This window comes from Lentzea sp. NPDC051208 (assembly GCF_040682435.1).
GTDB classification, from domain to species: domain Bacteria; phylum Actinomycetota; class Actinomycetes; order Mycobacteriales; family Pseudonocardiaceae; genus Lentzea; species Lentzea kristufekii.
Window position 1 is genome coordinate 1 of the sequence record NZ_JBFBAW010000024.1, and the last position, 55,784, is coordinate 55,784.

General features: G+C 69.7%; 55 protein-coding genes (1 of these 55 running past the window's edge). 28 read left to right on the forward strand and 27 right to left on the reverse strand.

All coding sequences use genetic code 11. The annotated features are described in order from the left end of the window. Positions 1-315: 315 nt before the first annotated feature. Positions 316-1,626, forward strand: a complete 1,311-nt coding sequence (locus AB0M48_RS39090) for a DUF2252 domain-containing protein (protein WP_363852305.1) — start codon at positions 316-318, stop codon at positions 1,624-1,626. 46 nt (positions 1,627-1,672) lie between these two features. Beyond that, positions 1,673-2,530, forward strand: coding sequence for a Scr1 family TA system antitoxin-like transcriptional regulator (locus AB0M48_RS39095; RefSeq protein ID WP_363852309.1), 858 nt, complete (start codon positions 1,673-1,675; stop codon positions 2,528-2,530). Between the two features lie 95 nt (positions 2,531-2,625). Here AB0M48_RS39095 and AB0M48_RS39100 read toward each other — a convergent pair whose 3' ends face one another. Both AB0M48_RS39100 and AB0M48_RS39105 read right to left on the reverse strand, forming a co-directional pair. After that, positions 2,626-2,787, reverse strand: a complete 162-nt coding sequence (locus AB0M48_RS39100; RefSeq protein ID WP_363852312.1) for a hypothetical protein — start codon at positions 2,785-2,787, stop codon at positions 2,626-2,628. A gap of 150 nt (positions 2,788-2,937) precedes the next feature. Continuing rightward, positions 2,938-5,931: an NB-ARC domain-containing protein gene (locus AB0M48_RS39105; RefSeq protein ID WP_363852315.1), complete on the reverse strand. Its 2,994-nt coding sequence runs from the start codon at positions 5,929-5,931 to the stop codon at positions 2,938-2,940. Between the two features lie 191 nt (positions 5,932-6,122). On the opposite strand from AB0M48_RS39105, the gene AB0M48_RS39110 reads away from it, so the two are divergent. Beyond that, positions 6,123-7,244, forward strand: coding sequence for a hypothetical protein (locus AB0M48_RS39110; protein ID WP_363852318.1), 1,122 nt, complete (start codon positions 6,123-6,125; stop codon positions 7,242-7,244). A gap of 103 nt (positions 7,245-7,347) precedes the next feature. On the opposite strand, the gene AB0M48_RS39115 is transcribed toward AB0M48_RS39110, so the two are convergent. Together AB0M48_RS39115 and AB0M48_RS39120 are read right to left on the reverse strand one after the other, a co-directional pair. After that, positions 7,348-9,471 carry a tetratricopeptide repeat protein gene (locus AB0M48_RS39115; protein ID WP_363852321.1) on the reverse strand — a complete coding sequence of 708 codons (2,124 nt, stop codon included), beginning with the start codon at positions 9,469-9,471 and terminating at the stop codon, positions 7,348-7,350. 127 nt (positions 9,472-9,598) lie between these two features. Further along, a complete protein-coding gene (locus AB0M48_RS39120) occupies positions 9,599-10,408 on the reverse strand; it encodes a GGDEF domain-containing protein (protein WP_363852324.1) in 810 nt (269 codons plus the stop codon). Positions 10,409-10,744: 336 nt separating this feature from the next. Here AB0M48_RS39120 and AB0M48_RS39125 point away from each other — a divergent pair, with 336 nt between their 5' ends. The 5 genes from AB0M48_RS39125 to AB0M48_RS39145 all read left to right on the forward strand — a co-directional run bounded on the left by AB0M48_RS39125 (position 10,745) and on the right by AB0M48_RS39145 (position 15,037). Next, positions 10,745-11,452 (forward strand): hypothetical protein, encoded by a 708-nt coding sequence (locus AB0M48_RS39125; RefSeq protein ID WP_319987332.1) that lies wholly within the window; start codon positions 10,745-10,747, stop codon positions 11,450-11,452. 64 nt (positions 11,453-11,516) lie between these two features. Next, positions 11,517-12,074, forward strand: a complete 558-nt coding sequence (locus tag AB0M48_RS39130) for a hypothetical protein (protein ID WP_363852328.1) — start codon at positions 11,517-11,519, stop codon at positions 12,072-12,074. Beyond that, positions 12,061-13,278, forward strand: a complete 1,218-nt coding sequence (locus AB0M48_RS39135; RefSeq protein WP_363852331.1) for an MAB_1171c family putative transporter — start codon at positions 12,061-12,063, stop codon at positions 13,276-13,278. Before AB0M48_RS39130 ends, AB0M48_RS39135 begins: the two co-directional genes overlap by 14 nt. Next, complete coding sequence (locus tag AB0M48_RS39140; protein WP_363852334.1) at positions 13,279-14,646, forward strand: FAD-dependent monooxygenase; 1,368 nt, start codon at positions 13,279-13,281, stop codon at positions 14,644-14,646. Position 14,647: 1 nt separating this feature from the next. Further along, positions 14,648-15,037 carry a hypothetical protein gene (locus tag AB0M48_RS39145; protein WP_363852337.1) on the forward strand — a complete coding sequence of 130 codons (390 nt, stop codon included), beginning with the start codon at positions 14,648-14,650 and terminating at the stop codon, positions 15,035-15,037. On the opposite strand, the gene AB0M48_RS39150 is transcribed toward AB0M48_RS39145, so the two are convergent. Continuing rightward, on the reverse strand, positions 15,021-15,494 hold the full coding sequence (locus AB0M48_RS39150; protein WP_363852340.1) for a VOC family protein: 474 nt from the start codon (positions 15,492-15,494) through the stop codon (positions 15,021-15,023). The two genes, AB0M48_RS39145 and AB0M48_RS39150, sit on opposite strands and share 17 nt — an antisense overlap. A gap of 82 nt (positions 15,495-15,576) precedes the next feature. Here AB0M48_RS39150 and AB0M48_RS39155 point away from each other — a divergent pair, with 82 nt between their 5' ends. Next, the gene (locus tag AB0M48_RS39155) at positions 15,577-16,530 is read left to right on the forward strand and encodes a YafY family protein (RefSeq protein WP_363852343.1); all 954 of its coding nucleotides are present in this window, start codon (positions 15,577-15,579) and stop codon (positions 16,528-16,530) included. 608 nt (positions 16,531-17,138) lie between these two features. Here the strand turns inward: AB0M48_RS39155 and AB0M48_RS39160 are convergent. Further along, complete coding sequence (locus AB0M48_RS39160) at positions 17,139-17,618, reverse strand: DUF4262 domain-containing protein (protein WP_363852346.1); 480 nt, start codon at positions 17,616-17,618, stop codon at positions 17,139-17,141. Between the two features lie 140 nt (positions 17,619-17,758). Here AB0M48_RS39160 and AB0M48_RS39165 point away from each other — a divergent pair, with 140 nt between their 5' ends. The 5 genes from AB0M48_RS39165 to AB0M48_RS39185 all read left to right on the forward strand — a co-directional run bounded on the left by AB0M48_RS39165 (position 17,759) and on the right by AB0M48_RS39185 (position 23,478). Beyond that, positions 17,759-17,950, forward strand: a complete 192-nt coding sequence (locus tag AB0M48_RS39165; RefSeq protein ID WP_363852349.1) for a hypothetical protein — start codon at positions 17,759-17,761, stop codon at positions 17,948-17,950. Beyond that, on the forward strand, positions 17,950-21,000 hold the full coding sequence (locus tag AB0M48_RS39170) for a TIR domain-containing protein (RefSeq protein WP_363852352.1): 3,051 nt from the start codon (positions 17,950-17,952) through the stop codon (positions 20,998-21,000). Before AB0M48_RS39165 ends, AB0M48_RS39170 begins: the two co-directional genes overlap by 1 nt. 119 nt (positions 21,001-21,119) lie before the next feature. Then, on the forward strand, positions 21,120-21,593 hold the full coding sequence (locus AB0M48_RS39175) for a sigma-70 family RNA polymerase sigma factor (protein WP_363852355.1): 474 nt from the start codon (positions 21,120-21,122) through the stop codon (positions 21,591-21,593). Then, a complete protein-coding gene (locus tag AB0M48_RS39180) occupies positions 21,586-22,617 on the forward strand; it encodes a hypothetical protein (RefSeq protein WP_363852358.1) in 1,032 nt (343 codons plus the stop codon). Before AB0M48_RS39175 ends, AB0M48_RS39180 begins: the two co-directional genes overlap by 8 nt. A 57-nt stretch (positions 22,618-22,674) precedes the next feature. Further along, positions 22,675-23,478, forward strand: a complete 804-nt coding sequence (locus tag AB0M48_RS39185) for an SAM-dependent methyltransferase (protein WP_363852361.1) — start codon at positions 22,675-22,677, stop codon at positions 23,476-23,478. Here the strand turns inward: AB0M48_RS39185 and AB0M48_RS39190 are convergent. Further along, a complete protein-coding gene (locus tag AB0M48_RS39190) occupies positions 23,475-25,088 on the reverse strand; it encodes a ricin-type beta-trefoil lectin domain protein (protein ID WP_363852364.1) in 1,614 nt (537 codons plus the stop codon). The two genes, AB0M48_RS39185 and AB0M48_RS39190, sit on opposite strands and share 4 nt — an antisense overlap. 162 nt (positions 25,089-25,250) lie before the next feature. On the opposite strand from AB0M48_RS39190, the gene AB0M48_RS39195 reads away from it, so the two are divergent. From AB0M48_RS39195 to AB0M48_RS39225, 7 genes are all read left to right on the forward strand, one after another. Beyond that, positions 25,251-25,757 carry a SigE family RNA polymerase sigma factor gene (locus AB0M48_RS39195; RefSeq protein WP_363852367.1) on the forward strand — a complete coding sequence of 169 codons (507 nt, stop codon included), beginning with the start codon at positions 25,251-25,253 and terminating at the stop codon, positions 25,755-25,757. Further along, the gene (locus tag AB0M48_RS39200; RefSeq protein WP_363852370.1) at positions 25,754-26,683 is read left to right on the forward strand and encodes an LCP family protein; all 930 of its coding nucleotides are present in this window, start codon (positions 25,754-25,756) and stop codon (positions 26,681-26,683) included. Before AB0M48_RS39195 ends, AB0M48_RS39200 begins: the two co-directional genes overlap by 4 nt. A gap of 86 nt (positions 26,684-26,769) precedes the next feature. Next, complete coding sequence (locus AB0M48_RS39205) at positions 26,770-29,529, forward strand: AAA family ATPase (protein WP_363852373.1); 2,760 nt, start codon at positions 26,770-26,772, stop codon at positions 29,527-29,529. A 143-nt stretch (positions 29,530-29,672) separates the two neighbouring features. Beyond that, on the forward strand, positions 29,673-30,596 hold the full coding sequence (locus AB0M48_RS39210) for a hypothetical protein (protein WP_363852376.1): 924 nt from the start codon (positions 29,673-29,675) through the stop codon (positions 30,594-30,596). A 61-nt stretch (positions 30,597-30,657) separates the two neighbouring features. Next, entirely contained in the window at positions 30,658-31,173 is a 516-nt protein-coding gene (locus AB0M48_RS39215) for a TetR family transcriptional regulator (RefSeq protein ID WP_363852379.1), read from the forward strand. Positions 31,174-31,222: 49 nt separating this feature from the next. Then, positions 31,223-32,299: a nucleotide disphospho-sugar-binding domain-containing protein gene (locus AB0M48_RS39220; protein WP_363852382.1), complete on the forward strand. Its 1,077-nt coding sequence runs from the start codon at positions 31,223-31,225 to the stop codon at positions 32,297-32,299. A gap of 21 nt (positions 32,300-32,320) precedes the next feature. Further along, positions 32,321-33,466, forward strand: coding sequence for a glycosyltransferase (locus AB0M48_RS39225; protein WP_363852385.1), 1,146 nt, complete (start codon positions 32,321-32,323; stop codon positions 33,464-33,466). 179 nt (positions 33,467-33,645) lie between these two features. On the opposite strand, the gene AB0M48_RS39230 is transcribed toward AB0M48_RS39225, so the two are convergent. The 6 genes from AB0M48_RS39230 to AB0M48_RS39255 form a co-directional block, all read right to left on the reverse strand. Continuing rightward, positions 33,646-34,029 (reverse strand): STAS domain-containing protein, encoded by a 384-nt coding sequence (locus AB0M48_RS39230; protein ID WP_363852388.1) that lies wholly within the window; start codon positions 34,027-34,029, stop codon positions 33,646-33,648. A 102-nt stretch (positions 34,030-34,131) separates the two neighbouring features. Next, positions 34,132-34,500, reverse strand: coding sequence for a response regulator transcription factor (locus AB0M48_RS39235; RefSeq protein ID WP_363852391.1), 369 nt, complete (start codon positions 34,498-34,500; stop codon positions 34,132-34,134). Next, positions 34,497-35,522, reverse strand: a complete 1,026-nt coding sequence (locus AB0M48_RS39240; RefSeq protein WP_363852394.1) for a PAS domain-containing sensor histidine kinase — start codon at positions 35,520-35,522, stop codon at positions 34,497-34,499. Before AB0M48_RS39240 ends, AB0M48_RS39235 begins: the two co-directional genes overlap by 4 nt. A gap of 16 nt (positions 35,523-35,538) precedes the next feature. Further along, positions 35,539-35,910 carry an ATP-binding protein gene (locus tag AB0M48_RS39245; protein ID WP_363852397.1) on the reverse strand — a complete coding sequence of 124 codons (372 nt, stop codon included), beginning with the start codon at positions 35,908-35,910 and terminating at the stop codon, positions 35,539-35,541. Positions 35,911-35,980: 70 nt separating this feature from the next. Then, positions 35,981-36,601: a response regulator transcription factor gene (locus tag AB0M48_RS39250; RefSeq protein ID WP_363852399.1), complete on the reverse strand. Its 621-nt coding sequence runs from the start codon at positions 36,599-36,601 to the stop codon at positions 35,981-35,983. 5 nt (positions 36,602-36,606) lie between these two features. Further along, positions 36,607-37,602, reverse strand: a complete 996-nt coding sequence (locus AB0M48_RS39255; RefSeq protein ID WP_363852402.1) for an FAD-dependent oxidoreductase — start codon at positions 37,600-37,602, stop codon at positions 36,607-36,609. 70 nt (positions 37,603-37,672) lie between these two features. Between AB0M48_RS39255 and AB0M48_RS39260 the strand changes: the two genes are divergently transcribed. Together AB0M48_RS39260 and tuf are read left to right on the forward strand one after the other, a co-directional pair. Continuing rightward, complete coding sequence (locus tag AB0M48_RS39260; protein WP_363852405.1) at positions 37,673-38,542, forward strand: LysR substrate-binding domain-containing protein; 870 nt, start codon at positions 37,673-37,675, stop codon at positions 38,540-38,542. A 210-nt stretch (positions 38,543-38,752) separates the two neighbouring features. After that, entirely contained in the window at positions 38,753-39,934 is a 1,182-nt protein-coding gene (tuf, locus tag AB0M48_RS39265; RefSeq protein ID WP_363852408.1) for an elongation factor Tu, read from the forward strand. Between the two features lie 78 nt (positions 39,935-40,012). On the opposite strand, the gene AB0M48_RS39270 is transcribed toward tuf, so the two are convergent. From AB0M48_RS39270 to AB0M48_RS39300, 7 genes are read right to left on the reverse strand one after another with little or no spacing between them, the layout of a single operon-like run. Then, a complete protein-coding gene (locus AB0M48_RS39270; RefSeq protein WP_363852411.1) occupies positions 40,013-40,678 on the reverse strand; it encodes a DUF6766 family protein in 666 nt (221 codons plus the stop codon). A 27-nt stretch (positions 40,679-40,705) separates the two neighbouring features. Further along, on the reverse strand, positions 40,706-41,656 hold the full coding sequence (locus tag AB0M48_RS39275; RefSeq protein ID WP_363852414.1) for a TIGR03557 family F420-dependent LLM class oxidoreductase: 951 nt from the start codon (positions 41,654-41,656) through the stop codon (positions 40,706-40,708). Further along, positions 41,653-43,410 carry a thiamine pyrophosphate-requiring protein gene (locus AB0M48_RS39280; RefSeq protein ID WP_363852417.1) on the reverse strand — a complete coding sequence of 586 codons (1,758 nt, stop codon included), beginning with the start codon at positions 43,408-43,410 and terminating at the stop codon, positions 41,653-41,655. The genes AB0M48_RS39275 and AB0M48_RS39280 overlap by 4 nt, the downstream gene beginning before the upstream one ends. Next, entirely contained in the window at positions 43,407-44,129 is a 723-nt protein-coding gene (locus tag AB0M48_RS39285) for a metallophosphoesterase (RefSeq protein WP_363852420.1), read from the reverse strand. Before AB0M48_RS39285 ends, AB0M48_RS39280 begins: the two co-directional genes overlap by 4 nt. Next, positions 44,126-44,332 (reverse strand): BON domain-containing protein, encoded by a 207-nt coding sequence (locus tag AB0M48_RS39290; RefSeq protein ID WP_363852423.1) that lies wholly within the window; start codon positions 44,330-44,332, stop codon positions 44,126-44,128. The genes AB0M48_RS39285 and AB0M48_RS39290 overlap by 4 nt, the downstream gene beginning before the upstream one ends. A gap of 4 nt (positions 44,333-44,336) precedes the next feature. Further along, positions 44,337-44,927 (reverse strand): hypothetical protein, encoded by a 591-nt coding sequence (locus AB0M48_RS39295; protein WP_363852426.1) that lies wholly within the window; start codon positions 44,925-44,927, stop codon positions 44,337-44,339. A 36-nt stretch (positions 44,928-44,963) separates the two neighbouring features. Further along, positions 44,964-45,464, reverse strand: a complete 501-nt coding sequence (locus AB0M48_RS39300; RefSeq protein ID WP_363852429.1) for a GNAT family N-acetyltransferase — start codon at positions 45,462-45,464, stop codon at positions 44,964-44,966. A gap of 85 nt (positions 45,465-45,549) precedes the next feature. On the opposite strand from AB0M48_RS39300, the gene AB0M48_RS39305 reads away from it, so the two are divergent. Then, positions 45,550-45,774, forward strand: coding sequence for a zinc-ribbon domain-containing protein (locus tag AB0M48_RS39305; RefSeq protein ID WP_319966184.1), 225 nt, complete (start codon positions 45,550-45,552; stop codon positions 45,772-45,774). Positions 45,775-45,832: 58 nt separating this feature from the next. Here the strand turns inward: AB0M48_RS39305 and AB0M48_RS39310 are convergent, their stop codons facing one another. Beyond that, positions 45,833-46,459 carry a DUF998 domain-containing protein gene (locus AB0M48_RS39310; protein WP_363852433.1) on the reverse strand — a complete coding sequence of 209 codons (627 nt, stop codon included), beginning with the start codon at positions 46,457-46,459 and terminating at the stop codon, positions 45,833-45,835. Between the two features lie 96 nt (positions 46,460-46,555). On the opposite strand from AB0M48_RS39310, the gene AB0M48_RS39315 reads away from it, so the two are divergent. Next, complete coding sequence (locus tag AB0M48_RS39315) at positions 46,556-47,239, forward strand: SRPBCC domain-containing protein (protein WP_363852435.1); 684 nt, start codon at positions 46,556-46,558, stop codon at positions 47,237-47,239. Next, on the forward strand, positions 47,236-48,063 hold the full coding sequence (locus AB0M48_RS39320) for an alpha/beta hydrolase (RefSeq protein ID WP_363852437.1): 828 nt from the start codon (positions 47,236-47,238) through the stop codon (positions 48,061-48,063). The genes AB0M48_RS39315 and AB0M48_RS39320 overlap by 4 nt, the downstream gene beginning before the upstream one ends. Here AB0M48_RS39320 and AB0M48_RS39325 read toward each other — a convergent pair. The 3 genes from AB0M48_RS39325 to AB0M48_RS39335 are packed head-to-tail and all read right to left on the reverse strand — an operon-like array spanning position 47,973 to position 50,207. Then, complete coding sequence (locus AB0M48_RS39325; RefSeq protein WP_363852439.1) at positions 47,973-49,178, reverse strand: MFS transporter; 1,206 nt, start codon at positions 49,176-49,178, stop codon at positions 47,973-47,975. The genes AB0M48_RS39320 and AB0M48_RS39325 overlap by 91 nt on opposite strands. 28 nt (positions 49,179-49,206) lie before the next feature. Further along, complete coding sequence (locus AB0M48_RS39330; RefSeq protein ID WP_363852442.1) at positions 49,207-49,785, reverse strand: Pr6Pr family membrane protein; 579 nt, start codon at positions 49,783-49,785, stop codon at positions 49,207-49,209. A gap of 23 nt (positions 49,786-49,808) precedes the next feature. Further along, on the reverse strand, positions 49,809-50,207 hold the full coding sequence (locus AB0M48_RS39335) for a DUF2000 domain-containing protein (protein WP_363852445.1): 399 nt from the start codon (positions 50,205-50,207) through the stop codon (positions 49,809-49,811). A 50-nt stretch (positions 50,208-50,257) separates the two neighbouring features. Here AB0M48_RS39335 and AB0M48_RS39340 point away from each other — a divergent pair, with 50 nt between their 5' ends. Both AB0M48_RS39340 and AB0M48_RS39345 read left to right on the forward strand, forming a co-directional pair. Then, a complete protein-coding gene (locus AB0M48_RS39340; protein ID WP_363852448.1) occupies positions 50,258-51,019 on the forward strand; it encodes an AraC family transcriptional regulator in 762 nt (253 codons plus the stop codon). A 4-nt stretch (positions 51,020-51,023) separates the two neighbouring features. Continuing rightward, a complete protein-coding gene (locus AB0M48_RS39345; RefSeq protein WP_363852451.1) occupies positions 51,024-53,621 on the forward strand; it encodes a BTAD domain-containing putative transcriptional regulator in 2,598 nt (865 codons plus the stop codon). Here the strand turns inward: AB0M48_RS39345 and AB0M48_RS39350 are convergent. The 3 genes in view from AB0M48_RS39350 to AB0M48_RS39360 are tightly spaced (at most 50 nt apart) and all read right to left on the reverse strand, a layout consistent with a single transcriptional unit that may run on beyond the window. Continuing rightward, positions 53,566-54,612 carry an FAD-dependent monooxygenase gene (locus AB0M48_RS39350; protein ID WP_363852453.1) on the reverse strand — a complete coding sequence of 349 codons (1,047 nt, stop codon included), beginning with the start codon at positions 54,610-54,612 and terminating at the stop codon, positions 53,566-53,568. The genes AB0M48_RS39345 and AB0M48_RS39350 overlap by 56 nt on opposite strands. A 50-nt stretch (positions 54,613-54,662) precedes the next feature. Next, positions 54,663-55,259, reverse strand: coding sequence for a DUF305 domain-containing protein (locus AB0M48_RS39355; protein ID WP_363852456.1), 597 nt, complete (start codon positions 55,257-55,259; stop codon positions 54,663-54,665). A gap of 4 nt (positions 55,260-55,263) precedes the next feature. After that, a protein-coding gene (locus tag AB0M48_RS39360) for a lytic polysaccharide monooxygenase (RefSeq protein WP_363852459.1) crosses the window boundary here: on the reverse strand, positions 55,264-55,784 show its 3' portion. 229 nt of this gene lie beyond the right edge of the window; the window shows 521 of its 750 coding nt (coding positions 230-750); the start codon falls outside the window, past its right edge; its stop codon occupies positions 55,264-55,266.

The following is a 55,784-nucleotide window of genomic DNA, read 5'->3' on the forward strand; positions in this document are numbered from 1 at the left end:
GCCCCGCAACACGCCGGCCTCGTCATCGGACAGCAGCAACTCAGGCAGCTTCGGGTTCGGCATGCCACCGAACCCTACGCCTGCACACGAATTAACAACTCAGGACACTAGTCCTGCGACCAGTCTTCGGCCGCCGGCACCTCCTCGACGACCTGTTCTTCGAGCATCCGACGTATCTGCTCCTCGCTCGCACCGAACATGAAGCACATGTCTGCGACGTTAGGCGGGGCGTCCCCGTGCGGGCTTCTCGATTCCTGCTCGCTCTTTTGCGCGCGCCCGCCTTCTCTCACGGGCAGCCGCGTGCTGGGATGCACCATGAGCGATCGTGGCGACCGCATTGTGAGCGTGCTCGAAGAGGCCTTCGCCGGCCTGATGGCAGCCGACCCCGCCGCGTTCCGGCACAAGTTCCGCAAGATGGCGGCCGAGCCGTTCGCGTTCTACCGCGGCAGCGCGTGCCTGTTCTACGCCGACATGGCCGAACTGCCCGACGAGTGGGCCGACGACCGCACCGGCCGCATCTGGATCCAGGGCGACCTGCACGCGCAGAACTTCGGGACCTACATGGACTCCGAGGGCACGCTGGTGTTCGACGTGAACGACTTCGACGAGGCCTACCTCGGCTCGTTCACCTGGGACCTCCGCCGCTTCGCCGCCTCGCTGGCCCTCCTCGGCTGGCGCAAGGCCCTGCCCGACGGCGTGATCACCGACATGATCGACACCTACGTCGCCGCCTACGTCGCCCAGGTCCGTTCGTTCGCCGAGCACCCGGACGACGAACTCTTCAGCCTCCGCCTCGACAGCACCGAAGGCGCCCTGCACCGCGTGCTGCAACGCGCCCGCCTCGCCACCAGGATCGGCCTGCTGGAGGAGAAGACGGTGATCGTCGACTACGAACGCCGCTTCCGCCGCGACCGCGAGGGCATCCACGAACTGTCGGCCGACGTGCTGGAAGCCGTTACGCTCGCCTACGAGTCCTACCTGGACACCATCCCGACCGGCAAACGGGCGTCGAGCCGCACCTACGCCGTGAAGGACGTGGTGGGCCGCAGCGGTTTCGGCATCGGCTCAGCCGGCCTGCACGCCTACAACATCCTGGTGGAGGGCCGCTCCCAGGCGTTGGAGAACGACGTCGTGCTGTCCATGAAGCAGGCCAACGTCGCCGCGCCCAGCCGCATCGTCCCCGACGCCAGGATCCGCGAGTACTTCACCGACCACGGCCACCGCACCGCCGTCTCGCAGCGAGCCCTGCAGGCCCATGCCGACCCGTGGCTCGGCCACACCGAGATCAACGGCGTCGGTTACGTCGTCGCCGAACTCTCCCCCTACGAGGCCGACCTGGACTGGTCCGACCTCACCGAGCCCGCCGACATGCTGCCCGTGCTCGGCTACCTGGGCCGCGCCACCGCGAAGATGCACTGCGTGGCCGACTCGGACTCCGCGCAGACCCTCGTCGACTTCCAGTGCGAGGAGGCGATCGCCACGGCCATCGGGGGCCGGGACGCCGAGTTCTCCGCGTCCGTCGTGGAGTTCGCCCTCGGCTACGCGCGGCAGACGCGGGAGGACCACCGGCTGTTCGTGGACGCGTTCCGGGACGGCCGGATCAAGGGCGTCGACTCGACGGAGTAGGCCGTCCAGCGGTACGTTTGCAGCCAATCGAACGACAGGAACCCCGATGGCCCGCTCCGACGACGCCCAGCACGACCTCGACGACCTGGGCGTCCTCCTCCGCGTGCACCGCAAGAAGGCCCGGCTCACGGGCACCGAGGCTGCGCGGCGGGCCGGGTTCACCCAGTCGAAGCTCTCCAAGATCGAGAACGGCGTTTTGTTGCCGAGCCCGGAGGACGTCCGTCGCCTCACGACGGCTCTCGGCATGGATTCCGGCACGGCGGCGCACGCCCTCGAGCTGATCGACCGCCTGCAGGACGACTCGGCCGCGCGGCGCATCGTGGTACGCCGTGGAGCACTCACCGAACACACGGCTCTGCTGGCCAAGTTCAGCGACTACGTCGTGGCCGCCGACCCCGCCGTCGTGCCGGACTGGCTGCGTACCCGCGAATATCTGCTCGCCGCGGCCGGTCCGTTGTCCGAACGCAACACCAGGACGGCGACGGCGTTGGTGCGCAAGCGGCAGCGGCTCATGGCCACGCCGGGCCTGCGGTTCGAGTTCTTCGTGTTCGAGTCCGCACTGCGCACCCACGTCGGTTCGGCGCAGATCATGAGCAAGCAGATGCTCGAACTCTCCGAGATCGGCGAACGCCATCCGGACGTTGTCGTGCGCGTGGTTCCGCGCCGGCCTGCTGTCACGCCCGCTCTTCTGCACGGCTTCGAGGTCCACGGCGACCAGCGGGTGGTGCTCACGCTGATGCCGGGCGTCGTGGTGATCACGTCGGAGGACGACGTGCTGCCGTTCCGGCGGATGGTCACCTCACTGCGGGCCTGTGCGCTGAGCGAGGACGCGTCGCGGCGCTGCCTGCGCCGGTTCGGGCTGGCCTACCGGTCGAATGCGCTGACGGAGAAGTTCGCGAGTTGATCCCAGGTGGGCGTGCGACGGCCCACCTGGGAATGCACTCGACCTGGAGCGATTTCGACTGCCGGAGCGGGGGAACACCCGGCGTCGGGACTAACTCAGAGCAACGGACCTGACTGCTCGATCATGTTGATCCAGAAACGGCTGGCCTCGATCGCGTCCGGCGAATTGGTGTAGACCAACGCGAGAACAACCGCGAGCATGCCGAACAGCGGCAGCAGACGGCGCAGGACCTCGTTCAACTGGTTGTACTCCTGCATCTTCGGGGAGGGGGAGCAAATTCCAGGCTCAGCTGGAATCCGAATGCTCACAGAAACGAGATGCAAAAGTCAAATGTCCTGCTAACAGGTGACACCCGTCGAGGTATCTACAGATTCAACTACCTACCGGTAGTACTACTTGTTTCCGGCTCAGCGACCAGGGTCGAGCACAGGCGACTCGGATCGGGCAGCTGGCAACGCCAGGTCAACCTGGAGTTCCCGCAGCTCAGCGGCTACGACTTCGGCGCGGTCCCGATCCAGGTCCGCAAAGATGACGTGTGCTCGTTCCAACGCCTCGACGGCACCGTCGAGCTGGGCCACCCGTACGAGTATGCGACTGAGCACGTGCAGCGCCGTTGCTTCATGGATTGACGCGCCTGCTCTTCCGCAGAGCCTTATAGCCTGACGCGCGTACTGCTTCGCTTCGAACAATCTGCCGGCTTCCAATTCGATCTCGCTGAGCAGAGCGCAGACCTCCCCGGCGAGACCCACGGCGTGCAGCCGGGCATGCGCGAAGAGCGAGGCTTCTGCGAACTCGCGGGCTTCTGCGGTCAGTTCGCGCGCGAAACTCAGCGCGCCGAGCAAGTGCAGAACTGTAGCTTCGGACGCCTCGTCCCCGATCTCTCGAGCGAGCGCGAGGGCCTGGTGGTAATAGGTCGCGGCGCGCGTGTATTCGAAGGCGTTCTTGTACGCCTCGCCGGCGCGATAAAGGAAACCGACTTCCATGCTGGGGGCGGGGGATTCGGATTGACGCAGCATTCTCAACGCACGTTCATGTGAATCTATGCCCATGATCACACTGCCGGTGGCGACGAGAATCCGCGCGCCGGTGTGCAGGCAGCAGGCAATGGCCATGGTCTGGTCGCCCTCGGCGCGGACGAACCCCAGATGAGCCAGGTGCACGTGGTGTTCCGCTCGCCTGTATTCCTGGCGGAGCAGGTAGGTGAACCCGATCTGCAGCAGCAGCGCCGAGGTCTCCTCTTCGGCGTGCTCACCGAGGAACTTCGCCGCGGCGAGTCCCGCGTGCAAGAGCGTCAACACTTCGACCGTGTTCCCCTGCCTCAGCCATATCTGACCGATGAGCTGCGGGATGGTGACGGCATGTTCATAGTGTCCGGCGTGGAAAGCCAGGCGCACCAGGGCAAGAACGTTTTGCGCTTCGGCCGTGCACCAGCGACGCGCAGCGGCCGCGCTCTCGAATTCCAATGCGCCGACGTCCTCCTCGCTGTCCGGCGTCGGCACCCGCACCATCGTCGAGAAGAGCACCTGATCCGCGTGCTCGGCGGTGCGCAGGTAGTGGTCGAGCAGACGGAGCTCGATCCTCCCCCGTTCCCGTTCGTCGTCGAGCAGGCCGGCGGAGAACTCGCGCAGCAGATCGTGCAGCTTGAAGCGGTCGAGCTCTCCCGCCTGGTCGAGCAGGTGGGCCTCCGTCAGGGCGTCGAGGGCCGCGTGGACTCTCCGCCTGGGCAACGTCGTCATGGCGGCGGCCACGTCGACCGTGATGCTCGGGCCAGGATGCACGCCGATCGTCCGGAACAGGACACTCGCTTCAGGATCCAAGGCGCGCAACGACTGCATGAACACCGCACGAGGACCGTGAGTGGCGCCGAGGTCGAGCACGCCGCGTTCGCGGAAGTGCTTGACGAAGTCGCTCAGCGGCACCTCGGGGCGCGTGGCAATGTGGTTCGCGAGCACCTTGAGAACGATCGGCAGGCCCTGGCACACCCTTGTCAGCTCGGTGAGTTCGGCACGGCCGCGCGCGCGTTCTCCGATGCGGTCGACCAGGAGCGCGCCTGCGTCGTCCATGCCGAGGGATCCGAGCGAAATCCGTTGCGGCGCGAGGCGGGCCGCCAGTCCGGACAACCGGGAGCGGCTCGTCACGATCACCACGCTCGACGAGAACAACGGCAACAGCGACTGGATCTGCGCGGTGTTGCGCACGTTGTCCAGCACCACCAGGACTTTACGACCGGAGAGCACGGACTGGAGCTTGGCCGTGCGGTGGTCCGGATTGGTGATGCGGTCCGGCGGAACACCCAGGCCCTGCAGGAACCGGTCGACGACGAACGACGCGTCCACGATCGCGCTGTCGGAGAAACCCTGCAGATCTGCGAAGAGGACGCCGCCGGGGAACCGCTGCCGCCGCGTGTGACACCAGTGCACAGCGAACGCGGTCTTGCCGACGCCGCCAACGCCGTCGACGACCACCACGCCGGGGTTCGCGGCCGCGGTGTCCATTTCGGCGAACTTCTCCTCGTGGCCCACGAACATCGGCACGTCGAGCGGGAGTTGTTCGGGAACCAGCACGCCTGCGGTTCCTTCCCGTGCTCGGCCACCGGCGACGCTGTGCTCTTTCAAGCTGTCGTGGAACTTGCGCAGGTCGTCCGCCGCCGCGTCGTTGACGTCAGCCTTGAAACCCTTGTAGGCGCTGAAGAACAGCTCGGTGGCCTCCTCGGTGCGCGAGAGCCGGTAGAGCGCCTCCAGGCGCCGTTTCAGCAACGCCGGGTGCTCGTGGTGGTCGAGGTCCTCGAGCACTTCCAGGACCTCGTTGTAGTCGCCCAGGATCAGATACTCGCCGCACAGCAGGTCGTAGGCGGGCAGCAGCACGTTCAGCCGGATGCGGTGCCGCCAGGCTTCGGCCCGTTCCGATCTGAGGTCGTCGAGGGGGCGCTGATCGCCCCAGAGGGAGAACGCGCCGCGAATCGCGTCCAGCGCCTGTTGATGATCTCCACCGCGCACCAGATCTCGCGCTCTTTCCACGCGATTGCGGAACTGGAAGTAGTCCACTGATTTGCGGTCGACGTCGAGCCGGTAAGTTCCGTTCGCGACCACCAATTCCACTCGGTCCCGCATGGAATCGAGCACACGCCGGATTCGCCAGGAATACGAGTACAGGGTTTGCACGGGGTTCCGCGGGAGGTCATCGCCGTCCGACCAGACCCAGTCGGCGAGCTCCGCCGCAGGTAACGCCACCCGCGGTTGTGCCAGCAACGCACCGAGCATGGCCCTGAGCTTGAGCGGGCCCCATCGCCTGTCGACCTCGTCGCCGACCCGTATTCCCGTCTGCCCCAGAATAGTGAATCGCGCATCCACCAGCGCCACCCCTCGCGTCCCCGACCAAAGAGTGTCCTCCCAGTTCAGCATCAATGCAATGCACTCGATCGGCCGATGATGACAGTTCCGTGACAGTCCATTGACATATGGGCGTGAATTGCGCGTAGAAGAGGACAGAGGCTTGATCGAAAGTGTGCTGAAGTGCGCGAAGAGTTTCTGACAGCTCGATGAACACTCGTGGCGGGACGGTTCTCTCATCGCTTCGACCGATGGAGGCCTGGATGAACTGGTTCACCACCCCGCTCGGTGCGGGTGGCGCGCACCGGGTGACGGTGCCGGGATGCCGCAAGGTGCTCGTGATCGTGCCCAGCGTGGTGGCGGGCACGCGTCTGCTCGACCTGTTGCCTTTGCTGGACAGCGACTTCCGCGTCCAGACCTACTTCACGCTGCCCGAGCCGGACGCGGCCACGGCGCGGTTCGTCAGCGCGGCCGGTGGGTTGGTGATCGAATGGGATATGGCTTTGCAGCACGAGTTCGACCTCGTGCTCGCGGCCAGCTACCGGTTCATCGACCGGGCGCCGGGACCCGTGCTCGTGTTGCCGCACGGGGCGGGCGCGATGAAGTCGCGCCGGCGGGTCCGGGCCGCGGGGCGGGAGGCGCGGCCGGTGCACGGGCTCGACCGGCAGATGCTGATGCGTGACGGGAAGGTGCCGGCGTCGGCGATCGTGCTGTCACACGACGACGAACTTGCGGTGCTCGCCGAGTCGTGTCCTGAGGCGGTACCCGCCGCTGTGGTCGCGGGTGACATCTGCCTCGACCGGATGCGGGCCAGTCTGCCGTTCCGCGAGCAGTACCGGCGGGCGCTGGGTGTGGAGCCGGGTGACACGCTCGTCACGATCAGTTCGACGTGGACCGCGGAATCGACGTTCTACCAACGTCCTGAGCTCTACCGGGAGCTCACCGGCAAGGCTCGGGTGGCCGCGGTGCTGCACCCGAACATCTGGGCCGTGCACGGCGCCTGGCAGGTGCGGTCCTGGCTCGCCGACTGCGACGTGGTCGTCGTGCCGCCTGAGGAGGGCTGGCGGGCGATGGTGATCGCGAGCGACGTCGTCATCGGTGACCACGGTTCGACGACGCAGTACGCCGCCGCTGTCGGTGCTCGCGTGCTGCTCGCCACCTGTCCCGAAGTGCGGCACGGCAGCCTTGCGCACTCGATCAGCGAGGCGGTTCCGAGGTACACCGGTGACATCGCGGAGGCTGTGGCCGTCCCGGAGTTCGCGGGGCTGATCAGCTCGCGGCTCGACCGGTCCGGCGTGATCCTGCGCGCGGCCATGTACCGGCTGCTCGGCATCCCGGAACCGGCGCACGCCGTGCCTGTCTCGCCGGTGCGTCATGGTCGTTGACGAAGGTGTCGTCAGGCGCGACGGCGTGCTGCTCGTCCGCGGTGATCAAGCGGCGCCGAGGTGGCGGACGCTCGCGGACGTGCTGCTGGCCGGGCCCGAGCCGTCAGCCGAGGTCGCGCTTGCGGTCGCCAGGTTGTTGCTGGTGCGGTACGTCGGGTGTTCGCTCGTCGTCGTGCCGATCCAGCGCCGCGAGCCGGTCCCGGAGGCGGTCGGCGCTGGGATCGAAGGATTCGCCGTAGCACGCCAGGGCGGAGCGGTAGTGGTCACGAGCGTGCACGAACTCGCTCTGCCGTTCGGCGATCTCGCCCTTGAGCTCGAGGACATCGGCGACGTGCACCGGTGAACCGGCGTCACGGACGTCGGCGAGCACGCCCTCAGCGAGGCGCGCGGCCTCGTCGGGGCGGTCCGAGTGGAGAAGCGCACGGGACAGGAACATTCGTGCGCGCGCCTTGTCGACGACGTTGTCGAGGAGCGTCTCGCACTCCGTGAGTTCGGTGATCGCCTCGTCGAGACGGCCCATCTCGACGAGCACCTCGCCGACGCGCCGCCGGGCGAGGCCGATGCCGCGGGTCCGTTCGTGGAGGGTCTCCACGTCGACAGCCTCGCGGAAGTACCGGAGCGCTAGCTCGAACTCTCCCCTCAACCTGTAGGTGTAGCCGAGCTGCACGAGCGCCGTCGCCCGGCTGCCGAGATCGTGGTCGCCCGCGAGGTCGAGCACGGTGCGGGCCTGGGTGGCCGCCTCATCGAGACGCCCGAGGTTGCGGAACGCGACGGCGAGCTGGTTGCGCAGCCGGGCTTCGGCGTTCCTCTCGCCGCACGACTGCGCCGCCCGCACGCCGAGCTCGTGGGTGAACACCCAGTCCGAGTAGTGGTGCCGGCGCTGGAACAGCGCGTACATCGCCTCGGCCAGCTGCCAGACGAGGTCCGGCCAGCCGTGGTCGTCGGCGGCACGCAACGACTGCACGAGGTTGTCGCGTTCGTGGTCGAGCCAGTCCAGCGCCTCGGCTCGCGAGGCGAACACGTCCGGATCGGCGGACTTGAAGCGCGGACCGACGCGCGGCCGGCCGGGGATCGCGGCCGAGTCCGCGACAACCGCCTTGTCCAGGTAGAACTCCACGATCCGGTGGACCGCTTCTTCACGTTCGCCGTCGTCCTGCCCGCGCGCGTGGAGGCGCAGGAGGTCGTGGAACCGGAACCGGTCGTCGCCGGCTTCGATGAGGAGGTTCTTCTCCACCAGGTCGTCGAGATCGTCCTCGACCTCACCGACGTCGTCCGCGAGCATCGCCGCCGCGGCCTCCACGCCGAAGCTGACACCCGGATGCCACGAAGTCAGGCGGTAGAGCCGGGCCTGACGCGGCGGAAGCTCCACATAGGACAGATCGAGCACCGCGCTCACCGACGTGGCGCCGCCGCCGAGGTCCAGACCGGCGAGCCGGCGGTTCTCCGCGGTCAGCTCGTCGACCTCCTTGGCCAGCGTGCGACGCGGCCGCCGGGACAGCCGCGCACCGATCACCCCGAGCGCGATCGGCATCCCGCCGCACAGCCGCGCGAGCTCCCGCGCCGCGTCGGCCTCCACGGCGAGCCTGGGCTCCCCCACCACCCGCTCCAGCAGCTCGACCGAGTCCCGCAGATCCATCGGATCGACCTCGATGAACCGGGCACCGTCCATGGCGAGCGGGCTGAGCCTCCACCGGCTGGTCACCACCACCGCACAGCTCGGCGACGCGGGGAGCAGCGGCCTGACCTGGGCCGCGCTGGCGGCGTTGTCCAGCAGGACCGCGAACGCCCTGTCCGCGGTCAGCGACCGGAACAGCGCCTGCCGCTGGGCCAGGGTCGGAGGCACCACCTCGACGCCGAGCGCGCCGAGGAACCACTCCAGCACGTCGTCGGGCTGCGCGGCTTCGGCGTGGGCACCGAGATCGACGTACAGCTGCCCGTCCGGGAACTGGTCACGTGTGTCGTGCAGCCATCTCAGCGCCAACGAGGTCTTGCCGACACCGCCCGGCCCGCTGACGACGACGAGCAGCTGGTGATCTGCGCGCTCGTGCCACCTGTCGAGCTCGGTGAGCTGGTCCGCGCGGCTGACGAACAGCCTCGGCGCCGGCGGAAGCTGTTGCGGCACAGGTTTTCCAGGTGGTCCGGAATGGACGTGCACCGTTCCGATCGATCCGGCCTGCACCAGGTTCCCGTAGGAGGCCCCGGACACGGTGTTCTCGACTCTCGCCACCCGACATCACCCCGCGACCACGCTACGACCTGGACCGCCTCCAAGGCAGCCGCTCGCCGGGGTCATCCGGGTGACACTGTCCGTGTTCGCCAGACGGCTACCAACCCCGGAGCTGCCACCGAAAGTGCTAGTGGACGAGGCCGTGGTGGCGGTTGGTCCACGCGGCGACGGCCGGCAGCACGTCCGTGATCCACTCGCGGGCGGCAGCCGTGAGTTCGTAGCGGGCCGCGCGGCGGAGCACGAAACCGTTGTCCTGCAAGCGTTCCAGCGTGAGGATCACCCTCGGGCCGAGGATCGAGAGCAGCTCTTCCGCGTTCTTGGCGCCCTCGGACAGCGCGACCAGGACCTGGGGCAGCTGGTCGCTGCTCATCAGTTCCTGCAACGCGCGCAGGTGGTGCAGGGCCGCGGAGTCCACCTTGCGCTCGGCGGCGAACGCGCTCGGGTCGTGGACCTGGACGCGGGCCCGGCCGCCTCGCTTGGCGCGCTGCAGGGCCGCGTCGGTGTCGCGGACCAGGTCGATCAGCGTGTCCTCTGCAGTGGGCACGTGCGACGCGACGCCGATGGACGCCGTCTGGCCGTGCAGGGTGACGTGGTAGCCGTCGTTCGTGGTGATCTCGGTCTGCAGTGCGCGGATGCCGCGCAGGATGCGTTCGGCCACCATGGCCGCTTCTCCGCCCGTGGTGCGGGGCAGCAGCACGAGGAACTCGTCGCCACCGTGGCGGCACACGAGGTCCGTGGGGCGCGTGTGGGCGGTCAGCACCGCGGCGACGTCGCTCAGCACCACGTCGCCGGCGGGGTGGCCGTACTCGTCGTTGATCTTCTTGAACCGGTCGAGGTCGATCATGAGCAGCGCGACCTGCTCCCACCGGCGCTGGGCACGGCGGTACGTCGCGGGTGCCTGGTCGTCCCACCCCCAACGGCCCAGGAGGCCCGTCAAGCGGTCAGTCGCCCACGCGCCAACGGGTTGTGCGCACGAACTGCAACGCGAGGGAGCGCTCTCGTCGTGCAGGCGCAGAGAACCGTGGTCCACCGGTAGCCCCATCCGCACAGTCGCCATGAGTCCCCCCAGACTGCAGCTCTGACCGGCCCGATCTGCCCCTTTCAACTGAGGTGACGTCGTTCGGATCAAACGCGACACATCAGTGCAAGCGGCGGAGTGTGATCATAGGGCTACCGACAGGTGGTTTCAACCCTTGTGATGCCATATGCTCTTCGGGTTCCACAACAGTGGAAAGATCCCCCAGGCCCTTGGTCGCTCCAGCGGAGGTGTGGCGTGAGGCCGTTCGCCGAGGTCCTCAACGAGCTGTGCAACAACCCGCCCGATGGCCGAGGCAAGGTCACCAACGTAGCGCTTGCCGCCGCGGTGAAGTCACGGGGCGGGGACATCGGGCACGGCTACATCTCGCAGCTGCGGCTCGGCGTGAAGGACAACCCGACCTGCCAGGCGATCGTCGACCTCGCCGACGCGCTCGGCGTGCACCCCGCCGCCTTTCTCAACGGACGCCGTGAGCTGCACCCGGCAGAGCGGCCCGGCTGGCGCCCGACGGCGTTGAGCACGCTCTTCGAGGCCGTGCACCCGCCCGACCGCGGGCCCTGGTCGCCGGAGGAGGTCGCGGCCTCGATCAGCTCGTCCGGCCAGTTCGGCAGCATCTCCGCCAGTTACATCCGCGAACTCCTGAGCAACACCAGCGACAACCCGCGGCTCAAGCACATCCTCGGCCTGGCCGACCACTTCGGCGCCGATCCGGCGTACTTCTTCGACGACGACCTGGCCGCACGGGTCGATTCGGAGCTGACGGACTTCCTCGCGCTGCGCGAACTCGGCGTCGTGGAATTCGTCACCCGTCTGGCCGAACGCACCGGCGATCTGTCCCCGCAGGCCAGGGCCGCTGCGGTAGAAGGGTTCCGGCAGGCGCTCGAAGTCGGCGAGGGCTGGTCGTTCCCGCTGAACAGCCGCCGTACGTCCGCGGACCACACTTGATGACGACGCCGGCGTGAAGATCTCGGCCTGGACCGCTGCAGACGACATCGAGAGGAGGCGACGGGTGAACCGCAGGAAACTGCGCAAGCTGGTCGACGAGGTCGCCCGGGACCTCGACCTGCCGCCCGACGCCACGCACCAGGAGGCGAGCCGCCGGGTCTGCGAGCTGATGAGCGAACGGCTGGGGCGCGCTGTCGACGTCCGCTTCGCCGCCATCACCAACGCGGTCTGCCTGAGCGGGGCGACCGCGTTGCTCGAGAACGGCACGTACCTCGTCATCTGCGCGGACTCGCCGTCCTGGTACCACCGCCTGCACGTGCTGCTGCACGAGTTCGCGCACGTGCTGCTGAAGCACCAGCCCGTCGCGCTGACCCGCGACGAGGGCATGCGCAGGCTCGCTCCGCACTTGCTGCCGCGGATGGCGAAGATCATCGCCGGCCGGACGACGCTGACCGAGGACGAGGAGCGCGAGGCCGAGAACCTCGCCGACCACCTGCTGGAAAGGCTGACGGAACACCGGGTGTGGGCCGACACGGCCGCCACCGAGGAGCCCGCGCACGTGCGCCGGGTGGCCGAGTCGCTCGAAGGAAGATCTCGCTGGGTGCGTCGTGGCGATCTTTAACCTGATCTACCTCTCCTGCGGCGTCGTCGGTCTGCTCCTCCTCGCGTACAAGATCCGCGCGCTGCGGTCGAGCTGGGGCAGTCCCCGTGTCGTCGCGCTCATCTCGACCGTGTTCTTCTCGGCGTTCGCCGTGCTCTTCGCGGCGCCCGCGAACATCACCTGGATCAACTGGGCGAGCGGCGTGCCGAACTTCGCCGCTCTGCTCGTCTACAGCCTGGTGGTGTGCTTCGCCGGAGCGGCGTTCGCGCTGGTGATCTACTGGCGCTACCCGGCGGCCCAGGCGTGGCAACGGGTCCGCCTGATCATCATCAGCTACAGCACGATCGTCGCCGCGATGGTCGTGCTGTTCTTCAAGTCCGAGGTCGACGAGGAACGTCAGGTCGACTTCGACACCTACTACGCGACGCAGCCGACGATCGCGGTCTTCCTGTTCATCTACCTCGTCGCGACCATGGTCGGCTGCGGTGGTCAGGCCTACCACTGCTGGCAGGGCTCGCGGGACGAGGCGATCTCGGCGCGGCCGTGGCTTCGCCTCGGGCTGCGCTGGTACTGCGCGGCGGCGCTGTTCCCCATGGCGTTCGCGGTCATCAAGCTGTTCGTGCTGCTGATGGACTGGGCCGGCGAGCGCAGCTTCGACGTGCTGAGCACGACGGCACCGCTGATGGCGTCGCTGAGCATGATCCCGCTGGTGATCGCGATGGCACTGCCGGTCTTCGGGCCGCGCCGCCCGTCGCCCTCGCTGTGGGTGCGGCGCTGGCGCACGTACTTCGCGCTGCGCCCGTTGCACCGCGCGCTGGTGCACGTGAACCCCGGCATCGTGCTGGTGGCGCCGGGCAAGTTCCTCAACCCGCACCACCGCGTGCGCCGGCAGATCATCGAGCTCAACGACTGGCGCTGGGCGCTCACGCCCTACTTCGACCTGAGCGTCGGCGAGGCGGCGACGTCCCTCGCGCGCCAGGCCGCGCTGCCCACGGACGAACTGGCCGCCGTCGTCGAGGCCGCCCAGTTGCGCGCCGCGGGCTCGTCCGACGGCCGCGCGCGGGCGCCCGAACGCCGTCCCGCCTCGGTGATCGTCGACGGCACCGACCTCGCCGCCGAGCACGACAGGTGGGTCCGGATCTCGCGTGCGTACCAGCACTCGCCGATCGTCGACGCCGCCGTCGCCGACGCGGCACGCGTGCAAGCAGCAGGGGGAATGGACTAGATGGCACCCACACACGCCGTTGTCCTCGGCGGTGGACTCGCGGGCATGCTCGCGGCGTCCGTCCTCGTCAGGCACTTCGACGAGGTCACCGTGGTGGAGCGCGACAAGCTGCCGGACGGCCCCTCGCCGCGCTCCGGCGTGCCCCAGGCCCGGCACGCGCACCTGCTGATGTCCGGTGGCGCGCGGGCGATCGAGTCGCTGCTGCCGGGCACGCTGGACGCGCTGTTCGCCGCCGGGGCGCACCGGATCGGGGTGCCGAACGACCTGGTGTCGCTGAGCGCCCAGGGCTGGGTGCCGCGGTTTCCCGAGATGCAGTTCATCGTCTCGTGCAGTCGCGGGCTGCTGGACTGGGTGGTGCGCAGCCAGGCGTTGCGGGACAACAAGATCTCGGTGCTGACCGGGACGGAGCCGGTGTCGTTGCTCGGTGACCGGGACGCGGTGACCGGGGTGCTGGTCGAGGACCGGATCTCCCGCGAGCAGATCTCGCTGGAGGCCGACCTGGTCGTGGACTCGACCGGGCGCGGCTCCCGGTTGCCGGCCTGGCTGGAGGACTTCGGGCTGCCCGCCGTGCACTCCGAGAGCGTCGACTCCGGACTTGCCTACGCCACGCGGATCTTCCAGGCGCCTCCGGCGGCCGCCTCCGGTTTCCCGATCGTCAACGTGCAGGCGAACCCGCGTGACCCGTTCCCCGGTCGCACCGCGACCCTGCTGCCCATCGAGGACGGCAAGTGGCTGGTCACGCTGTCCGGCACGCGCGGCGGTGAACCGTCGACCGACGAGTCGGAGTTCGTGTCGTTCGCCCGCTCGGTGCGCAACCCGGTCGTGGGCGAGCTGATCGCCGCGGCCGAGCCGCTGTCGCCGGTGTACGGGTCGCACAGCACCGCGAACCGGCGGATGTTCTTCGAGCGCTTGAAGTCGTGGCCGCGCGGCCTGCTGGCCCTGGGCGACTCGGTGGCCACCTACAACCCCGTCTACGGCCACGGCATGTCGGTCGCGGCGCAGAGCGCGCAGGCGCTGGACGCCGGTCTGGCGGCCGGGCACTCCGAGCAGCAGATCCAGCGCGGCATCGGCAAGGTCGTCGACGGGGCCTGGGCGATGGCGACCAACCAGGACATCCTGTATCCGGGTGCGGTCGGCAAGCCGTTGCCGCTGGCCGGACGGGTGCTGCAGCGCTATGTGGACCGGCTCGTGCGCACGGCGACCACGGAGCCGCCGGTGACGCGGGCGTTCCTGGAGGCGTTCACGTTGTCCGCGCCGATGGCGAACCTGATGAGCCCCGAGGTGTTCTGGGCGACGATGCGTGGACCCCGGTCCGCGGCACCGGATCCGACGCTGACGGCGGACGAGCGGGATCGGGTCACCGGCTGACGTGTACTGCCTGCAAGCCGCCATCGCGCGCGCCGGCGTGCTCGCGAGCGATCTCGTCGTTCCGCTGGCGCAGGACCTGGTGCTGCTGCCGCTGTTCGACGTGCCGGACAGCGGGCAGCTGGCGGAGTGGTCGTCGCGAGGGCCGGTCGCGGTCGTGGACGCGGAGTACTTCGGCGGCACGGGTTCGCAGCGGGCCGAGGTGTGGGATCAGGGCCGCAGGGTGCTCGGGCCGTTGGTGCGGGAGGAGGACGACCCGGCGCCGGACGTCTCGCCCATCTCGCAGGCACTTCGGTGGCTCGGTGTCGTGAAGGGCGAGCACCACGACGAGTTCGACGCCGTGGGGCTCGGCCGGCACCGCGTCACCGCGGACTGGGTCACGTACGCGGGGTGAAGTCCGCGCTCTGCACGTAGTTCATGGCCTCGACGAACTTCGGGTCCGCCATCCTGGCGTTCATTTCGTCCGCGGTGGGCTCGGCGACCCGCTGGTGCAGCCACCACAGGTTCCCGAACGGGTCGGCGAACCGGCTGACCCGATCTCCCCAGAACAGTTCGGTGGGCTCGGTGACGATCCGGCTGCCGAGCTTCACCGCTCGCTGGAGCGTGGCCTCGTCGTCGGCGACGTAGAGGCGCAGGAACGCGGGTGTGGGCTGCCAGTTCGGCTGGTCGAACAGCATCACGACCGAGTCGCCGATGCGGACCTCCGCGTGGCCGATCTCCGGTGCCTCGCCGACGCGACCTAGTTCGGTCGCGTCGAACACCTCCGTGATGAAGTCGATCAGCTCGGCCGTCCTGCCACGGCTGATCAGCCACGGCGTCACGGTGTGGTAGCCCTCGGGCACGATGTTCATCCGGTCTCCCCTTTGCTCGTCGGGACCACCGTATGACCGATGTAGGACAATCGCAGTCCTACTTCTCGACTACGTTCGTGGCATGAGTGATGCGGCCCGGTTGTTGCGCCTGCTGTCGTTGTTGCAGACACCGCGCGAGTGGCCGGGCAGCGAGCTCGCGGCACGGCTGGAGGTCACGCCGCGCACCGTGCGGCGCGACATCGACCGGCTGCGCGACCTCGGCTATCCCGTCGAGGCGTCGATGGGCGTGCTCGGCGGGTACCGGCTCGGCGCAGGCGCGGCGATGCCGCCGTTGCTGCTCGACGACGAGGAGGCCGTGGCCATCGCGGTCGGCCTGCGCACCGCCGCCCGGCAACCGGTGGCGGGCATCGCCGAGGCGTCGTTGCGCGCCCTGGCGAAGCTGCAGCAGGTGCTGCCGTCCCGGCTGGCCCGGCGCGTCTCCTCGCTCACGTCGGCCACCGCGCCCGCCCCGGCCTCGTACGCCGCGCTGGTCGATCCCGGCCAGCTGACCGTGCTCGCCGGCGCGGTCGCCGCCCGCGAACGGGTGCGGTTCGCCTACGTCGCCCACGAGAACGTGGTGTCGAAACGGCACGTGGAGCCCATTCAGTTGGTAGCGCTCGGCCGGCGCTGGTACCTCCTCGCTTTCGACGTGGACCGTGACGACTGGCGGATCTTCCGGCTGGACCGCGTCTCAGCCGCGCAGGCCACCGGGGCCCGCTTCACACCTCGTATGCCGCCCGGCGGGGACGCGACGGAGTTCGTGACGCGGAAGATGTACGACTCGGCGCCGACCTACCGGGCCCGCGCCACCCTGCGGCTGCCCTTGGAACTGGCACGGGCACGGCTGGCGGACTTCGCCGGCGACCTGACCGCCGTCGACGACTGGTCGTGTTCCTGGCACAGCGTCGAGGACACGATCGACTACCTCGCGTTCCGCCTGACCCTGCTGGGGTGCGACTTCGTGGTGCACGGGCCCGATGAACTGGTGGAGCACCTGCGGGGGCTGGGTGAGCGGATCAACCGGGCGGTCGGCTGAGCCCTCCGCGCCGGTGGGGCCGCGTGGATGGGACTGCGGCGCCGGACGGTCGGCTGAGCCGTTCCCACCGGTGAGCCGCGTGGCTAGGACTGCGGCGCCGGGCGGTGGGCTGAGCCCCTTACGCCGGTAGGGCCACGTGGCTACGGCGCCGGACGGTGGGCTGAGCCCCCTACGCCGGTAGGGCCACGTGACTGGGAACTGCGGCGCCGGGCGGTTGGCTGAGTCCTCCGCGCCGGTAGGGGCCACGTGGCTGGGGACTGCGGCGCCGTGGGCCGAGCCTCTGCCCCGGCTGGTGCTGCGCGGCTGACGAGCTGCCGCGCCGCGCGGTGGGCTGAGTCTGCGCGCCGGCTGGTGCTGCGTGGCTGAAGGGCTGCGGCGCCTGTGAGCCGGGAAGCTGCGTTGGCGGCAGGTGGCGGGCGGCAGGCCCGCGGCACGAACCGCGCCCGCCGAGCCGTGACGCCGCCTCGCACCGGCACACGCTGCGTGCGGCCGACAGACGACCGCACCCGAGAACCAGAAGCCGCGCAGGCGGCAGGCGGTACCCACGGCACGAATCGAGCTCGACGAGCGGAGCCACCACGCCTCCCCGCACCACCGGACGGCGCAGCTCACCCGTCCGGCGGCCCCGCTCTCACCCCCAGCACCGGCTGGCCGCCCACCACCCCCTCGTAGGAGCTGTCCCAGGGCCAGCGCCCGGACTCGTCGGCGTGCACGAACTGCAGGGCCTTGATGCCCTCCCCGTACAGCCGCGCGGACACCAGCAGGTGGGCCCAGGGGCGCGCCACGCGGACGACCTCCAGCAGCGGGCCGCCGGGCACGGTGATGCGGTGGCCGGGCGCGGGCAGGCAGCTGTGGACCAGGTGTTCGGCCATGTCGTCCAGCAGGCGGCCCGCTTCCAGCACGGCCATGCCCGTCACGACCAGCTCCGGGAGGCCGCGCGGGGTCAGGCCGACGGTGTACGCCCAGGGTGGGTGGGCTCGGTCCCGTTCGATCGCCTGCACCGCCCAGCCCCGCACGTCGATGCAGCGGCGCAGGGTGGCCAGGTGTTCTTCCATTCGGCCGGCGGGGTGGTCGCAGTCCCAGCACATGGCGGTCTCCTCGGATCGGTGGTGGATCCAGTGTGCCGAGGAGCACCGACAAGATCGTTTGAGCAGTTCGTTGACAGAAAGTGGACAAACGATCTGTGGGCCGTCTGGATCGTTAATCTGCGACGCACGGAGGATCGTGCATGCGCCAACGAACGCTTCTCATCGCGTTGGTCGCGGCTGTGTTCGTCGCGGCCGCGGGCAGCGTGGTCACCACGGCGGCCGCGCACTCGCCGTCCCGATCAGACGGAGCAATGGGCGGGATCGACACCGGCTATACCGGCTACGGACCGGCCACAAAGGACAGCGGCAGCACTCGGAGCTGCGGGAACTGATGCTTTTCGAACCCGGCACCCCACTCGCGGACGCGGTCAAGGCCGCCAGGTCCGCCGCACTGCGCGGCAACGTCCTCGGCGTCGACCTCGCCTACGCGAGGGCCGCGAAGATCAGCCCGGCCGTCGCCCACGACCACTGCGCGACGCTGCTCAACCTCGGCGCCATCACCAGGGCCGCGCAACGCTGCGACGAGTACCTGAGCACGGGCAACGACACCACGCTGAGAATCCTCCGGACCCAGATCCGCAGTGCCGCAACGGATCACGTCGCGGCCGAACGGGACGTGCGCGAGCTGCGGAAGCTGAAACTCACCGAACTGGAACAGGCGAGGCTCGCCCGAGTCGCCGCGCTGGCCGCCGCGGACCGCTACGACTACCCCACCGCGGAAAGCGAGCTCGACGCCGCCGAACGCCACTTCCGCCGCGCCGGGCGCCCCGAGCACCTGGAGCACATCGGCAGGGACCGGCTGCTGCTGGACGTGCGCAGGGGCACCCGCGTCTCGAAGCTGCGCGACCGGACTCCCCGCACGCCGGCCGAGTTCCTGCAACGCGCCGCCGCCCTGCGCCGGGAGGTCTGGTACGAGGAAGCGCTGGCGGTGATGACGAGATGCGTCACCAGCTACCAGATCGAACCCGCGCTGAGGTTCGCCGTCCTGTACGAGCTCACCGTGCTGCTCGTCATGACCAGGCAGGCGGGCACGGCCCGCAGGCTCTTCCCGCTGCTCGCCGCCGCGGCCGGTCCTGAGGTGATCTCCCAGCTCCCCGACGCCACCCAGGCGCTCCGGCCGGAACGCCGGCTCACCCACGTGCGCCGCCTGATCGCCCGGGACGAGCTGCTCAAGGCCGAAGGCATGCTGGGCGAGGGGAACTCGCCGCTGTGGCACCTGACCGCCGCCGAACTCGCCTACGCGCAGGGCAGGCTCGAACAGGCCGCGCGGCACTTCGAGATCGCGAGCCGGGCGGGCCACGCCGAGCTCACCGCGCTGGCGCTGCGCAAACTCGGTGACACGTTCGCCGACGCGGGCCACGAGGAGCTCGCGGCCCGGCACTGGGCCGAGTCGCACCGCGTCGAGGAGGACCTCGCGGACCACCGGGACAGCCCCAGCGTCAAGCTGCGGATGCTGCGCGCGGCCCCGGACGTGCGGGACGGCCGGGTGCGCGCCGCGGCCCGCCGGGCCGCGCGTGAGGGTCCCAAAGCGTTGGCAGGCCTGGTGGTCGCCGTCGAGGCGGCCCGGGCCGGACCAGGCCCCGCCGAGGCCGGACCGCGCGCACTCCCGGGCTTCACCGACCTCGCAGCGGCCAGGCGCTGGCTCGCCGGGACGACGAGGCACCTGCCGAAGGACCAGGTCGTCTGGATGATGCACGCGACGCCGGACCAGCTCCACCACGTGCTCGTCGGCCGCAGGACCACGCACGTGACGACCTCCGTCCACATCGGCGACCTCACCGACACGATCCGCCGGCTCAAGGCCTGGAAACCCAAGTACGACAGGGCGATCCTCGGCGCACTGCTCGCCGAGCTGGCCGGCCTGATCGGGCTGGAGGACATCGTCGCCGCCCTGCCGCCCAAGACCACCAGGCTCGTCGTCGTGGCGGGCGGTGTCCTCGCGGACGTCCCGCTGGCGGGCCTGCCCGTCCCCGGCACGAACCTCTTCCTCGGCATGACCCACGCGCTGTCCAGCCTGCCGTGCCTGTCCGCACTGCGTCCGCGGCAACGCAGCGCCCGCAAGCAGAGGGGCGACGAGGCTGCCGTCTGCGAGGAAGCCTCGGAGCTGCGGCGAACTCTCGAAGAGGGCCGCTCCCACCGCATCCGCATCGACGCCCAGGCCGCACACGACCGCATGAACCCCGACCAGTCGTGGCTGCAGTTCGCCGACGAACGGGTGTCCGTGGAAGCGCTGGAAAAGATGGACTTCAGCGCGTGCGGCACGGTCGTGCTCGGCGCCTGCGATTCCGGCATCGTCCGCGCGGTCACGGCCGCGGGGCCAGGAGCGGTCGTCGCCGCCCGCTGGCAGGCGGAGGACACGGCCGCGCGGAAGGTGCTCGACGCGTTCGACCGCAACCTGACGAAGCTTCCCCGAGATCGCGCCCTGCAGCACGCACTGGTCGAGGTCGCCGATCGGCACCCGGCGGACTGGGCGTGCTGGTCCCTGCACGGCGACGCGGGCTTCCAGACCTCAGCGGGCCCGCTGCGCAGAAGACTCAGGAAGAACGGAGACCCCGTGCCGCTCGAAACCCGTCCCAAGGTGTTCCTGTCGTTCGCCGGCAAGGACCGCGCGCACGCCGAGCAACTCCGTGCCGAACTGGAGTCCCGCAACGTCAACGCCTACCTGGCCGAGGACGAGAGCACACCCGGTGACACCGCTGCCACCTCGATCGACGAGGCACTGGCCACCTCCGACTACCACGTCCTGCTGTGGTCGGCGAACACCCCGCGACGCGAGCCCGCTGCGGAGTGGACGGCGGCGTTCACCCGGGAGATGACGCGCCGCCGCGCCTTCCTGTTCATCGTGCGGCTGGACGAGGAGCCGCTGCCGCCCCTTCTCGCGCCCCGCAAGCACATCGACCTCGTGGACGCCGCCGACCGCCTCGTCGCTACCTGGCGCTCCGACCGCAAGTCGGAGCTTCCCGTGTTCCCGCAACCGGTCCCGCCGAAGCCGGACGGACCGACCGTCGCGATCTCGGTGCGCAGCCACGACCTGGGCACCACGCACGTCGTGATGACCCCGCTGCACCTCACCGGTGCCTCGTTGTACCGGGCGGTGTTCGCCGCGATGCAGCTGCCGACCGAGCAGATCACGTTCGACGGCACGATCGGGATGCGGTTCTCCTACGAGCTCTACCACCAGAACGAGCCGATCCCGGACGACGAGTCCACTGTGGAACTGACCTCGGACGTCGTGGACATCGCCGTGCGCGTCGAGTCGTTCGGCAAAAGCAGCTCCCCGAGCGGCCGGGAGTACCGCCAGGACGACGAGCTGGACGAGGGCGTGGACGTCGACCAACAGCGCATGCTGCTCGTCGCCGCCTTCCGCCACCTGCTCCCCTAAGGCCTCCGATCGGGTGAATTCCCTTCCCGCTGTCAGCCTTCGCTGGTTTCAACGCCTGTAACCGGTGAAGGTCGCCCGAGGGCGGTTAACGACATGTGCGGACGCTGAAGGGAAGGCCGTTGAGCGCACCGGATCAGGGCTACGCGGAGTTCTTCCGCGAGTGCCTGCCCGTGGTCACCAGGACGCTGACGGCTCTGAGCGGCGACAATCGCGCGGTAGAGGACATAGCGCAGGACGCCATGCTGATCGCACAGCACCGGTGGAGCGACATCCACGCGTACGACAAGCCCGAGGCGTGGGTGCTCAAGGTCGCCATACGGCTCATGCGGCGGTGGCAGCAGCGGTACGCAAGGGAAACGCCGCTGGCCGAGGTGCCCGAGGTCGTTCAGCCGGCGCACGACGTGGAAGCGCTGCACGCGGCGTTGCGCGAACTCTCCCCCAGGCACCGCGAGACCGTGGCGCTGCACCACCTGCTCGGTTACTCGGTCAGCGAGATCGCCGCGGTGCTCGTGGTCGGCGAGTCGACCGTGCGCACGCACCTCACCCGCGGCCGTGCCGAGCTGCGACGAATCCTCGGAGGCACTGATGAGTGAGCTGCTGGCCCAGTTCGAGCTCGACGACGCCGTCGAGCACCAGTACCGCCTGGGAGAGGCCGCGGAACGGGCCGGTCGCCTGCGCGAGGCGGCCGTGCACTTCCGGGTCGCCGCCGACCAACGCCTCGGTGACGCCGCCGTGCGGCTGGCGCACGTCCTGTTCGCGCTCGGCGAGGAAGCCGAGGCGGCGCAGTGGTGCACGGCCGCCGTGGCGGACGGGTTCCCCGAGGCCGAGGAGCTGGTCAGGGAGAACTCCGAGGCGCGGCAACGGTTCCTGGAGCACGCCGCCCGGATCACGGTCGGCGCGCCCACGTTCGACTGGCTACCGCCCGCGATGCCGTCCCGCCGCATCTCCCCCGAAGCGATCGCGGCGCGCACTCAGGCGTTGCGCACGCTGGACCGGCGTTACGGCGGCATCGCCTGCCACAGCGCGGTTCTGGAGCACCTCGCCGCCGTCGAACCGATGATCGTCGTGGACGACACCTCGTGGACCGCCGTCGCCGAGGTCCACGAACTGGCCGGCTGGACGGCGTTCGACAGCGGCCAGCCCGGCACGGCCCTGCCGCACTTCGCGAAGGCGCTGACGCTGGCGCGGCAGGCGGAGAACGAGGCGCTCATCGCGTCCGTGCTGACCCGCGCGGGCCGGATGTTCCTGCACCACAACGCTCCCGACGACGCGCTGAAGGCGTTCCAGCTCGGTTTCGTGGCGGCGCACAACGCCTGGGCCGACCGGCGCGCGCTGAACGATCCCGCGCAGGCCGTCGCCGCTCTCACCACCAAGGTCAGCGCGTACGGCGAAGGCCGGGCGCGCACCCTGACGTTGACGGCGCTGGCCCGCAACCATCTCGCCCTGGGCGACCTCCCCGCGGCCACCGAGTTCGCGCAGGAAGCCGTGCAGTCGGCCAGGAACCTCCGTTCCGCACGCGCGGACGACCACCTGCGCTGGCTCGACCAGGAAGCACGGGCAGCCGGCGCATTGCTGCTGGCAGAGCACGTTTCGACGCGTTTCGCGCGTTCTGGCTGACGCTGTCACCGGTCCTGGCCGTTACACGCGTGCACGCGTTCGAGTAGGTTCTGCGTCATGGCCGAGCCGTTCTCCTGGGTCCCCGCCGGAATCAACACGGACGTGCCCAGCGCGGCACGCGTGTACGACTTCCTGCTGGGAGGTGGCCACAACTTCGCGTCGGACCGCATGGTCGGCGACAAGGTGCTGCAGATCCTGCGCGAAGGCCGTGCGATCGCCGCGTCGAACCGCTCGTTCATGCGCCGTGCCGTCCTGCTGATGATGGAGCAGGGCATCACGCAGTTCCTCGACCTCGGCTCGGGCATTCCCACGGTCGGCAACGTTCACGAGATCGTGCAGCAGGAAAACCCCGACGCACGAGTCGTGTATGTGGACTACGACGAGGTGGCGGTCTCGCACAGCCAGCTCATCCTGGAGGGCAACGACAACGCGGGTGTCGTGCAGGCGGACATGTGCCGCCCGGACGACGTCCTGTCCGACCCGGTCGTGAAGGACCTGATCGACTTCTCGAAGCCCGTCGGCCTGCTCATGATCGCCGTGCTGCACTTCGTCTCGGACGAGAAGGGCCCCGCCGAGGTGGTCGCCCGCTACCGCGACGCCGTGCCCGAGGGCAGCCTCGTCGCCCTGTCGCACCTCACCGCCGACTTCAAGCCGGACGAGATGGGCGCCGTCGTCGAGGCCATGAAGCACAGCCGCGACCCGATGTACTTCCGCTCGCGCACGGAGTTCGAGCCCATGTTCGCGGGCCTGGAGATCCTCCAGCCGGGCGTCGTCCCGGCGCCGAACTGGCACCCGGAACTCGGCCCGGCCGGAGAAGGCGGTCCGGAGGACGTCTACGTGGGAATCGGACGCAAGATCTAGCGGAACCTCCAGGCCTGGGCCGCGGAACCGTTGCAGCTCCAGATGTTCAGGTGCGTGCCGGGCGTGGTCGACGCACCAGGGTTGTCCAGGCACAACCCCGACTGCGGGTTGTGCACGGAGCCGTCCGACCGCACGCGCCATTGCTGCGCGCCCGTGCCGTTGCACTCCCACAGCTGGACGCTCGTGCCGTTGGTGGTGCCGCTGTTGTTGACGTCGAGGCACTTGCCGGCGATGGCGATGGTGCCGTCGGCGACGACGCGCCACTTCTGCGCGTAGGTGTTGTTGCAGTCCCAGATCTGGACCGGGTTGCCGTTGGCGGTGCCGCCGTTGTCGTTGTCCAGGCAGAGGCTCGGGGCGGCCGACAGCGCGACGGAGCCGGCGCCGGACGGGTGGCGTTCGGCCGGCAGTGACGGCGTGTTGAGGTGGTAGAAGTCGACGGCCAGGTAGTTCGGGGTCTTGCGGGCCGCGGGTTCGCAGAAGCGCTGGGCCCGGTTGACGAGCTTGGAGTTGTCCGTGGCGACGGTGCCCTGCATCGGGACGTCGCGGAAGTGGTTCATCACGAACAGCGGGCGGAAGGCGGTTTCCGTTGCGGTGAGCGGCTTGTCTGCCCAGCGGGAGTAGCAGGACCAGTCGGAGGCGCCGGTGCCGGAACCCATCGACCAGTAGTTCTCGACGGTCCAGTCCTTCTGGTAGAGCACGCCGGAGTTCTCGCGGCCGTCCCGACCGTGGTCGGTGAAGATGAGCAAACGCTTGCCGGACGCCCTCATCTGCGACAACGTCGGCCAGCCGTTCTCCCGGACGCCCTCGGCGCGGAACAGCACGTCGTGGAGGCCCTGCACGCGGGCGAGTTCGTTGCGCAGGACGTCGGCCGAGACGTAGTCCTCCAGGAAGACCGTGACGATCTCGGTGGGGCGTGCCTTCAGGAAGTCGACGATGCGCTGGACGTCGACGTTCAACGCCACCGGCCTGCTGACGGCCGTGCAGCTGTTGTGGCAGAGGATCGCGCCGTCGGGGGTCTGGTGGATGTCGAGCATGAAGCCGCGGACGCCGTCGTTGAGCTGCTGCACGATGCCGCGTGACTGGTTCGGGGCGATGTTGGCGAACATGAACCCGCCGTCGACGCCGTTCGCGTAGGCGTTGTGGGCGGTCAGGAACGTCATCTCGTCCAGGCGCGGGTCTGCCGGGGCCTGGACGCGGACCGGGCTGACCGGGGTGAGGAACCACGTGTCGGCACCGGTGCCGACGCGGATCTGGCCGGTGCCGGACGCGATCAGGTAGCGGTCGGCGCCGGGGTCCTTGAAGCGGTACCTGTCCTGGTCGTCGAGGAGCCCGGCCCACCGGGCGTCGGGGCTGGAGCAGCTGACCATCTGGGCAGCGTCGCCGACCCGGCCCAGGCACAGGCCACCCTCGGCCAGCGTGCTGCCGTTCCAGGAGAACTGCTGGCGGTCCTCGTTGCCCCTGGGGCGGTGCTGGACCGCGGACGAGCCGGAGACGGCGGCGTTCTGGCCGGTCACGGCGCTTTGCAGGTAGTAGTTGCCGTTGGGAGCGGCCGCCGCGTCCACGGGGACGAGCAGCAGCGACAACAGCGCGAGTGCAGGGATGATGCGCATGAGGTGAAGGCTCGACCATGGACGTGAACATGAAAAGACTTCACGTCGAAATCCGCCCAAACCGAGACATCTGTGGCCCGGGCCACAAAACCCGATGCAGCGGATCGAGCGGCGAAGGGGGTTTCCCACACCGCAAACGACCACCGACGAGAAGGGGGCGGCGTGGGGTTCGACCAGTTCGTCGCTGACCGGCTGGACCGGCTGTTGGGGTACGCCACAGCCATCACCTGCGACAAACACCTGGCGCAGGACATCGTTCAAAACGTGCTCATGCGCGCACAGGGCAAGTGGGAGCGCATCGGAGCGATGGACGCGCCCTATCTCTACGTGAAGCGCATGGTGACCAACGACTACCTGTCGTGGCGGCACCGCAGGGCCGCGCGGGAGATCGCCGTGGAACGCGGTGAGCTCGCAAGGCACGTGCCGTCGATGGCCGATCCGGCTGACGCACACGCCGAACGCGAGGCCATGCGCGCACGGATCGCCATCCTGCCGCGCAAGCAGCGCGCCGCGCTGGTGCTGCGGTTCTACGAAGACTGCAGCGACGCGGAGATCGCACAGGTGCTCGGCTGCGCGGAATCGACTGTGCGCAGCCAACTCTCTCGCGCGCTGCAAACGCTGCGCACTCACGAACTTGCCCGGTCCGCCACCCTGGGGGTGCACTCATGAACGACCTGATCCGCCAGGCCATCGCCGCTGAGGCCGAGGAGCGCGTCGACTCCCGGACCGTGCTGGCCGATCTGCACAAGGCCAGGAAGCGCAAGCCGCTGGGGCTGATCGTCGGCGTCGCGGCGCTGACCGCGGCCGCCGCGGCCGCCGCCGTGGTCATCCCGGCGACGATCAAGAAGACCGAGGCAACGCCACCGGCGGCGTCGGCGCCGCAGGAAACGCAGAACGTGCTCCTCATCGGTCTCGACGACCACAACCTCACCGACGCGCTGATGCTCGCGCGGTTCCAGGCGGACGGGGCGGCGGTCTCGGTGGTGTCGCTGCCACGCGACGTCCTCGTGGACGGCCAGAAGATCAACAGCCTGTACGCCCAGGCCCCCGGGAAGCTGACCGCGGCCGTCGAGAAGACGACCGGGACGAAGGTCGACCACTACGCCGCCGTGAAGATGTCCGCGATCGGCCACATCTCGGAACTCTTCGGCGGCATCGCGGTGTGCCTGAAGGCGCCGTCGAACGACCCGATCACCAAGGCCGCCTTCCCGGCCGGCAGGCAGGTGCTCCAGGGCGCCCAGGCGCTCGCCTTCCTGCGCCAGCGCCACGGCCTGGAGAACGGCGACCTGGACCGGACCAAGCGGCAGCAGGCGGTTCTCGTCGATCTGGCCTCGAAGATCACCAAGGACAACGCGCTCGCGGTCGCCCGCGGGATCAGCGGGTCGATCAGCGTGGACGAGGGCTGGGACCTGCTGGGGTTCGCGCAGCGGTTCACGGGTCCGCCGGCGATCAGCGTGACGACCTTGCCGGTCGACGCCCCCGTCGAGCGGGAGACCGGATTCGGGTTCGAGGTCGACACCGCCAAGGCCAGGGCGTTCGTCGACAAGGCCCTGACCGAGGGCGATCGCTCCACCGAAGCCGGGTGCGTCCGCTGACGATCACTCCAATGGAGCATCAAGTCGCCCTTCTGCGCGGCCGATGATCTGCATGTGGCGCGCGAGACGGCCGCTACGATCAATTCGTGCGCGAACCACTTGAACGTGACTCCGAGATCGCGCACATTCGTGAAGCTCTGGACGCAGCCACCCGTGGTGAGGGTCGTGTCGTCCTCATCGAGGGCCGTGCGGGCATCGGCAAGACCAGGCTCGTGCACGAGTGCCGCGGGCTGGCCAAAGAGCGTGGGTTCGGTCGGTTGCAGGCTGTCGGCGACGCCATGGAGAGCGCGATGGCGTGGGGCGTCGTCCGGCAGATGGTCGAGCGGTCGGTGTCGCGGTACTCCGGCGAGCTGCGCGAGAAGATCCTCGCCGGGCCGTCCGGGGCGGCGCTGAAGGCCCTGGACGACGCCGCGCTCGACCCGAGCCAGGCCGAGCTGGCCCGCACGCTGCACTCGCTGTGGTGGGTCGCGGTGGACCTCTCGTCCACCCGGCCGCTGCTGATCACGGTGGACGACGCGCACTGGGCGGACCACTCGTCGCTGCAGTTCCTCGTCTACCTGTCGCGCCGGATCGCGGACCTGCCGATCGCGCTGGTCGTCGCGACCAGGCCGCCGACGGACAACTCCGGGCCGCTCGCGCAGCTCAGCGTGTCCGCCGACCGGTTGCTGCCGCGTCCGCTCACCACGGAGGCGCTCAGCGCACTGGTCGGCGGGCACCCCGAGGTGATCACCGCCCTGCACGCGGCCAGCGGCGGGAACCCGTTCCTGTCCGGCGTCCTGGTCGACGAACTCGCGGCGCTCGGCCTGCCGCTGGACGACGCCGCGACGGCCGGGAAGGTCGGCACGCTCGGCCCCAGCACCGTCTTCCGCGCCACGCTGGGAAGGCTGCCCGCCGAGGCGGTGGCCCTCGCGGGCGCGGTCGCCGTGCTCGGCACGCACGCCGATCCGTGGCAGGCCGCGGAACTGGCGGAGGTCACCGATCTCCCGGCCGCCGTCGAGGCGTTGACGGCGGCGAACGTACTGGTCACCGGTGAGCACCTCGAGTTCGTGCATCCCGTTGTGCGCGAGGCGGTGCTGACCGGTCTCGGGCCGATCGCGCGCGCCTCGCTGCACGCGCGCGCCGCGAAGTCGTTGCAGGAGTCGCACGCACCGGCTGATCGGGTGGCCGCACACCTCGTGCACGCTCCCAAGGGGACGTTGCCGAACGCCGCGGACGTGCTGAGGAAGGCCGCGGCGACGTTGCTCGCGGCCGGCGACCCGCGCACCGCCGCGGGACATCTGACGCGAGCGGTGGACGAGCGGCCCACCGACGCCGGGCTGCGTGCGGAACTGGGGCGCGCGTTGCTGCGGCTCGGCGACGCGGTCAACGCACACCGGCACCTGAAGGCCGCCGCGCAAGGACTCCCGGACGCCGAACTGGTGGCGGCCGCGGCCTCGGCGACGGCCGCGCTGGAAGGTCCTGCCGCGGCGATCGCCGAACTCGAGGAAGCCATCGAAGCCCGCCCGGACGGCGAGTCGCGCCTGCACCTGGAGGCACGGCTGGCGGTGTTCCGCTCGTTCCTCCCCGACCAGCGCCAGATCGCGTCCGCGCACCTCAGCGGCTACGCCGGCCTCGCGGGCAGTACCCCGGACGAACGCACGTTGCTCGGCCTGCTCGCCCAGATGGGCCGTTACGAGGTGTGGCCGCACGATGAGGTCGCCGCGACGGCCACGCGCGCGCTCGCGAACGGTGCGTACCTGGACGACGCGACGGGCAGCACGGACGCGATGGTCGCGTGGCTCGTGGCGTTGCTCGCGCTGATGGCGGCGGACGGCGTCGGCACCGCGCGGCGCGAGATCGAGCGGGCCCGGTCGAAGGTGCGGGCCCACGGGTCGCCGATCGAGTTCGCGATGGTGGCGAACGCGTCGCTGTTCCTGAACTGGCGCTGCGGCAACATGCGGGCCGTCGAGGCGGAGGCCGAGGGCGCGCTGGCCGCGGTCGCGCACGAGGACCCGGTGTCCGAGGTGATCAGCCTCCGCGCCACCTCGACGCACTTCGCGGTCTACGCGGCGCTCGAACGAGGCGACGTCGCGGCCGCGTCCGCGTTCATCGGCGCGTTCGACGGTGCGCACGCCGAGGCCCGGCTGACCATGCCGATGATCTGGTTGCACGAGGTACGCGCACTGATCGCACTGGCCGAGGGCGACGCACGGCGCGCGATGTCCGAGGCCTACCGCCAGCGCGACGCGATGCACCAGGTGCACGTCGATCCGCCCACGGTCCCGTGGCGCGCTCCGGCCACTCGCGCCGCGTTGCTGCTCAACCAGCAGGAGCTCGCGCTGGAACTGGCCGCCGAGCAGGTGGAGGTCGCTCGCAAGTGGGGTGCGGCCACCGAGGTCGGCGCGGCTCTGCGGTTGCTCTCCAACGCCGATCCGGACGCGCGGCTGGAGCTGCTGACCGAGTCCGTGACGGTGCTGGAGGGCTCACCTGCACGCCTGGAACTCGCCCGCTCCCTGGTCGACCTGGGTGAGGCCCTCAGGGTGGCCCGGCGGCGGACCGATGCGCGGGAACCGTTGCACAGGGCGATCGAACTGGCGGGCGACTGCGGTTCGACGGTGCTGCAGACCCGCGCGGTCGAGGCGTTGGAGGCCCTCGGCGACCGGCCACGACGGCAGATCGTGCTGGGGGCGGAGGCGCTGACGGCGTCCGAACGGCGAGTGGCCGACCTGGCGGCGACGGGCCGGGCCAACAGGGAGATCGCGCAGGAGCTGTTCGTGACGCCCAAGACCGTCGAGAACCACCTCGGCCGGATCTACACGAAGCTGGGAATCGCAGGTCGCAGGGATCTCGCACGAGTCCTCGCCTGAGACGGAGCGGCGTGGGGGTGTCCCTGATACACCCATCTTTTCCGCCAAAGGGTTGAGGGATCTCCCCTCATGCCCTTGGGGGTCCGCCTCGGCGAATCTTGTGTCACCGCAGGGGAACACAAGATCTCGAAGGGGACACCGAAATGATCCGCAACGCTCTGATCGCCGCCGCCGCCCTGACCGCCGTCGTCGCTCCCGCCACCGCGGTGGCCGACCCGATCATCGGCACGCCGCCCCCGTGCGTCGGTGCGTCCGACCTGGCGGGTGCCGACTTCAACGTCAAGAAGTGCGGCGTCAGCGACGTGGATCAGCACCGCGCCGGCTTCGAGAACAACGGCGGCGCCTACTGCGGCCCCGCGTCGCTCTACAACGTCCTGCACTACTGGGGTCATGAGAAGGACGCCCCGGTCGGCTGGCTGACCACCAAGGTCGGCAACCTCAACCCGAAGGACCCGGCCGACTTCGGCATCATCACCAACTCGATCGGGCGCATCGGCGTCGACGCGCAGTACACCAGCGACGGCACCAACCTCACCAACCTGCGCAAGGCCTGGGACATCGCCACCAAGCCCGCCCGCGACGCCGGCTGGACCACGTCCACGGGCGTGGTGAGCACCAACGACCACCCGGACTTCGCCGGTGACCTCGCGAAGAAGCTCAACGAGGGCCCGCTGCAGCTCGTGTACGGCCGCTACGGGGCCGGCCCCGCGACGGGTTCGTTGCAGCGCGGCGGTGGCCACATCGTCACCGTCGTGTCCGCGACCGGCTCGTTCCACGGCAACACGATGAAGCTGAAGCTGGCCGACCCGGGCCGTGCGGCCGACAGCGGCCAGGGCGACTACCTCTACACGCAGTCCGCCTACGAGTCGCTCGACGTCACCCTGACCAAGAGGACCTTCAAGGAGTACGTCCCGGTCAAGGACGACGAGAACACCCGCCAGGACGAGTCGCTGGAGCCGGGAACCTACCGCTGGGTGACGCGCTGGGAGCTCGACGGCCCGCGCTACGTCAGCGAGACCAACCGTCACATGGTCGAGGGCTTCAACTGGTTCGACATGGCCAAGTAGTCGCCGGTTTCCGGGGCCGCATCCCTTCAGGGGTGCGGCCCTTTGGTCATAGCCTGGTTCCATGCACAGCCGCGATCGGGAACGCACCCGCCGCCGGTTGCTGGACGCCGCGTTGGTCGAGTTCGCCGCCTACGGGATCGCCGGGGCGCGGATGGAACGCATCGCGCGCATCGCCCGGTGCTCCGCGGGCCTCGCCTACAACTACTACGGCGGCAAGGACGAGCTGTTCGACGCCGTGCAGTCGGAGGTGGTGGGCGCGGCCGTGGTGGAGTTCGACGCCCGCGACCTGCCCGGCTACGCGGCCCGGATGTACGACCTGCAGCACCGGCACCCGGAGTTCGCGCGGCTCGCGACCTGGCAACGGCTGGAGCGGCGCGGGTCGGTCAGCCGGGTGGCCGAGGTCGAGGCGATCCGGTCCGCGCAGGAGGCCGGGGTCGTGTCGTCGCGGTTCTCGGCGGAGCAGGTGTTGCAGCTGGTGCTGGCGGTGGCGTCGATGTGGTCGAACGGCACGTGCTCGAACCACCTGGAGCGGCGGCGGTGCGTCGAGGAGGCCGTGCGGCGGCTGGTGGAGCCGTAGACCGGTCTGACGGCCTGATCAACTCCGCGCGTGTGGTTAACCTGGATCTATGCGTGTTCTTGTGGTCGCCGCTCCCCTCCTGGGTCACGTCTTCCCGCTGATGCCGCTGGCCCTGGCGTTGCGCGACGCGGGTCACGAGGTCGTGGTCGCGACCGGCGGCGAGGCGCTGCGGGTCCGCGATTCCGGCCTGCGGGTCGAGGACGTCGTGCCGTCGAGCGTCCGCTTCGGACCGATCGCGCTGCGCATCATGCTCACGCATCCGATGGTGGCCAAGAGGGAGTTGCGGGGCAGCGGCCGTCTCGACTTCGTGTCGCGGATGTTCGGCACGGTCGGCGACGCGATGACCGAGCCCCTGCGGGCGTTCGCTCGCGGGTGGCGCCCGGACGTCGTGGTGCACGAACCGCTCGCGGCCGCCGGGTCGGCGCTGGGGGTGCCGTCGATCGTCCACGACGTGTCGCTGTTCGACGGGCTGGAGCTGACGGCCGCGGTCGGGGCGCGGATGAAGGCCGAGGTGCGTTCTCCCGCAACGGTTCTGCGCACCGCGCCGCCGTCGCTCGCGGAGTTCCCCGGTGGCGAGCGGATGCGGTTCGCGCCGTACAGCGGTGACGGTGAGGTGCCGCAGTGGCTCGCGGAGCCGTCCGGGACGCCGCGCATCCTGGTCAGCCGCAGCACCGCGCCCGGTCCTGGTGCCGGGCGGATGATGGCGGCCGTGGTCAGGGCGGCCGGGCAGGTGGACGCCGAGTTCGTGCTGGTCCGGCCGGACCGGGCGAAGGGTCTTCCGAGCAACGTCCGGACGGTCGGGTGGGTGCCGCTGCCGCGGGTGCTGCCGTTCTGCGACGGGATCGTGCACCACGGCGGGGCGGGCACGGTGCTCGGCTCGCTCGCGGCCGGGGTGCCTCAGCTCGTCGAGCCCGGACCCGGCGACCGGACCGTGCACGCGACGGCGATCACCGGGCGCGGGGCCGGGCTGCGGGCCGAGCCGCGTGAGGTCACGGCGGCGCTGCTCACCCGGCTGATCGAGGACTCGAAGCTGCAGCGGGCGGCCGGTGAGGTGCGCGCCGAGATCGCCGCGATGCCGTCACCCAACGACGTGGCTGAACGGTGGGAAAGTCTCCCGATGCAATAGAACAGCACCTAATCTGACCGAGTGCGCATTCTCTTCTCGAGCTTAGGCTCACACGGACACGTTTACCCGATACTTCCGCTCGCGATCGCCGCGCGAGCGCAAGGACATGACGTTCTCTACGCCGTCGACTCAGGATTCCACGCGACCGTGGAAAAGCTCGGGTTCACGGTGGTCGACGCGGGCATCAGCATCTGGGACGCGTTCCGCCAGGCGAACGCACTGCACGGCACGGCCGAGTTCCGCCGGGACATGCTGCGCCAGACCGCCGTGGACGCCTTCGGGTCCGTGCTGCCCAGGGCCTTCGTGAACGATCTCGAACCGGTGCTCGAGCGGGACAAGCCCGACCTCGTGGTCTTCGAGCTCATCAACCCCGGCGCGGGCCTCGCCGCCCTGCGCGCCGGGATTCCGGCGGTCTGCCACGGGTTCGGCAAGATGGACGAGAACCTCATTCCGGAGGCGATGAGCAACCTCCTTCTGGAGTACGTCGCCGAACTCGGTATCACCTTGCCGAATGGGCACCATTACGGACTCGGATCGACTTATCTCGACGTCTTCCCGCCTTCTTTACAGGATCTTGACCATCTCGCGAGCGTGGATCGAATTCCGATGCGACCGGTTCCGTTCGCCGAACCGGGCGATTTGCCCGATTGGGTCGTGGAGCACGAGAGGCCGCTGGTCTACCTGACGTTCGGCACCGCGTTCTCGAACCCGGACGTGCTGCGCACCGCGATCGCCGGGGTGTCCGGCGTCGACGCCGAGGTGCTGGTCGCGACCGGGCCGCAGGTCGACCCGTCCGTGCTGACCGACGTGCCGGGCAACGTGCACGTGCTCCCGTGGGTGCCCCAGGCGGATCTGCTCGCGCACGCAGATCTCGTCGTGCACCACGGTGGCGCCGGCACCACGGTCGCCGCGATGACGCACGGCCTGCCGCAGCTCGTGCTGCCGCAGGGTGCCGACCAGTTCCGCAATGCCGAGATCGTCGCGGACACCGGGCTGGGCGCCCAGCTCGTCGGCGAGGACTTCACTTCGGACGCGGTGCAGGAGGTCGCGCGGAAATTGTTGCGGGACAACGACGTGCGTGCCGCGAACGCCGGCATCGCAGCGGAGATCGCCGCCATGCCGTCCCCGGACGACGTGGTGCCGAAGCTGGCCGAGCTGGCCGGCTGAGGACGTGCGGACCGGGGCTAGGCCCGGTCCTGCGGGTCCGTTCGATGAGAGTCACGGTCGAGAGACCCGGAGGCGGTGCCGCCGCAATGCCCTCATACCGGGCGTATTCGGGCCTTGCGGCGGGGCCGCCTCCGGGGCCCTCGGCCGCGACTATCGCGGACGGACCTGCAGGACAGGGCCTACTCGCTGGGCACCGGTTTGAGCGCCGACACCGCCTCTTCTACGGAGTCGTACAGCGAGAGGACGTCGGCCACACCCGTGACCTGCAGCGGCCTCCTGACGGCGCGCTGCGGCGCGACGATGTGGAGCTTCTTGCCCTGTTCCTCGGCCAGCTCGTGGGCCGAGATCAACGTGGAGATGCCGGTGGAGCCGAAGAAGGTGACCAGCGTGAGATCGGCGATCAGAGCGGGTCCCTCGGAGACGAATCCCAGACGAACTGCGTCGAGCACGTCGTCGGCGGTGTCGACGTCGATCTCACCTTCGACCGCGACGACCATCAGCCCGGCCACCTCGGTGGCACGCACTGTGAGCAGCGGTGATTCCTTGAACTGATCTTCGTTCACCAGCACTCCCCGGTGGCCGAAGCGCATGAGACTCTGACTCCGAGCACGCTGCTGAACCCGGCTACATCCCCGACGTTACGGCCGTTGCTTCCCCACCACAACCTACCCGCCTCCCAACCTCCGGACGGCGGCGACCAGTTCGGTGTTGCGCACGCCCTTGGCCAGGTAGTCCGTGACGCCTGCGCGGCGCATCTCGTCGACGGCGCCCGCGTCGGCGTAGGCGGAGAAAGCCAGGATGCGCGTGCCGGGCGCACGCTGCAGGATCTCGGTGGCCGCGAGCGAGCCACCGCCGAACGGCATCCGCACGTCGAGCACGACCACCGTCGGCGAGTGCCGTTCGGCCAGCTCGACGGCCTCGCGGGCGTCCGCGGCGACCGCCACCACCTCGAGGTCCGGCTCGTCGTCGAGCACGTCGCGCAGGACGTCCCTGATCAGGGGATCGTCGTCGGCGATGAGCACCCGGACGATCATGACCGCACGTCCGGGAGCCAGAACTCGACGACGGTGCCCCCGCTCTCCTGCCCGATCACGGTGCACCACCCACCGGCGGCCTCCGCCCGTTCCCGCATCTCGATCAGTCCGAAGTGACCCGCGTTCGGATCGAGGCCGGGCAGCCCGACGCCGTCGTCCACCACCCGTACCAGGAACCCGTGGTCCACCGTGGACAGCTCGAGCACGACGGACGAGGCACGCGCGTGCTTGCGGACGTTGGTGAGCGCCTCCTGGCAGATGCGGAAGATCGTGATGGCGGCGTCGGCTCCCGGCTCCCGTTCGAGCGAGTAGCGGATCTCGCCCACCACGGCGGTGTCGGCGAGGTACGCGGCCAGCGAGTCCCTCAGCCCGTGGCGCTCGATGCCGGGCGGGCGGACGCGGAACACCAGGTTGCGCAGCCTGCTGATGGCGGCGCGGACCGCGCCGTCGAGCTGGTCCACGGTCCGGCGGTGCTCGGCGGGCAGCTTGCCGGCGAGCAGCTGCAGCCGCATGTCGACCGCGACCATGGCCTGGATGGTGTCGTCGTGGACGTCCCACGCGATGCGCTGCCGTTCCTGTTCCTGCGCCTCGACCAGGTGGGCGAGCAGCCGGCGCCGGTCGGTGAGCTGCTGCTCGGCGCGCCGCCGTTCGGTCATGTCGCGGGTGACCTTGCCGAACCCGCGCAGCTCACCGCTGTCGTCGTAGAGCGCCGTGATGATCACGTTCGCCCAGAACCGGGTGCCGTCCTTGCGCACCCGCCAGCCCTCGTCCTCGATCGCGCCGTCGGCCCTCGCGACCCGCAGCTCCCACTCCGGCTTGCCGGACTGGACGTCCTCCGGCGGGTAGAACGTCGAGAAGTGCCGCCCGATGATCTCCTCGGCGGCGTAGCCCTTGATGCGCGCGGCTCCGGCGTTCCAGCTCACGATGTGGCCGCCGGGGTCGAGCGCGAAGATCGCGTAGTCGCGGACGCCCTGCACGAGCAGCCGGAAGAGGTCGTCCTCGCGGGAGGCGTCCGGGGGCACGGGCCCATCATGGCGGCTACGCCGTCAGCTGACACCAGACGACTTTCTGGCCGGCACGTTCGAGCACGCCCCAGCTCTCACCGAGAACGGCGACGAGCTGGAGGCCCCAGCCTGGCGATCGTGGTTCGGCGTGGGCGGCCGCGTCGTCCGCGACCTCGACCAGCATCTGCTGCTCGCCGCCGGAGATGTGCACCACGGGGCGGCCGCTGCCGTGGCAGACCGCGTCGGTGGTGAGTTCGTTGACGACCAGGACGACGTCCTCGTGGTGGCCGCGGTAACCACACCTCTGCGCGGCCCTGCGGGCGAAGTCGCGGGCGAGAGCCACACCACCGCGCCGGTCGTTCTCCGGCAGGGAGAACACGGCTTCGATGAGCGAGCTTCTGGCCACAGGACCACACTGCTCCTGAGGCGCCGCTTCGTGCAGATGCAACCGCTCCAGGTCGTCTGGTGCAGATGCATCAGTCGAGCAGGCCCTCGCGGCGGGCGATCGACACCGCTTCGAGCTTCGAGGACGCGCCGAGCTTGTCGAGCACGTGCTGCACGTGGTTGCGCGCGGTGTTGCGGGCGACGCCGAGCCGCGTCGAGATCTCGTCGGTGCTCGCACCCTCCGCGAGCAGCGACAACGTCTCCCGCTCGCGTGCGGTGAGCGTGGCGCCGGTGGCGCTGACGCGCCCGGTCAGCCGGTCGAGCACGCCCGCGAGCAGCTTCGGGTCGAACACGACCTCGCCCGCCGCGACCCTGCGGACGGCCTCGACCAGGTCGTCCAGCCGTGCCGACTTGAGGATCAGGCCCGCGCCACCGGCCTCGGCGACGCGCGCGGCGACCGACGCCGTGGCCTCACCGGTGAGCACCAGCACCTTGGCGCCGATCCCGACGAACTGCCCGATCAGCGCGGTGCCGTCGCCGTCCGGCAGCCGGCGGTCGAGGAGGACGACGTCGGGCTCGCCGCGGCTCGCCTCCGCGAGCGCGGCCGCGACGGTGGACGCGCGGGCGACCACCTCGATCCCGGCGCGTTCCAGCGCCAGGCCGATCGCCTCGGCGACCATGTCGTGGTCCTCCACGAGAACCACTCGGGTCATGCGGATCAGCCTACGGCGTACCGGAAGTTCCGCGACCGTCCGACCACGAACGAACGCACCTGGTCGAACACCTCTTCGTGCTGCTCCTCGACGCCCAGCCGCGGCGAGATGAGCTTGATCAGGTGGGTGGCCCCGGTGCCGAGGGCGCCGCCGAGCGGGAGCACGCCGAGGAAGATCTCGGCGCTGGAGTGCGCGGCCGTCTCGCGCGCTCGGTGCAGGGCTTCCAGCGGAAGGTCCTTCAGCAGAACGTTGTCGCCCTGGTAGGTGTGCGGGGGCAGTGGCCTGCCGGCGGCCTGGGCGAACGGCTTCACGCCGAACTCCTCCTTCAGCACGGGCGCGACGCGGAGGTGGCCCACGTCGAACGGTTTCGTGCTCGCGAAGGTGACGCGCACGACGTCACCGAGGGTGGTGAGCGCCGGCGTGACGTGATCCGGCAGGTCCCAGCCGTGGAACGCCTCGAAGACCGCTTCCGCGTGCCGGGCCTCGAAGAACATCTCACCCGCGTGGACCTGCGTGACGGGCAGCAATTCGAACTCCAGCGCGGTGACGACGTCACCGGCCTTCTCGGTCGCGCGGACGCGGTCGCTCGCGAGACCGAACTCCCGCGCCAGCACGCTGAACCCGCCGGCGAGGGTGTAACCGACGACCCCGACGTCACTCGCGTCGCCGCTGAGCGGGGCGAGGCCGTGGTCCGCCGCCTTCTCGATCACCTGCTGCCAGACCGCGCCGGCTTCGGCCCTCGCGGTGCGGGTCGCGGGGTCGATCCGGACCGCGTTCATGCGCCTGGTGGAGATCAGGACGCCGGTGGTCGCCGTGGTGAGGCCGTGCCCGGTGGCCTGGACCGCGTGCTCCAAGCCGTGGGTCTCGGCGTGCCGAAGCGCTTCTTCGACGTCCTGCGCGGTCTCCACGGCGAAGATCACCTGCGGCTCGTGGCGGAGTCCGGTCTGGAAGCCGCTGCGTTCCTCGTCGTAACCGGTGTCTCCGGGGTAGAAGATCTGCATGTCTCCAGCCTCGCTGAGCTGCACTTATATGTCCAAGACCTAGTCGTGCCGCTCCCTATAATCGTTGGTTATGGAACTTCGCCAGCTGGAGTACTTCGTCGCGGTCGCGGAATCGGGCTCGTTCACGCGCGCGGCGGAACGGGTCCACGTCGCGCAGCCGGGCGTCAGCGCGCAGATCCGGCGGCTGGAACGGGAGCTCGGGCACGCACTGCTGGACCGGTCGGGCCGCACGGTCACGCTGACCGACGTCGGCGTGGCGGTGCTGCCGCTCGCCAGGGCGGCGCTGGCGTCGGTGGAGTCGGCGCGGCGGACCGTGGAGGAGATGGCCGGACTGGTGCGCGGATCCGTGCGCGTCGGGATGGTCGTGTCGTGCGGGATCATGGAACTCCCCGAGCTGCTGTCGGAGTTCCACTCGGCCCACCCCGCTGTCGAGATCACGCTGGCGGAGGCCAACTCCGACGAGCTGATCTCGTCCCTTGTGGACGGCCGGCTGGACTTCGCACTGGTCGGTTACGCGGGTACGGAGCCGGAGGGGTTGTCGGTCCGGGTGCTGGCCGACGAGCCGCTCGTGGCCGCGGTCGCGGCCTCGGATCCCTGGTACGGCAGAGAGTCCGTGCCGCTGGACGAACTGCTGGAGCGCGGGTTGATCAGCCTGCCGCCGGGGACCGGGCTGCGCGGGGCGCTGGACACCGCCTGCGGTGCGCGTCGGCCGCGGATCGCGTTCGAGGCGTCCGCACCGCCGATGGTGATCACGCTGGCGCAGCGCGGGCTCGGGCCGGCGATCCTCGCGGCGTCCATGGTCTCCGGCCTGCACACCGTGCGGATCACCGATCCCTCACCGCACAGCAGGCTCGCGTTCGCCTGGCGCGCGGAGGGTCCGCACAGCCCGGCCGCGCGGGCGTTGATCGGGCTCGCGGAAAAACAGGTGACAACGATCTAGCCGCCCTGTCACGATCACCGCATGTTCCTGACGGCTGAGCACAACACGTTCGCAGGTGTTCCTGCGGGCGCGCTCGCCGTTGCCTCGGCACAGCTGGCCGGCGCCCGACTCTGACCCTTCTCCAGTCCATCCTTCAGGACCACTGGAGGAGGGTTGTAGCGGTCCATCGGTTCTGAACCTCCAGCAGTGACTCCTGAGGGACACAGGGCAATGAAGCAAGAGTTCGTGCGCGCCAAGCCACACCTCAACATCGGCACCATGGGGCACGTCGACCACGGCAAGACCACGCTGACCGCGGCCATCACCAAGGTTCTGTCCGAAATGGACCCTTCGGGCACCACCTTCACGGCGTTCGACCGGATCGACCGGGCGCCCGAGGAGCTGGCCCGCGGCATCACGATCAACATCGCGCACGTCGAGTACGAGACGCCCACGCGTCACTACGCGCACGTCGACATGCCCGGCCACGCCGACTACGTGAAGAACATGATCACGGGGGCGGCGCAGCTGGACGGCGCGATCCTCGTGGTGTCCGCGGAGGACGGCACGATGCCGCAGACGCGCGAGCACGTGGTGCTGGCGCACCGCGTGGGCGTGCCGCACGTGGTGGTGGCGCTGAACAAGGCCGACGCGGTGAGCGACCCGGAGCTGCTCGACCTGGTGGAGCTGGAGATCCGTGACCTGCTCTCCCAGTACGGCTTCGACGGCGATGCCACACCCGTCGTGCGGGTCTCCGGCCTGCGCGCGCTGCAGGGCGACCCGGAGTGGGTGCGGTCGGTGAAGTCGTTGCTCGACGCCGTGGACTCGCACGTGCCGGTGCCCGAGCGGGACGTCACCGGGCCGTTCCTGATGCCGATCGAGAACGTCCTGACCATCACCGGCCGCGGCACCGTCGTGACCGGCGCGGTCGAACGCGGCGTGCTCGGCCTCGGCGACGCGGTCGAGGTGCTCGGCCTGGGCGACTCCGTGTCGTCCGTGGCCACCGGCATCGAGACGTTCGGCAAGCCCATGCAGCAGGCCCAGGCGGGGGACAACGCCGCGATCCTGCTGCGCGGGGTGAAGCGCGGTGACGTCCGGCGCGGCCAGGTCCTGGCCCTGCCGGGCAGCGTCGCGCCGCACACCCGGTTCCGCGCGTCCGTGTACCTGCTCTCGCACGCCGAGGGCGGCAGGCACACGGGGATCGCGTCGAACTACCGCCCGCAGTTCCACTTCCGCACCGGCGACGTCGTCGGCGTGGTGGAGCTCGACAGGACGCTGGCCCTGCCAGGGGACACCGTCGAGGTCACGGTGGAGCTGGGCAAGGCGGTGGCGATGGACACCGGGCTGGGCTTCGCGATCCGCGAGGGCGGCAAGACCGTGGGTGCCGGCACGGTCGGCGAGATCCTCGCCTAGGCGGCGGCGACGACCCGAGAAGGTGGTCGCGCTGCCTTGGAAGCGCGGTGGGACAGCGGTCTCACCGCGCTTTCGTCATCAGCCCGACCTGTCGCTCACCGAGTGCGGGGAACCGACGGGCTTCGACTCGGGTGAGCCGCGCTGGCGCAGGTAGACGCTGAGAATCGCCATCGACGCGATCGCGAGGAACTCCGACTGCCAGTTCTGCAGCGAACGGTTCCAGAAGTCGGCGCTCAGGAAGTAGTCGAAGAGTCCCATCTTCTCGGCCAGCGGGTCGGAGTTGTTGGCGTACCAGCCCGCCACCCACTGCAGCGCCCACGAGATCAGGAACAGCACCAGCATCGCGAGCCCGAGCGACTTCGAGTAGACGGCGGTGCGCCAGCCACCGGCCTTCGCCCACTTCGGCGAGTCCTTCTTGACGTGCGCGCCGACCTGCTGTTCCTCGTCGGTCTCGCGGCCGGCCTTCTCCGCGGGCTTCGACTCGGTGGAGCCGCGCTGGATGAGCCAGACGGTGGCGGTGACGTACAGGAAGAACTGCAGGTACTCGGACTGCCAGTTCTCCACGACGTCCACGAGGAAGTCTGCGGAGAACAGGTACGACCCCAACGTCAGCAACGGCTGACCCAATGCAGCCTGACGCTCGTTGTAGTCGGCGTGGCCCGCGAACAGCTGGCCGACCAGCGCCGCGAGGAACAACCCGCCGAAAACGAGCGTCAGGCTGTGCTCGCGCAGGAATCTCCTCATAGGAGCGGGTGCCCTGCGCGAACAGCATCAAACATCGATCAGCGGCACGACTTCCTTGGCCCAGAACTCGAAGAACTCCTGCTGCTGAGGCCCGATCTGCTGCACGTAGAGCTCGTCGAATCCGGCCTCGGCGAACTCCTTCACCTTCTCCGCGTACTTCTCCGGATCCGGGCCGCACGGGATCGCCTTCGCGATCATCTCGGGCGTGACCAGCTCCGACGCCTGCTCGAAGTGCTTGGGCGTCGGCAGCACCTGGGCCAGCTCACCGGGCAGGCCGTCGTTCGGCCACAACCGGTGCGCGGTCGCCACCGCGTCCTCCTCGGACGCCGCGTAGCAGACCTTCAGCCCGCTCTGCGCCGGACCGCGACCACCCTCGGCGCGGTACTTCTCGACCAGGTCGCCGTTCGGGCCGACGCTGACGTAGCCGTCGCCGCAGCGGGCCGCGAGCCGGACCGCCTTCGGGCCGAACGCCGAGACGTAGATCGGCACCGGGCGTTCGGGCACGGTGTAGATGCGGGCGTTCTCGACGGTGTAGTGCTTGCCGTGGTGGGTGACCTCGTCGCCCTGGTGCAGCGTGCGGATGAGGCCGATCGCCTCCTCCAGCATCTCGAGCCGCACGTCGGCGGACGGCCAGCGGTCGCCCAGCACGTGCTCGTTCAAGGCCTCGCCGCTGCCGACGCCGAGCACGAACCGGCCCTGCGTCTGCACGGCCGCGGTGGCGGCGGCCTGCGCGATGACGGCCGGGTGGATGCGCACGGTCGGACAGGTCACGGCCGTGGTGATCGGCAGCGTCACGGTCTCGGACAGCGCGCCGATCGTGCCCCAGACGAACGGCGACTGGCCCTGCTCGTCGTTCCACGGGTGGTAGTGGTCGGAGATCCACAGCGACTCGAAGCCGTGGTCCTCGGCCATCTTCGCGTTCCTGACCAGCTCACGCGGTCCGTGTTCTTCTGAAGAGAGGAAATAGCCCAGTTTCACGGCAGCAACTCCTGGATCTTTGTCTTGAGGCCGCGCGTCATCAGCGCCCAGGCGTCCGGGTCGCCACGCAGCACCGCCTCGGTCATGTCCTTGATCTGCTCGAACGTCGCGTGGGGCGGGATCGGCGGCACGTTCGGATCGCAGCGCACGTCGAGGACGGTCGAGCCGTCGAACGCGAGCGCCGTCTCCCACGCCGTGCCGAGCTGCGCGGGGTCGTTGATCTCGATGCCCTGCAGGCCGATCGACCGGGCGAAGGCGGCGTACGAGATGTCCGGGAGCTTCTGCGACTCCTCGAACTTCGGCGCGCCGCCCATCGCGCGCAGCTCCCACGTGACCTGGTTGAGGTCGTTGTTGTGGAAGACGCACACGACGCAACGGATGCCGTATCGGCGCAGCGTCAGCAACTCCGCCATGCCGTTCATCTGCATCGCGCCGTCACCGACCAACGCGATCAACGGCCTGTTCGGCTGGGCGAAAGCGGCACCCAACGCGTACGGGACGGCGCAGCCCATGGTGGCCAGCGTGCCGGACAGCGACGACCGCACGTTGCCGCGGATCTTGAGCAGCCGCGCGTACCAGTTCGTCGCGGAACCCGAGTCCGCTGTGACGATCGCGTTGTGGGGCAGGCGTTTCGAGAGCTCGGAGACGATCCGCATCGGGTTGACGGGATCGGCCGGCACCTGCGCCTGCCGTTCGACGACCTCCCACCAGCGCTCGACGTTCGACTCGATCGTCTCCCGCCAGGAGCGGTCGGTCTTGTTCTCCAGCAACGGGATCAGCGCGCGCAACGTCTCCCGCGCGTCGCCGACGAGGTTGACCTCGGTCGGGTAGCGCATGCCGATCGCACGGCCGTCGACGTCGATCTGCACGCCGCGCGCTTTGCCGTACTGCGGCAGGAACTGCGAGTACGGGAAGTTCGACCCGACGATCAGCAGCCGGTCGCAGTCCCGCATCATCTCGTAGGACGGTCTGGTGCCGAGCAGTCCGATCGAGCCCGTGACGTACGGCAGGTCGTCCGGCAGCACGTCCTTGCCCAGCAACGCCTTCGCGACACCGGCACCGAGCAGGTCGGCGACCGCGCGCACCTCCTCGGCGGCGTCGCGGGCACCCTGCCCGATCAGGATCGCGACCTTCTCGCCGCTGTTGAGCACCTCTGCCGCGCGCCGCACGTCGTCGAGCGCGGGCACGACGGACGACGCCGGGCGGGACGGCGGGCTCGACGGGATGTACTTGAACTCGTGCTTCGGTGCCGCGTACTCCTGCTCCTGCACGTCGTTCGGGATGATCAGCACGGCCGGCGCGCGGTCGGCGGCGGCCGTGCGCATCGCCCGGTCCAGCGCGTTCGGCAACTGCTCGGGCACCGTCACGTCGACCAGGTACGAGGCCACGTCGCGGAACAGCGAGTGCAGGTCGACTTCCTGCTGGTAGCTGCCGCCCTGCGCGGTGCGGGCGGTCTGGCCGACGATCGCGACGACCGGCACGTGGTCGAGCTTCGCGTCGTACAGGCCGTTGAGCAGGTGGATCGCGCCGGGACCGCTGGTGGCCAGGCACACGCCGACGTCGCCGCTGAACTTCGCGAAGCCGACCGCGGCGAACGCGGCCATCTCCTCGTGGCGGGTCTGGATGAACCTCGGGTCGTTGTCCGCCTTGCCGAACGCCGCCACGATCCCGTTGATGCCGTCGCCGGGATACGCGAACACCTGCTTCACACCCCAGTCGCGCAGGCGTTGGACGATGAAGTCCCCGACGGTCATGAAGCGTTCCCCTCCAGCACGTAGACCGTGTAGGCGGACCGGATGATCGGCTGTGCGACGTTGCGGACCCGCACCCCGCCCGGCGTCATGCCGTGCTCGGTGCCGAAGTGCGCGTGGCCGTGCACGGCGAGATGCGTGCCCGTCGCGTCGATGGCCTCACCGAGCAGGTACGAGCCGAGGAACGGGTAGATCTCCGGCGGTTCGCCGCGCAACGTGTCCGGCACGGGCGCGTAGTGCGTCAGCGCGACCTTGATGTCGGTGTCCAGCTCCGACAGGGCCTGTTGGAGGTTCTCCGCGATGTCGCAGGTGTGCTGGATGAACGCCTTCATCTCGCGCTCGCCGAACGCGCTCCCGCACTTGCCCGCGAACCCGCCGCCAAACCCCTTCACGCCCGCGATGCCGATCGAGCAGCCGTCGACCCGGTGGGTGAACGTCGTGCCCTCCAGCACGTGGATGCCCTTGTCCTGCAGCGTTTTGGTGACTTCGAGGGGCTTGTCGTCCTGGTGGTCGTGGTTGCCCAGCACGGCGACCACCGGCACCGGCAGGTCCGCGAACTCGTCCGCGACCACCTCGGCCTCTACGACCGTGCCGTGCCGGGTCAGGTCACCGGCCAGCAGCAGGATGTCCGCGTGCTCGCCGACCTTCTCCAACGCCGGCCGGAGGTGCCCGCGCATGTCCTCGCCGAGGTGGATGTCCCCGACCGCAGCGACTCGGATCATCGCAGGTCCTCCTCACCCTCCGGTTCGCCCGCAGGTGTCACGCGCACGTCGTTGAAGATCTTCAGCTCGGGGGCGGCCTCGTGCAGGACCTCCTCCAGCGCTGTCCTGCGTTCGGCGCAGGCCACGTCGCCGGAGAGCATCACGTGGTCGCCGCGCACGGTGACGCGCACGCCGAGTTCGGCGGTCCGAGGGTCCTCGGCCACCGCCCTACGCAGATTTGCCGCTAGGTACTGCTCGGAACTCATGGCCTCTCCCGATGATGTCCAGGCGTTCGATGAGCATCAGGAACGCTTCGGCGTAAGGCGACTCCTTGGTCTCCTCGCGCACCTGCTCCCAATCGATCTGTTCTCGCAGCGCACGGGCGAACGGAAGCAACTCGCTGAAGTCACAGCGATGCCCGTCCAGCACCAGCAGCTTGCTGCTCAGCACGAACGTCGCCGGCATCACCGGCAGCATCACCGAGCCGACCGGCATCTCCTCGGCCATCGCGAGGATCTCGTCGGTGACGATGCGCTCGTTCGGCCGGAACAGCAGGTCCACCAACGAGTCACCGTCGTAGACCTTGAGCAACCAGTCCTCGGGCGGCTCGGCGGCGCGCAGCCCGCGCTTCACCAGCACGCGCACGGCCTCCGTGGCGTCCTCCGGGCGCACGAGGAGATCGACGTCGTGTTCGCTCGCCGGCCCTCCGCGCGCGTACCCCGCACAACCGCCTGTCAGCGCGAAGGGGATCTCCGCGCCACGTAAAGCGTTGGCGACTTTGACCAACGTCCGCAGCAGCTCGTCCTGCAGTCCGCTCATGCACTCCCGGCTACCCGCCTGGGCGCGGAGTGAACCTCAGTCGGTGGCGAGTCGCGCGTGGGTCTCCGTGTCGAAGCGGGCGCCGTCGTAGAGCAACCTGGACCGCTCGACACCTTCCACCGCGAAGCCGGCGTTCGTCGCGACGCGGCAGGAGGCGGGGTTGTCCAGCCGGTGCGCGAGCTCCAGGCGGAACAGGCCGAGCTCGGCGAAGGCGAACTCGCTGACCTCGCGGCACGCCCTGGTCGCCAGCCCCTTGCCCCGCGCCTCCTCCCGCATCCAGTAGGAGACCCACCCGGTCAGGTGACGGCGGTCGACGCTCGACACGGCGACGTTGCCCACGGGAACGCCCTCGTGCAGCACGGCGAACGAGTAGGCGGTGTCCTCGTCGCGGCGGGAGGTGAGCAGCTCGATCCACTCCTCGGCCGCGGGAAGGGAGTCGATCTGGGAGGTGAACTGGCGGTCCATCTTCTCCTCGCCGGACGCGGCCAGGATGATCGGTGCGTCGTCGGGGCGCCAGGGCCGCAGCAGGGTGTCCACCTGTCCACCTTCTGAATTCCGCGGGCCGGCTGCAACTCGGAGGGGTACTCGAACGTCAGAAGGACATCCGGTAGGAGGAGAGCAGATGGTCATTTTCGGCTGGCGGACGACGATCGAGCAGTTGCGGATGCTGACGCTGGTGTGCGGGCACTGCCACCACCAGTCTGCGCACAACCTGTTCCGGCGCTACACGAAGCCGACCATCTTCTTCATCCCGCTGTTCACCATCAGCAGCAGGTACGGGCTGCAGTGCACCTTCTGCGGCGTCTCCTACGACATCAGCAAGATGCACGCGCATCAGCTCGTCTGACAGGCGGGGCAGCCAGGCGCGTCCTCGTCGGTGGTGACGCGCCCGCACTCCGGGCAGATCAGCTCGAGAAGGCAGGCCGGCTCAGCTTCAGGGACACGACCGACGTCCACACCCAGCCGATCGTCGCGACCACGTAGAGCAGCACCGTGCCGCCGGGGTCGCCCAGGAACGCCATCGGCACCATCAGGAGCACGCCCGTCAGGCCGCTCATCACCGCCAGCCATCCCCCGAGCCTACGCGCGAACACGAAGCACGCCCCGATCCAGCCGATCATCGCGAGCCCGAACGCGGCGGTGTGCAGGGCGCCGTGCCAGGACAGCGCGGCGGGCGGGCCGTCGGGTGCCCCGGCGGGAAAGCCCATGGCCGGATCGGCCACGAAGACCCCGCCGAGGATCATCCCCGCCCCCATCAGGCCGATCAGCCGCGCTCCCCACCTCGTGTGCCGGGCCATGCCCGTCGCCGCGACCAGGAACAGCGCGCCGCTGACGACGAAGTTCGCGATCTGGATCCAGCCGAGCGACCCGAGGCTGAGCATGCTGAACGGGTGCCGCGAGAGGTCGAAGCCCTCGCGGGTGAACGCCTGGGCGTACCCGGCGACGAGGTAGAGCGGACCGGCGACGACGCCACAGGCGATGCGGGACACGGGTTCCTCCAGGAGTTCGGTGCGTGGCGAGAACGGAACCACCGACAATATTTTTTGTCAAGACTAGTCCCACTGTCTTGACGAGTGGAATCGTCGGCGGCAGGATGAGACCATCACGAACCAGGACAGGGAGAACCGATGGGCCACGAGTTCAAGAGCACCGACGAGATCGAGGTGCCGGCGTCCGTCGAGGACGTCTGGACGGCCATCGCGACGGGGCCGGGCATCGACTCGTGGTTCATGGGCCGCAACGAGGTCGCCAACGGCCAGGTCAAGATGGCCTTCGGCGGGTACGAGCCGACGAGCGAGATCACCGCGTCGGAGCCGGGGCGCCACTTCGCGTACGACAGCGGCAAGGCGCCCGACGGCCGGTTCGTCGCCTACGAGTTCCTCGTCGAGGGCCGTGAGCACGGCAGCACCGTGCTCCGCATGGTCACGAGCGGCTTCCTGCCCGGCGACGACTGGGCCGACGAGTTCGAGGCGATGACGCTGGGCGGCGCGCTGTTCCGGCGCACGCTCCTGGAGTACCTCACCCACTTCCCCGGACGCACGGCCCGCCCGCTCACGGTCTTCGGTCCGATGATCAGCGACTGGGACGAGGCCTGGAAGAAGCTCGACGCGGCACTGGCCGAGAAGCTCCCGGACGCCGTCGAGTTCCACCGCAACGCCCACACGATCGGCCTGCGCACCGAACGCGGCATGTACCGGTTCATGCGCGGCTTCTTCGGCCCGGTCATCGCCGCACACCACGTCTTCGAGGGCGACGAGTCCGAACAGGACTGGCAGGACTTCCTCGACACCACCCTGGGAGAGCAGAAATGACGCGCTTCACGACTTCCGCCGACGGCACCGAGGTCGCCTACTCGATCACCGGTTCCGGGCCCGCGCTGATCATCGTGGACGGCGCGATGTGCCACCGCATGTTCGGCCCGACGACCGAGCTCGCCTCGGTGCTGGACAAGAACTTCACCGTCTACACCTACGACCGGCGCGGACGCGGCGAGACCGGTGACGGCGCGACGCCGTGGTCTCTGGAGCGCGAGGTGGAGGACATCGACGCCGTGATCGAGGAGGCCGGCGGCAGCGCGTTCGTCTTCGGCGTCTCCTCCGGCGCGGTGCTGGCGCTCGAAGCGGCCTCGCGGCTGCCGGGCATCTCCCGGCTCGCGATCTACGAGGCGCCGTTCGTCGTCGACGACACCTACAAGCCGCGCCCCGCGGACATCGTGCGGCAGATGAACGACATGCTGGCCCGCGGCGACCGCTCGGGCATGCTCTCGACGTTCATGAAGATGGTCGGCGTGCCCGGCTTCGGCCTCGCGGTCATGAAGCTCACCCCGATGTGGAAGAAGCTCAAGCCGGTCGCGCACACGCTGCCGTGGGACCTGATGATCCTCGGCGACGACGGCCGCGGTTCGAAGCTCCCCGCCGACCGCTGGAACGTCAAGGTGCCGACGCTGGCGATGGACGGCGGCAAGAGCCCCGAGTACCTCCGCAACGCCATGAAGAACGTCGCGGAAGTGCTCGGGGCGGACGCGGAGCACCGGACGCTGCCCGGTCAGACGCACATGTACAAGTCGTCGGTCATGGCGCCGGAGCTGGTGGAGTTCTTCTCGCGGGCCCAGCGCACCGCGGGGCCCATCGCGTAACCGGCCACGACGAAGAGCCCGCCGACCGCGAGCCACCCGAGTGCTCCCCAGCCGAGCACGACGGTGGTGAGCAGCGCGGGGCCGACCATGCGCGCGACGGCCGTTCCGGTCGCGAAGAAGCCCTGGTACTGGCCCTGCCGGTCGGCGGGCGCGAGGGAGAAGCTGATCTCCCACGCCCCGGAGGCCAGCATCATCTCGCCGAGGACCTGCAGCGCGGCGGCCGCGACCAGCAGCGCCGCGACCGGCCAGGCGCCGACGCTGAACGCCGTGGCCGCGAAGACCGCGCAGGAGGCGAACATGATCAGTCCCGCGTGCTTCACGAGCCTCGACGCCTGGCTCAGCCCGGTGGCGCGTTTCGCGATCCGGACCTGGAAGAGCACGACGGCGGCGGTGTTGAGCACCAGCAACGCGGCCGCGAGCCACGTCGGCGCCTCGGTGCGCTGCACGATCCACAGCGGGATGATCAGGCTCAGCAGCGGCATGTAGAGCAGCATCACGGCGTTGATCAGCGTGATCAGCGCGTACGGGCGGTCCTTGAGAACGTCGAACTTGCCCTTCGCCCTGGTCATCGCGGTCTCCGGCAGCGTGCTCAGCACAGCTGCGGCGATCAGGAACGCGATGACGTCGAGCACGAACACGGCGGTGTAGGCGATCTCGGTGCCGAGGTGCAGCGCGAACCCGCCCGCCGCCGCGCCGATCGCGATGCCCGCGTTGGCCGTGGACTGGATGCGCGCCCGTGCCCGCGTGCGTTCCTCCGGCGTGGTGAGGCCGGCGAGCAGGGCCTGCCTGGACGCCTGCAGGCCGCTCTGGAAGCTCGCGTACAGGCACATGACCAGCACGAACGCGGCGAAGTTCCGGGTGAGGAGCAGGATCGCGATGCTCGCGGCGGTAGCGAGGGCGAGCACGACCGCGGTGGTGCGCGGGCCCAGGCGGTCGGCGAGGTGTCCCAGCGCGACGCCGGCGACGGCTCCGACGCCCCACGCGAGCGTGAGCGCCAAGCCGACCCGTGCCGCGCTCAGGCCCACGACCTGCGTGAAGTAGAGAGCGGAGACGACGAGGAAACCGCCGTCCCCGACCGAGTTCGTCAGCTGCGCGTACGCGAGTCGCCTGGTCATGTCCTAGAACGTAGAACGGCTATTGGCCCTAGCCGTGGGACAAGGACATGCTCCTTTTCTGGGCCAATTTGTTGCCCGCCCACGACACCGCGAACGCCAGCACCCCGAAGACCACCGCGACGAACAAGCAGGTCAGAAGCACTGCGCCGTAGCCGTTCTGGCGCGGATCCATGAACGGGTAGGGGTACCAACCCACGATCGGGCCCCTGACCAGCGTGTACGCCAGGTACGCGAGCGGGAACGACAGCCAGATCCACCACCGCCTGGTCTTCTCCGGCGCGAGCAGCCACTCCACGACCACGAGGATCGGCACGACGGTGTGCAGCACCCAGTTCGCGTAGGCGGGCGTCTGCACGTCGACGTCTCGCAGCAAAAGCCAGTACACGATGCCCGTCGTACCCATGTAGAGCACGGCCGCGCCCCTGATCTGCGCCGACACCGGACTGAACACGCCCAGCAACGCCACCACCGCCGCGAAGACGTTCGAGAGCACGGTGAAGTAGCTGAAGTGGTTGGACGGGCGGAAGTTCTCGCCCAGCACCACGACCAGGTAGATCTCCGCCGAAAGCACCAGCAGGAACACGGCCATCCGGAGCAGCTTGATCACTCACGCATTAGAACCCGGTTTCGTCAGGGATGCATCCGGGCGCCCTTGAAGATCTTGTCGACGGCGTTCTTCTGGCCGTGGACCGCGATGCCGACCAGGTCGAGGTCCTGCGTGTGCACCTTGCGGACGGCGGCCCGGTTGTCGGCGTCGTTGCCGGTGGCGAAGAGGTCCGCGGTGAAGATGCTCATGGGCTGCTTGCGGTTGAGGGCGCGTTCGTGCGCCTTCTTGAGCAGGTCCTGGTCGCCCTGCAGGACCACGACGGGCTGGCCGAACATCGACAGGTAGTGCACGTCGTCGGCATCGACGTAGGGCTCGCCGCGCAGCGTCTCGGGCAGCCCGCTGACGAGGAAGGCGGTGACGTTCAGCGCCTGCCAGCCGGCCAGGTCGTCCCGCAGCAGCACAGCGATCTTGGTGTCGAACATGGCCACAACGATCGCGGGCGTCCCCGTGTGCCGTCTTGTACGTTCCTGACATGAGCGTCACGGCCTGGAAGCCGGACGTGGAAGGCATCAAGGAGGTCTTCCACGCCTCCTTCACCACGCACGTCTACCCGGCGCACACGCACGATGCCTGGACGTTGATGGTGCTCGACACGGGTGCCGTGCGGTACGAACTGGACCGTCACGAACACGGCGCGCTCGTGGACGGCGTCACGCTGTTGCCGCCGCACGTGCCGCACGACGGCCGCTCCGCGCACCCGGCCGGGTTCCACAAACGCGTGCTGTACCTGGACGACTCGGTGCTGCCGTCCGATCTGATCGGCAAGGCCGTCGACACGCCGATGCTGCCCGATCCGCTGCTGCGGCAACGGGTCCACCAGCTGCACCTGACGCTGGACGAGCCGTTCGAGGCGGCGAGCAGGCTGGCGTTGATCACCGAACGCCTCACGCACCACTTCGCCGGCACCGCACCCGTCGTGCACGCGGACCCGACGCTCGCCGACCGGTTGCGGCAGCTGCTGGACGCCTCCCTGCCGGACGGGATGACCCTGAACGCGGCCGCGCGGGAGTTGCAGACCAGCCCGACCCACCTGGTGCGGGCGTTCAGCCGCCGGTTCGGGTTGCCGCCGCACAAGTACCTGACCGGCCGCCGGGTCGATCTCGCGCGTGGTCATCTGGTCGAGGGGCGGTCGGCGGCGGAGGCGGCGGTGCTGGCCGGGTTCCACGACCAGTCGCACCTGACGCGTCACTTCCGCCGTGTCCTGGGTACGAGTCCCGGGCGCTTCGTACGCTGACACCGTGCACATCGGCATACTCGGGCCAGTTGAAGCGCACTCCCCCGACGGCAAGATCGCGCTAGGTGGCCCACGGCCGCGCACCCTGCTGGCGCTGCTCGCGATCCGGGCGGGGGAGATCGTGCCGCTCGACCGCCTGGTGGACGAGCTCTACGGCTCCGAGCCGCCGTCGGACGCCGCGAACGCCTTGCAGGGCCAGGTCTCGCGCCTGCGCCGGGCACTCGGGGACGCGGCGCTGGTCGAGTTCCACCCGGCCGGCTACCGGCTGGCGCTGCCCGCCTCCCAGGTCGACGCGCACCGGTTCGTCTCGCTGGCGGCGGACGGCCGGCAGGCGTTGGAGCAGGGTGATCCGCGGGCCGCGGAATCCCTTTTGTCCGAGGCACTTCTGCTCTGGCGAGGTCCGGCGCTCGCCGACGTGGCGCTGGCGGACCACGCGACCCGCCTGGAACAACACCGTTCCGCCGCCGCGGGTTCGCTGGTGGCGGCACGGATCCGGCTCGGCAAGGCCGACGTGGCGGAGATCCGGGACCTGGTGCGGCAGAACCCGTTGGACGAACGCCTGCGCGGCTACCTGATGCAGGCGCTGAACCAGCAGGGCCGTCAAGCCGAGGCGCTGCAGGCGTTCGAGGACGCGCGCGCCCTGCTGGCCGACGAACTGGGCACAGACCCGTCGCCCGAACTGCGTGCGGTGCACCTGCAGGTGCTGCGCGGCCAGACCCATCGCGAACTTCCCGCCCAGCTGACCACTTTCGTTGGCAGGCAGGAGGAACTCGCGCGGATCGCCTCGCTCTCCGCGCGGCTCATCACCCTCACCGGCCCCGGCGGCGCGGGCAAGACGAGGCTCGCGCTGCAGGCCGCCGGTCCCGGCGCGATCTTCGTGGACCTGGCACCGGCCAAGGACGTCGCGGCGGCGACGCTGCAGGCGTTGGGGCTCAAGGAGACCGTGCTGGAGCCGGAGGACCGGCTGACGCTGGCGCTGCGCGAACGCGACGCGTTGCTGATCCTGGACAACTGCGAGCACCTGATCGCCGAGGCCGCCCGGCTGGCCCAGCACCTGCTCAGCACCTGCCCCTCGGTGCGCATCCTCGCCACGAGCCGGGAGGCGCTCGGCATCACCGGCGAGACGCTGTGCCCGGTGCCGCCGCTCGACCCCGAGCAGAGCGTGGCGCTGTTCGCCGACCGCGCCCGGCTGGTCAACCCCGCGTTCGTGCGCGACCGGCACACGGTCGACATCTGCCGGGAGCTGGACGGCCTGCCGCTGGCGATCGAACTGGCCGCGGCGCGCACCCGGACGTTGACGACCGAGGAGATCGCCGCCCGTCTGAACGACCGCTTCCGCCTGCTCACCAAGGGAAACCGTGCCGCCGCACCGCGTCACCAGACGCTGCGGGCCGTCGTGGAGTGGAGCTGGGACCTGCTGTCCGAGGACGAACGCGACCTGGCCGCGTGCCTCGCGACGTTCAGCGGCGGGGCGAGCCTGGAGGCCGTCGAGGAGGTCTGCCGGCACGACCTCGAGACGCTGGACGCGCTGGTGGACAAGTCCTTGGTGGAAGCCGCCGACGGCCGCTACCGGATGCTGGAGACCATCCGCGAGTTCTGCTCGCAGCACAAGCGCGTCGACGCCGAGCACGCCTCGTACTTCCAGGAACTGGCTCGCCGCGCGGATCCCGAGCTGCGCCGGCGGGATCAGGTGCGGTGGTTCGCCCGGTTGAGCGCCGAACACGCGAATCTGATGCAGGCGCTCGACTGGACCACCTCGGTCGCCCCGGACCAGGCGCTGCGGCTCGTCGGCGACCTGGCCTGGTACTGGTACCTGAAGGGCAGCCGCACGGAGGTCCAGGGCGCGGCCCGCCGGCTGTTGGAGCGGGTAGCCGAACAGTCCACAGAGGAGTACACCGTCCTGCTGGCACTGGCCGAACCCGAACGCGTGCAGGAGAAGCTCCTGGCGCTGCGCGGCCCGATCAAGCAACCGTTCGTCCTCATCGCCTGGGCGATGCTCAGCGGCCCGCCCGACCCGTCCGCACCGCGCACCGCGTTGCAGGACGAGGTCGAGAGCAGCGAGGACCCGTGGATCCAGGGCCTGATGGGCTTCAGCAACGCCTACACCACCTGGGCCGCCGACGGTGACCGCGGCCTCGCGATCCAGCAGTCCCGCGAAGCCCTGCGGCGGTTCCAGGACCTGGGCGAACGCTGGGGATCGGCCCAGGTCCTGGACGTGCTGGCCACCCTGACCGAGGACCCTGCCGAAGCCCTCGCGCTGACCGACGAGGCACTCCGGGCCGTCGCCGAACTGGGCGCCGTGGAGGAGCTGGCCGAACTGCGGGGCCGGCGCGCGGACCGGTTGCTCGACATCGACCAGGACCAGGCCGAACGCGACTACCTCCAGGCGCTGGAGATGGCGGCGCAGGCGGGACTGGCCGCCACTGCGGCGCTCGCGCATGCCGGACTGGCCAAGATCGCCCTGCGCCGGGGAGAACCAGCGCGGGCCGAGGAGCTTTTGCTGGCGGCCCAGCAGGAGCTCGGGTTCGGATGGATGCACACAGCGGTCAAGCAACAGGTGGACGAGGCGCTCGGTGAACTGCGGCGTACTCGGGAAGGGTGATCGCGGTGGCGGCCCGCAGGTCCATCCGCGCGACCATCGGCATCTTCGGCAGCAGCGCGAACATCCGGTCCCGCACCCACATCCCGAGCCTGCTTCCGGGCGCGAGGAACGGCCCGGGGTTGCCCTGGCTGCCGCGGGCGTACGGCCCGATCAGTGCCTCGTACCGGGCGAAGGCGTCCCCTCCCGCCGCCATCTCCCCCGCGAGGACGTAGGCGGAGACGACCGCGAGCCCGGTTCCCATGCCGCCCAGCGTGGAGCCGTACCCGGCGTCGCCGATCAGCGTGACCCGCCCTGAACTCACCGCGGGCATGCGGATCTGGCTGATCGAGTCGAAGTAGACGCCCTGCGCCACCACCTCGTCCGGCATCAGCTCGGGAGGGATCGGCGACTTGTACAGCAGCCATCCCGGCGAGGTCAGCACGCCCGGTGAGCAGGTCAGGTCCCGGTCGTCGCCCTCCGCGTCCCAGATCGCGAAGTAGTAGCCCTGGAACTTCGGCCGGTACTCGGGGAAGACCAGCCGCCGCACCCCGGACCGCATGCCGTCCGCGCCGATCACGAAGTCGAAGCGCCGTGACGGCCCGTGCGCGAACGTGACGTCCACACCGGCGCCGTCGTCGTGCAGTGCCGTGATCCAGTCGCCGAACACGTACTCCACGTCGGAAGCGGTCAGCTCGTACAGCAGGCGCGACAGGTCACCGCGGAGGATCTCCACGTCCCCGGCGGTGAACGAGGCGGGCAGCCGTGCCCGTTCGCGGCCGTCGACGCCGCGGAACACCATGTCCCGCGGCGTGGTCCGCGCGGCCAGCACCGCGTCGAGCACACCCATCCGCCTCAGCACGGACAGGTGCACCTCGCCGCGGAAGTCCACGGCCTGGCCACCGTCACGCAGCGCTGGCGCCCGCTCCACCACGACCGGGGTGAAGCCGAAGCGCCTCAGCCAGTGCGCCAGAGCGGGCCCGGCGATTCCCGCTCCCGAGATCAGTACGTCCATGCTCGGGATGCAACGCCGGGCCGCTGACCGAACGCTGGCAAAGCGCTGACCTACGCGCCGCCGATGATCTTCAGCATCTGCGAGATCTGGCCCTGCCGGGTGTTGACCACCCGTTCGGCATAGGCCGTCGTCTCGGGGTTCATGCCTTCTTTCTTCTCCGTCAGCGCCATCTCGACGCCGGCGCCCTGATGACCGGTCATCAGGTTGAGGAAGAGCTGGTCGAACTCGGCTCCGCTCTTCTCCTTGGTCTCGTCGATGACCTTGTCGTCGAGCAGCGGCTGGCCACCGTGGGCGGCGTGCAGGTTCGCACCGTCACCCTCCGGCTTGCCCCAGAGCTTCAGCCACGACTTGAGCATCGTGAGTTCCTCGCGCTGGGTCACGTCGATCGCGCCCGCGAGGTCCTTCGCCTCCTGCGTGGTCGCCTTCGCCAGACCCACCTGCGAGAGGCTGATGCCGAGTTGCAGGTGGTCCACCATCATCTGCACGAACATCACGTCCGCGTCGTTGAACCTCGCACTGGCGGCAGGAACGGGTGGTGCGGCGGAGCTCGCGCCGTGACCGTGGGCTCCCTGGCCCTCCGGCACGACCGCCTCTCCGCCGCACCCCGCCAGCGCCAGGACCGCGACCGCGATCACCAGGCGCTTCATCAGGTCAGACCTTCTCCCACAGGGCCGCCACGTTCGGCGGTTCCCAGCCGGTCAGCGAGGTGTGCGCCTGACGGCACCGGTAGGTCGAACCGCCGTAGGTGACGGTCTGACCGGCCGCGTACGACGTGTTCGCCGCCCACGTGCCACCGGCGGGCGGCGGCGTCGTGGTGCTGGACGACGTGGTGGTGGGAGGAGGAGTCGTGGTCGTGGTGGTGGGCGGCGGGGTCGTGCCGCCACCACCGATGTTGAGGTCGATGCACGAGTAGAAGGCGTTGACCGTGTCGGCGATGTTCCAGATCGCGTACAGCTTCTGGCGGCCGGAGAACCCGCCGAGGTTGATCGTGTGCGTGGTCGGGTTGTTCGGCTGCTGGTTGTTGCCGGCGACGTAACCGACGCGCGTGTTGCCGATGAAGTACTCGTAGTCGCGCGTGGCGTGCCGGGCGGTGAAGGTCCAGGTCAGCGACAGGGTCTGACCGGTGTTGGTGACCTTCCAGGGCAGCGAGTCGTTGTCGAGCGGCGCGAACG

Bases quoted from the DNA above. Each gene is read 5' to 3' on its own strand.
- AB0M48_RS39090 (WP_363852305.1), top strand. From the start codon at position 316: ATGAGCGATCGTGGCGACCGCATTGTGAGCGTGCTCGAAGAGGCCTTC.
- AB0M48_RS39095 (WP_363852309.1), top strand. From the start codon at position 1,673: ATGGCCCGCTCCGACGACGCCCAGCACGACCTCGACGACCTGGGCGTC.
- AB0M48_RS39100 (WP_363852312.1), bottom strand. From the start codon at position 2,787: ATGCAGGAGTACAACCAGTTGAACGAGGTCCTGCGCCGTCTGCTGCCG.
- AB0M48_RS39105 (WP_363852315.1), bottom strand. From the start codon at position 5,931: ATGCTGAACTGGGAGGACACTCTTTGGTCGGGGACGCGAGGGGTGGCG.
- AB0M48_RS39110 (WP_363852318.1), top strand. From the start codon at position 6,123: ATGAACTGGTTCACCACCCCGCTCGGTGCGGGTGGCGCGCACCGGGTG.
- AB0M48_RS39140 (WP_363852334.1), top strand. From the start codon at position 13,279: ATGGCACCCACACACGCCGTTGTCCTCGGCGGTGGACTCGCGGGCATG.
- AB0M48_RS39150 (WP_363852340.1), bottom strand. From the start codon at position 15,494: ATGAACATCGTGCCCGAGGGCTACCACACCGTGACGCCGTGGCTGATC.
- AB0M48_RS39155 (WP_363852343.1), top strand. From the start codon at position 15,577: ATGAGTGATGCGGCCCGGTTGTTGCGCCTGCTGTCGTTGTTGCAGACA.
- AB0M48_RS39160 (WP_363852346.1), bottom strand. From the start codon at position 17,618: ATGTGCTGGGACTGCGACCACCCCGCCGGCCGAATGGAAGAACACCTG.
- AB0M48_RS39165 (WP_363852349.1), top strand. From the start codon at position 17,759: ATGCGCCAACGAACGCTTCTCATCGCGTTGGTCGCGGCTGTGTTCGTC.
- AB0M48_RS39170 (WP_363852352.1), top strand. From the start codon at position 17,950: ATGCTTTTCGAACCCGGCACCCCACTCGCGGACGCGGTCAAGGCCGCC.
- AB0M48_RS39180 (WP_363852358.1), top strand. From the start codon at position 21,586: ATGAGTGAGCTGCTGGCCCAGTTCGAGCTCGACGACGCCGTCGAGCAC.
- AB0M48_RS39185 (WP_363852361.1), top strand. From the start codon at position 22,675: ATGGCCGAGCCGTTCTCCTGGGTCCCCGCCGGAATCAACACGGACGTG.
- AB0M48_RS39190 (WP_363852364.1), bottom strand. From the start codon at position 25,088: ATGCGCATCATCCCTGCACTCGCGCTGTTGTCGCTGCTGCTCGTCCCC.
- AB0M48_RS39200 (WP_363852370.1), top strand. From the start codon at position 25,754: ATGAACGACCTGATCCGCCAGGCCATCGCCGCTGAGGCCGAGGAGCGC.
- AB0M48_RS39210 (WP_363852376.1), top strand. From the start codon at position 29,673: ATGATCCGCAACGCTCTGATCGCCGCCGCCGCCCTGACCGCCGTCGTC.
- AB0M48_RS39215 (WP_363852379.1), top strand. From the start codon at position 30,658: ATGCACAGCCGCGATCGGGAACGCACCCGCCGCCGGTTGCTGGACGCC.
- AB0M48_RS39220 (WP_363852382.1), top strand. From the start codon at position 31,223: ATGCGTGTTCTTGTGGTCGCCGCTCCCCTCCTGGGTCACGTCTTCCCG.
- AB0M48_RS39235 (WP_363852391.1), bottom strand. From the start codon at position 34,500: ATGATCGTCCGGGTGCTCATCGCCGACGACGATCCCCTGATCAGGGAC.
- AB0M48_RS39250 (WP_363852399.1), bottom strand. From the start codon at position 36,601: ATGACCCGAGTGGTTCTCGTGGAGGACCACGACATGGTCGCCGAGGCG.
- AB0M48_RS39255 (WP_363852402.1), bottom strand. From the start codon at position 37,602: ATGCAGATCTTCTACCCCGGAGACACCGGTTACGACGAGGAACGCAGC.
- AB0M48_RS39260 (WP_363852405.1), top strand. From the start codon at position 37,673: ATGGAACTTCGCCAGCTGGAGTACTTCGTCGCGGTCGCGGAATCGGGC.
- tuf (WP_363852408.1), top strand. From the start codon at position 38,753: ATGAAGCAAGAGTTCGTGCGCGCCAAGCCACACCTCAACATCGGCACC.
- AB0M48_RS39270 (WP_363852411.1), bottom strand. From the start codon at position 40,678: ATGAGGAGATTCCTGCGCGAGCACAGCCTGACGCTCGTTTTCGGCGGG.
- AB0M48_RS39280 (WP_363852417.1), bottom strand. From the start codon at position 43,410: ATGACCGTCGGGGACTTCATCGTCCAACGCCTGCGCGACTGGGGTGTG.
- AB0M48_RS39285 (WP_363852420.1), bottom strand. From the start codon at position 44,129: ATGATCCGAGTCGCTGCGGTCGGGGACATCCACCTCGGCGAGGACATG.
- AB0M48_RS39295 (WP_363852426.1), bottom strand. From the start codon at position 44,927: ATGAGCGGACTGCAGGACGAGCTGCTGCGGACGTTGGTCAAAGTCGCC.
- AB0M48_RS39305 (WP_319966184.1), top strand. From the start codon at position 45,550: ATGGTCATTTTCGGCTGGCGGACGACGATCGAGCAGTTGCGGATGCTG.
- AB0M48_RS39315 (WP_363852435.1), top strand. From the start codon at position 46,556: ATGGGCCACGAGTTCAAGAGCACCGACGAGATCGAGGTGCCGGCGTCC.
- AB0M48_RS39320 (WP_363852437.1), top strand. From the start codon at position 47,236: ATGACGCGCTTCACGACTTCCGCCGACGGCACCGAGGTCGCCTACTCG.
- AB0M48_RS39325 (WP_363852439.1), bottom strand. From the start codon at position 49,178: ATGACCAGGCGACTCGCGTACGCGCAGCTGACGAACTCGGTCGGGGAC.
- AB0M48_RS39335 (WP_363852445.1), bottom strand. From the start codon at position 50,207: ATGTTCGACACCAAGATCGCTGTGCTGCTGCGGGACGACCTGGCCGGC.
- AB0M48_RS39340 (WP_363852448.1), top strand. From the start codon at position 50,258: ATGAGCGTCACGGCCTGGAAGCCGGACGTGGAAGGCATCAAGGAGGTC.
- AB0M48_RS39350 (WP_363852453.1), bottom strand. From the start codon at position 54,612: ATGGACGTACTGATCTCGGGAGCGGGAATCGCCGGGCCCGCTCTGGCG.
- AB0M48_RS39355 (WP_363852456.1), bottom strand. From the start codon at position 55,259: ATGAAGCGCCTGGTGATCGCGGTCGCGGTCCTGGCGCTGGCGGGGTGC.